Source organism: Vibrio mediterranei, assembly GCF_900088415.1.
In the GTDB taxonomy this organism is placed as follows: domain Bacteria; phylum Pseudomonadota; class Gammaproteobacteria; order Enterobacterales; family Vibrionaceae; genus Vibrio; species Vibrio mediterranei.
In genome coordinates this window covers 1-57,671 of the sequence record NZ_FLLQ01000009.1, presented here as the reverse complement: position 1 = coordinate 57,671, position 57,671 = coordinate 1, and the positions used below count along the sequence as shown (strand labels likewise).

General features: G+C 44.5%; 50 protein-coding genes (1 of these 50 running past the window's edge). 28 read left to right on the top strand and 22 right to left on the bottom strand.

The window, feature by feature from the left end; all coding sequences use genetic code 11:
* The 8 genes in view from VME0621_RS21235 to VME0621_RS21200 are tightly spaced (at most 35 nt apart) and all read left to right on the top strand, a layout consistent with a single transcriptional unit that may run on beyond the window.
* Positions 1–768, top strand: partial view of a glycosyltransferase family 9 protein gene (locus tag VME0621_RS21235; protein ID WP_062462406.1) — the 3' portion only. The gene continues 321 nt to the left of window position 1, outside the view; the window shows 768 of its 1,089 coding nt (coding positions 322–1,089); its start codon lies off the left edge, out of view; its stop codon occupies positions 766–768.
* Position 769: 1 nt separating this feature from the next.
* Positions 770–1,813, top strand: a complete 1,044-nt coding sequence (gene waaF / locus VME0621_RS21230; protein ID WP_062462403.1) for a lipopolysaccharide heptosyltransferase II — start codon at positions 770–772, stop codon at positions 1,811–1,813.
* Positions 1,810–2,826, top strand: a complete 1,017-nt coding sequence (locus tag VME0621_RS21225; protein WP_062462400.1) for a glycosyltransferase family 9 protein — start codon at positions 1,810–1,812, stop codon at positions 2,824–2,826. Before waaF ends, VME0621_RS21225 begins: the two co-directional genes overlap by 4 nt.
* Positions 2,827–2,833: 7 nt before the next feature.
* Positions 2,834–3,829: a glycosyltransferase family 2 protein gene (locus VME0621_RS21220; RefSeq protein ID WP_062462398.1), complete on the top strand. Its 996-nt coding sequence runs from the start codon at positions 2,834–2,836 to the stop codon at positions 3,827–3,829.
* Entirely contained in the window at positions 3,826–4,230 is a 405-nt protein-coding gene (locus VME0621_RS21215; RefSeq protein ID WP_062462395.1) for a GtrA family protein, read from the top strand. Before VME0621_RS21220 ends, VME0621_RS21215 begins: the two co-directional genes overlap by 4 nt.
* A gap of 16 nt (positions 4,231–4,246) precedes the next feature.
* Positions 4,247–5,659 carry a hypothetical protein gene (locus tag VME0621_RS21210; RefSeq protein WP_062462392.1) on the top strand — a complete coding sequence of 471 codons (1,413 nt, stop codon included), beginning with the start codon at positions 4,247–4,249 and terminating at the stop codon, positions 5,657–5,659.
* Positions 5,660–5,663: 4 nt separating this feature from the next.
* On the top strand, positions 5,664–6,926 hold the full coding sequence (gene waaA / locus VME0621_RS21205) for a lipid IV(A) 3-deoxy-D-manno-octulosonic acid transferase (protein ID WP_062462389.1): 1,263 nt from the start codon (positions 5,664–5,666) through the stop codon (positions 6,924–6,926).
* Between the two features lie 35 nt (positions 6,927–6,961).
* A complete protein-coding gene (locus tag VME0621_RS21200; RefSeq protein WP_062462386.1) occupies positions 6,962–8,218 on the top strand; it encodes an O-antigen ligase family protein in 1,257 nt (418 codons plus the stop codon).
* Here VME0621_RS21200 and VME0621_RS21195 read toward each other — a convergent pair.
* Positions 8,215–8,919 carry a 3-deoxy-D-manno-octulosonic acid kinase gene (locus VME0621_RS21195; protein ID WP_062462567.1) on the bottom strand — a complete coding sequence of 235 codons (705 nt, stop codon included), beginning with the start codon at positions 8,917–8,919 and terminating at the stop codon, positions 8,215–8,217. The genes VME0621_RS21200 and VME0621_RS21195 overlap by 4 nt on opposite strands.
* A gap of 120 nt (positions 8,920–9,039) precedes the next feature.
* Here VME0621_RS21195 and VME0621_RS21190 point away from each other — a divergent pair, with 120 nt between their 5' ends.
* Positions 9,040–10,092 (top strand): glycosyltransferase family 9 protein, encoded by a 1,053-nt coding sequence (locus VME0621_RS21190; RefSeq protein WP_062462383.1) that lies wholly within the window; start codon positions 9,040–9,042, stop codon positions 10,090–10,092.
* Between the two features lie 235 nt (positions 10,093–10,327).
* The gene (locus VME0621_RS21185; protein WP_231892987.1) at positions 10,328–11,113 is read left to right on the top strand and encodes a glycosyltransferase family 2 protein; all 786 of its coding nucleotides are present in this window, start codon (positions 10,328–10,330) and stop codon (positions 11,111–11,113) included.
* Here the strand turns inward: VME0621_RS21185 and VME0621_RS21180 are convergent.
* Positions 11,082–12,116, bottom strand: coding sequence for a glycosyltransferase family 9 protein (locus VME0621_RS21180; RefSeq protein ID WP_062462380.1), 1,035 nt, complete (start codon positions 12,114–12,116; stop codon positions 11,082–11,084). The two genes, VME0621_RS21185 and VME0621_RS21180, sit on opposite strands and share 32 nt — an antisense overlap.
* Before the next feature lie 140 nt (positions 12,117–12,256).
* Between VME0621_RS21180 and coaD the strand changes: the two genes are divergently transcribed.
* Positions 12,257–12,751 (top strand): pantetheine-phosphate adenylyltransferase, encoded by a 495-nt coding sequence (coaD, locus tag VME0621_RS21175; RefSeq protein ID WP_006071252.1) that lies wholly within the window; start codon positions 12,257–12,259, stop codon positions 12,749–12,751.
* A 190-nt stretch (positions 12,752–12,941) separates the two neighbouring features.
* A complete protein-coding gene (locus VME0621_RS21170; RefSeq protein ID WP_231892986.1) occupies positions 12,942–14,339 on the top strand; it encodes an ArnT family glycosyltransferase in 1,398 nt (465 codons plus the stop codon).
* A 50-nt stretch (positions 14,340–14,389) separates the two neighbouring features.
* Here the strand turns inward: VME0621_RS21170 and VME0621_RS21165 are convergent, their stop codons facing one another.
* The 3 genes from VME0621_RS21165 to rph all read right to left on the bottom strand — a co-directional run bounded on the left by VME0621_RS21165 (position 14,390) and on the right by rph (position 17,171).
* Positions 14,390–15,370, bottom strand: coding sequence for a WaaS/CpsH family glycosyltransferase (locus VME0621_RS21165; RefSeq protein ID WP_062462374.1), 981 nt, complete (start codon positions 15,368–15,370; stop codon positions 14,390–14,392).
* A gap of 150 nt (positions 15,371–15,520) precedes the next feature.
* Positions 15,521–16,162, bottom strand: a complete 642-nt coding sequence (gene pyrE, locus VME0621_RS21160; RefSeq protein ID WP_062462562.1) for an orotate phosphoribosyltransferase — start codon at positions 16,160–16,162, stop codon at positions 15,521–15,523.
* A 292-nt stretch (positions 16,163–16,454) separates the two neighbouring features.
* Entirely contained in the window at positions 16,455–17,171 is a 717-nt protein-coding gene (gene rph, locus VME0621_RS21155) for a ribonuclease PH (RefSeq protein ID WP_038231040.1), read from the bottom strand.
* Between the two features lie 199 nt (positions 17,172–17,370).
* On the opposite strand from rph, the gene VME0621_RS21150 reads away from it, so the two are divergent.
* Positions 17,371–18,237: a YicC/YloC family endoribonuclease gene (locus VME0621_RS21150; protein ID WP_006071261.1), complete on the top strand. Its 867-nt coding sequence runs from the start codon at positions 17,371–17,373 to the stop codon at positions 18,235–18,237.
* 201 nt (positions 18,238–18,438) lie between these two features.
* Here the strand turns inward: VME0621_RS21150 and VME0621_RS21145 are convergent, their stop codons facing one another.
* Positions 18,439–19,809: an NCS2 family permease gene (locus tag VME0621_RS21145; RefSeq protein WP_062462371.1), complete on the bottom strand. Its 1,371-nt coding sequence runs from the start codon at positions 19,807–19,809 to the stop codon at positions 18,439–18,441.
* Between the two features lie 390 nt (positions 19,810–20,199).
* On the opposite strand from VME0621_RS21145, the gene gmk reads away from it, so the two are divergent.
* From gmk to recG, 6 genes are all read left to right on the top strand, one after another.
* A complete protein-coding gene (gene gmk / locus VME0621_RS21140) occupies positions 20,200–20,823 on the top strand; it encodes a guanylate kinase (RefSeq protein ID WP_031494034.1) in 624 nt (207 codons plus the stop codon).
* A 178-nt stretch (positions 20,824–21,001) separates the two neighbouring features.
* Positions 21,002–21,274, top strand: coding sequence for a DNA-directed RNA polymerase subunit omega (gene rpoZ, locus VME0621_RS21135; RefSeq protein ID WP_006071268.1), 273 nt, complete (start codon positions 21,002–21,004; stop codon positions 21,272–21,274).
* Positions 21,275–21,319: 45 nt separating this feature from the next.
* Positions 21,320–23,437 (top strand): bifunctional GTP diphosphokinase/guanosine-3',5'-bis pyrophosphate 3'-pyrophosphohydrolase, encoded by a 2,118-nt coding sequence (gene spoT / locus VME0621_RS21130; protein ID WP_006071270.1) that lies wholly within the window; start codon positions 21,320–21,322, stop codon positions 23,435–23,437.
* Between the two features lie 63 nt (positions 23,438–23,500).
* Positions 23,501–24,187: a tRNA (guanosine(18)-2'-O)-methyltransferase TrmH gene (trmH, locus tag VME0621_RS21125; RefSeq protein ID WP_062462368.1), complete on the top strand. Its 687-nt coding sequence runs from the start codon at positions 23,501–23,503 to the stop codon at positions 24,185–24,187.
* Positions 24,188–24,283: 96 nt separating this feature from the next.
* Positions 24,284–24,571: a GIY-YIG nuclease family protein gene (locus tag VME0621_RS21120; protein ID WP_062462365.1), complete on the top strand. Its 288-nt coding sequence runs from the start codon at positions 24,284–24,286 to the stop codon at positions 24,569–24,571.
* A gap of 854 nt (positions 24,572–25,425) precedes the next feature.
* The gene (recG, locus tag VME0621_RS21115; RefSeq protein ID WP_062462363.1) at positions 25,426–27,504 is read left to right on the top strand and encodes an ATP-dependent DNA helicase RecG; all 2,079 of its coding nucleotides are present in this window, start codon (positions 25,426–25,428) and stop codon (positions 27,502–27,504) included.
* Between the two features lie 122 nt (positions 27,505–27,626).
* Here recG and envZ read toward each other — a convergent pair whose 3' ends face one another.
* Positions 27,627–28,946 carry a two-component system sensor histidine kinase EnvZ gene (envZ, locus tag VME0621_RS21110; protein WP_006071275.1) on the bottom strand — a complete coding sequence of 440 codons (1,320 nt, stop codon included), beginning with the start codon at positions 28,944–28,946 and terminating at the stop codon, positions 27,627–27,629.
* 93 nt (positions 28,947–29,039) lie between these two features.
* Complete coding sequence (gene ompR, locus VME0621_RS21105; RefSeq protein WP_006071277.1) at positions 29,040–29,759, bottom strand: osmolarity response regulator transcription factor OmpR; 720 nt, start codon at positions 29,757–29,759, stop codon at positions 29,040–29,042.
* Between the two features lie 356 nt (positions 29,760–30,115).
* On the opposite strand from ompR, the gene VME0621_RS21100 reads away from it, so the two are divergent.
* On the top strand, positions 30,116–30,979 hold the full coding sequence (locus VME0621_RS21100; protein WP_062462360.1) for a helix-turn-helix domain-containing protein: 864 nt from the start codon (positions 30,116–30,118) through the stop codon (positions 30,977–30,979).
* A gap of 61 nt (positions 30,980–31,040) precedes the next feature.
* On the opposite strand, the gene greB is transcribed toward VME0621_RS21100, so the two are convergent.
* Entirely contained in the window at positions 31,041–31,526 is a 486-nt protein-coding gene (greB, locus tag VME0621_RS21095; RefSeq protein WP_006071280.1) for a transcription elongation factor GreB, read from the bottom strand.
* A 282-nt stretch (positions 31,527–31,808) separates the two neighbouring features.
* Here greB and VME0621_RS21090 point away from each other — a divergent pair, with 282 nt between their 5' ends.
* The 6 genes from VME0621_RS21090 (at position 31,809) to VME0621_RS21065 (ending at position 37,865) form a co-directional block, all read left to right on the top strand.
* The gene (locus VME0621_RS21090) at positions 31,809–32,342 is read left to right on the top strand and encodes a hypothetical protein (RefSeq protein ID WP_062462357.1); all 534 of its coding nucleotides are present in this window, start codon (positions 31,809–31,811) and stop codon (positions 32,340–32,342) included.
* 474 nt (positions 32,343–32,816) lie between these two features.
* Positions 32,817–33,581, top strand: a complete 765-nt coding sequence (locus tag VME0621_RS21085; RefSeq protein ID WP_062462354.1) for a hypothetical protein — start codon at positions 32,817–32,819, stop codon at positions 33,579–33,581.
* A gap of 61 nt (positions 33,582–33,642) precedes the next feature.
* On the top strand, positions 33,643–34,302 hold the full coding sequence (locus tag VME0621_RS21080; RefSeq protein ID WP_082795563.1) for a fimbrial biogenesis chaperone: 660 nt from the start codon (positions 33,643–33,645) through the stop codon (positions 34,300–34,302).
* An 11-nt stretch (positions 34,303–34,313) separates the two neighbouring features.
* Positions 34,314–36,644: a fimbria/pilus outer membrane usher protein gene (locus tag VME0621_RS21075; protein WP_065311734.1), complete on the top strand. Its 2,331-nt coding sequence runs from the start codon at positions 34,314–34,316 to the stop codon at positions 36,642–36,644.
* 3 nt (positions 36,645–36,647) lie between these two features.
* Entirely contained in the window at positions 36,648–37,349 is a 702-nt protein-coding gene (locus VME0621_RS21070) for a winged helix-turn-helix domain-containing protein (protein WP_062463912.1), read from the top strand.
* Positions 37,350–37,385: 36 nt separating this feature from the next.
* Positions 37,386–37,865: a hypothetical protein gene (locus VME0621_RS21065; RefSeq protein WP_031493333.1), complete on the top strand. Its 480-nt coding sequence runs from the start codon at positions 37,386–37,388 to the stop codon at positions 37,863–37,865.
* 91 nt (positions 37,866–37,956) lie between these two features.
* Here the strand turns inward: VME0621_RS21065 and VME0621_RS21060 are convergent, their stop codons facing one another.
* Positions 37,957–38,544, bottom strand: coding sequence for a YjaG family protein (locus VME0621_RS21060; RefSeq protein WP_006071293.1), 588 nt, complete (start codon positions 38,542–38,544; stop codon positions 37,957–37,959).
* A gap of 65 nt (positions 38,545–38,609) precedes the next feature.
* On the opposite strand from VME0621_RS21060, the gene VME0621_RS21055 reads away from it, so the two are divergent.
* Entirely contained in the window at positions 38,610–39,536 is a 927-nt protein-coding gene (locus VME0621_RS21055; RefSeq protein ID WP_062463910.1) for a D-2-hydroxyacid dehydrogenase, read from the top strand.
* Between the two features lie 1,911 nt (positions 39,537–41,447).
* On the opposite strand, the gene VME0621_RS21050 is transcribed toward VME0621_RS21055, so the two are convergent.
* The 3 genes from VME0621_RS21050 to nudC form a co-directional block, all read right to left on the bottom strand.
* Entirely contained in the window at positions 41,448–41,978 is a 531-nt protein-coding gene (locus VME0621_RS21050) for a DUF4136 domain-containing protein (RefSeq protein WP_062463883.1), read from the bottom strand.
* Positions 41,979–42,079: 101 nt separating this feature from the next.
* The gene (gene hemE, locus VME0621_RS21045; RefSeq protein ID WP_062463885.1) at positions 42,080–43,147 is read right to left on the bottom strand and encodes a uroporphyrinogen decarboxylase; all 1,068 of its coding nucleotides are present in this window, start codon (positions 43,145–43,147) and stop codon (positions 42,080–42,082) included.
* Between the two features lie 309 nt (positions 43,148–43,456).
* On the bottom strand, positions 43,457–44,230 hold the full coding sequence (nudC, locus tag VME0621_RS21040) for an NAD(+) diphosphatase (protein WP_062463887.1): 774 nt from the start codon (positions 44,228–44,230) through the stop codon (positions 43,457–43,459).
* Positions 44,231–44,394: 164 nt separating this feature from the next.
* Between nudC and VME0621_RS21035 the strand changes: the two genes are divergently transcribed.
* Positions 44,395–44,883, top strand: a complete 489-nt coding sequence (locus VME0621_RS21035; RefSeq protein ID WP_031493852.1) for an Rsd/AlgQ family anti-sigma factor — start codon at positions 44,395–44,397, stop codon at positions 44,881–44,883.
* Positions 44,884–45,258: 375 nt separating this feature from the next.
* On the opposite strand, the gene rpoC is transcribed toward VME0621_RS21035, so the two are convergent.
* From rpoC to VME0621_RS26335, 9 genes are all read right to left on the bottom strand, one after another.
* Positions 45,259–49,461 (bottom strand): DNA-directed RNA polymerase subunit beta', encoded by a 4,203-nt coding sequence (gene rpoC / locus VME0621_RS21030; protein WP_038231057.1) that lies wholly within the window; start codon positions 49,459–49,461, stop codon positions 45,259–45,261.
* A gap of 87 nt (positions 49,462–49,548) precedes the next feature.
* Positions 49,549–53,574, bottom strand: coding sequence for a DNA-directed RNA polymerase subunit beta (gene rpoB / locus VME0621_RS21025; RefSeq protein ID WP_065311733.1), 4,026 nt, complete (start codon positions 53,572–53,574; stop codon positions 49,549–49,551).
* A gap of 249 nt (positions 53,575–53,823) precedes the next feature.
* Positions 53,824–54,192: a 50S ribosomal protein L7/L12 gene (rplL, locus tag VME0621_RS21020; protein ID WP_031493851.1), complete on the bottom strand. Its 369-nt coding sequence runs from the start codon at positions 54,190–54,192 to the stop codon at positions 53,824–53,826.
* Between the two features lie 59 nt (positions 54,193–54,251).
* Positions 54,252–54,746, bottom strand: coding sequence for a 50S ribosomal protein L10 (rplJ, locus tag VME0621_RS21015; RefSeq protein WP_038231063.1), 495 nt, complete (start codon positions 54,744–54,746; stop codon positions 54,252–54,254).
* Positions 54,747–55,005: 259 nt separating this feature from the next.
* The gene (rplA, locus tag VME0621_RS21010) at positions 55,006–55,707 is read right to left on the bottom strand and encodes a 50S ribosomal protein L1 (RefSeq protein ID WP_031496662.1); all 702 of its coding nucleotides are present in this window, start codon (positions 55,705–55,707) and stop codon (positions 55,006–55,008) included.
* A 4-nt stretch (positions 55,708–55,711) separates the two neighbouring features.
* Positions 55,712–56,140, bottom strand: a complete 429-nt coding sequence (gene rplK / locus VME0621_RS21005; protein ID WP_008078231.1) for a 50S ribosomal protein L11 — start codon at positions 56,138–56,140, stop codon at positions 55,712–55,714.
* Positions 56,141–56,305: 165 nt separating this feature from the next.
* A complete protein-coding gene (gene nusG, locus VME0621_RS21000) occupies positions 56,306–56,854 on the bottom strand; it encodes a transcription termination/antitermination protein NusG (protein WP_031496663.1) in 549 nt (182 codons plus the stop codon).
* A gap of 13 nt (positions 56,855–56,867) precedes the next feature.
* Positions 56,868–57,245, bottom strand: a complete 378-nt coding sequence (gene secE / locus VME0621_RS20995) for a preprotein translocase subunit SecE (protein ID WP_031496664.1) — start codon at positions 57,243–57,245, stop codon at positions 56,868–56,870.
* A gap of 300 nt (positions 57,246–57,545) precedes the next feature.
* Positions 57,546–57,671: EF-Tu C-terminal domain-related protein (locus tag VME0621_RS26335; protein ID WP_481087204.1), on the bottom strand; the 126-nt coding region annotated here is incomplete at its 5' end.

Here is a 57,671-nt window from a genome sequence, read left to right as displayed (position 1 = left end):
GCATGTATTCAAATCGGTCAGTGTGACCTCTTGGTGTCACTTAATCCTCGACCAAAAATGAAAGATCTCTACTTTCTAAGCCAATGCCAAGCAAAACACATTGCTGGACTTGATGACTCTCTGCGTTGTGTTGACATAAAGCTCGGCCAAGAGACTCAACATTTACATTTTGCCCAACGATTTGCGCTGCTATTAGAGAAAATGGGGATTCAAGCAACTCCGCAAGGCTATGTCATCCCTCAAACAGAACAATCACGCCTAACAGCCCATCAATTTCTGAGTCAACACAATATAGAAAAGTACTGTGTCATAAATGGTTATGGCAGTGGCAATGCGCGTAAGTTAACGGGTTCGTCGATTGAAAACCTTGTAAAAATAATCAAACAGCAAATGCCTGAACTCTCCATAGTATTGATTTCATCGCCTGAAACATCTGAGTTAGTCGAAAATAATATTGCATCGTTAAACCTTGATGCACTGCATTACAACGTTAGCCAATCCATTTTTGATATTGCAAGCATTATGGCAACGGCACAATTTACGGTTTCTGTCGATACTGCAACCGTGCATATGGCGACAGGGCTTGGCGTACCCCAACTTGCCTTTTACCATGATGACCAAGAAAACTTTGCTCAATGGCACCCTAATTCTCCGCTTTCTTACACATGTATTGCAGAGAAAGACACCATTCCAGACATCAATCAGCTAAACTGGGCAGATGTGGAACAAAAGCTGTCTCAATTGATCTCCAGAACAAATGAATCATGATATGAAAATATTGGTTATTGGCCCGTCTTGGGTTGGCGACATGGTCATGTCGCAAAGCTTGTATAAAGAACTCAAGCAATTACACCCTTATGCGACTATTGATGTGTTAGCGCCCGGTTGGTGTGGCCCACTTTTAGAACGAATGCCTGAAGTTAACCGCGCCATTGAAATGCCAATCGGCCACGGTGCTTTTAATCTAAAAGGTCGCTGGAGAATCGGACGTAGTCTAAAACAAGAGCAGTACACTCACGCTTACGTGTTGCCCAACTCTGCAAAGTCAGCTTTGATTCCTCTATTCGCTGGTATACCAAGCCGTACAGGTTGGAAAGGTGAAACTCGCTATGGGCTTTTAACTGATCTCAGACCCGATAAACGAATATTCCAATATTATGTAGAGCGCTTTGTCGCTTTAGCCTATCCAAAGCAAGAGATGTTAGAGCGCGTGACTTTAGAAAACTGCGCGCGCCCTGAATTAAGTATTAATTCTGACATTCAGCAACAGACTTTAGTTAAGTTTGGATTAAATCAAAACCGTGAAACTTACGGGATGTGTCCAGGCGCGGAATTTGGTCCTGCGAAACGCTGGCCGGATGCCCACTATGCCGAGGTTGCTCGTCATCTTATCTCTCAAGGCCACCAAGTTTGGCTTTTTGGTTCGGCAAAAGATAAAGTTGTGACCGAGAGTATTCGTTCAGCTTTAAATAAAGAACAACAAGCGCATTGCTTCAATCTCGCAGGAGATACCTCCTTGCCAGAGGCGGTTGATCTACTTGCTGCCTGCGATACCGTATTTAGTAACGACTCGGGCTTAATGCATATCTCAGCAGCTGTTGGATGTAATGTAATATCTATCTATGGTTCTAGCTCGCCAGAATATACGCCACCTCTGAGCGACAATGTGGCTATTGTTAATACCGATATCGATTGCCGTCCTTGCTTCAAAAGAGAATGTCCATTAGGACATCTAAACTGTTTGAACGAACTACTACCGTCACAAGTTATTAGTGCACTAAACAACCTCAAAAACAAAGAGCAGATAAAATGAATTACTTTTGGTGTGAGCGTGGAGGCTATGTCTCTAAAAAAGCGAAGCAATATCTCACTACAGAGTTCTCTCCAGAAAAAGTGAGAAATATCACCGTTATTAGACAAGCTGCTTTAGGTGATCAAGTTATTGTACGCCCTTTTCTAGTGGAAGCTCGTCGCTTCTTCCCCAATGCTCACATTACCTTGGTCGGCGTCTCGAACTATCAATACGGTGCACCAACAGACTTAGCTGATAGCACTGTTTTTGTATCCGGTAGAGAGAAAAAGCAAGAGATGACTCTCTCAAAGAAATATCAAGAGTTTTCACAGCTACCACCTCAGGACATAATTTTTGATCTTGCTGGTACAGCTCGTTCTTACTGGATGACTTTGCTAAGTAAAGCTCACCTTAAGTTTGGTTTTCCTTACAAATCATTCTTAAACGGCACGTTATATAATATTTCTGTGTTCCGTTCAGACTATCAACCTGAGCTCGAATGTATGTTGGATATGTTGAAAATGCTGGGGCATAACCCTACTCGCCCTCTTGATTTTGCGTACCCAAGTAATCTTGAGTATGTTCGCCCTGATGGTGAAAAGCCGAAAATTCTGTATTTTAACGGTGCATCCACCACGACCAAAATTCTGCCACAACAGCAAATGAAAGATTTATTAGAAAAGGCTGTTCAGGAACTTCCTAATCATTTACATATCTATCTAGAAGGTAAAAACGATTTTGAAAAGGGTGACTTTGTTCGTGAGCTAGAACAGAAGGACAACTTTGCTATTCAACCTTGCTTACCGCTGGATGAACTCGTGTCTTTCATTTCAACGGCAGAGCTAGTTGTGTCACCAGATACTGGGGTGCGCAATGTTGCCGTGTCAACTCATACTAAAACGGTGGGCATCTTCTACTCAACCGTCCCTTTTCGATATACTCCATTAGATGGAAGACACTTTATCGTAATGAATGCCCATGGCGATATTCCTACAACAGAGAATATCATTCAGCAAATGAAACTCGCTCTTTAGGTCTAGCATGCAAGAAAATCAACCGGTTATCTCTATTATTTGTCCTTGCTACAATGAACAGGAAGTCTTAGATATTTTTATGCAGCGCATTACGCCTGTATTAGAGCAAACAGGCTATAGCTACGAAGTTATCCTGATCAATGACGGAAGCAGAGACAACACATTACAAGTAATGAGTGCGCTTCGTGAACAAAATCAACATGTCCGCACTGTTAACTTATCCCGTAACTTCGGTAAAGAAGCAGCTCTAACCGCGGGATTAGATCTTGCTAGAGGTGAAGTTGTTATTCCGATCGATGCCGATCTACAAGATCCACCAGAACTCATCCTAGATTTCATCAGTGAGTGGCAAAAAGGCTTTGATGTCGTAGTGGCAAAGCGTGTCGATCGCAGCACTGATACTTGGGCAAAAAAACTCACTGCAGAACTCTTCTACAAGTTCCACAATGCTGTTGCACAAGTTGAGATTCCTGAAAATGTTGGAGACTTTCGCTTAATTAATCGACGAGTCGTTCAAGCAATACAACTACTACCAGAAAACCAGCGCTTTATGAAAGGAATCTTCTCTTGGGTTGGTTTTAAAACGTCGGTAGTTGAGTATAAACGTGACGCGAGAGAAGCAGGCGAGACCAGCTTTAATGGCTGGAAACTCTGGAACTTTGCTTTAGATGGCATTACCAGCTTCAGTACTGCTCCACTGCGTATCTGGTTATACATTGGCTCTTTTATTTCCGCTTTAGCTTTCTTGTACGGTAGCTTCACTGTCGTAAAGACATTGATTTATGGAATTGACGCACCAGGTTACGCTTCTTTGATTACTGTAATGCTGTTCCTTGGTGGTGTTCAATTAATCGGCATTGGAGTTATGGGTGAGTATATTGGTCGCCTATATATGGAGTCGAAACGTCGGCCTACGTATATTATTGAAAGTGATGAGTATCAGGGAAAAACGAAAGCGAACTCTGCTCCTCAGCCAGTTCAAACACAAGGTAATGAAGAGTGAGAGCTCTGCTAGATAAGCTACTGCAATACCGTATTGTACGCTTTGCGTTAACTGGAGGAATGGCAACTGCAATTCATATCGCTGTTGCATTCTCCTATCTGCATATCGTGCAAGATAGTGTTTTGTTTGCAAATATAGCAGGCTTTTCAATTGCATTTATTTTTTCCTACTTTGCACAGACCATTCTTGTGTTTAAACATAAAGTAAATTGGGGCAATGCCGCTAAGTTCTTTATGGTTCAGTTTGGTGCTCTTATGATTTCTCAAGGTATCAGTGAGCTATTTTCTGATTTAAACAGCTATATTCGTGTTTTGGTCGTTGTTGTCATACTGCCAGTTGTCACTTATTTGATTCACAAAATCTGGACATTTTCAGATGACAAGAATACTGCCGCCCACTAACCCTAACGAGTCAACTATGAATCTCAAGTCTACTATCGAACGTCACTTTTCAGGGCTTTATTCCATTGGTTTTATCATCGGGTTGGTGTTCTGTTTCATTTATGCTCAGAATCAGATTCTCACCGGTGACCAGACTCAAATGCTTTACAAAGGGTATCTGGGTGCCTATCAAGATGTCTGGTTGAGCTATGGTAATGCTGCGAGTGCCGTAGGTAATGTACCTGGCTCTCTCTCCACTTGGCTCATAGGTGGACCTTTACTGGTTTGGGACTCACCTTGGTCTCCGATGGTACTACTTCTAGCTCTGCGAGTAGTCTCTCTAATACTGTTAGATAACGTAATTAAAACTGTATTTGCAGACAATCATGTAAAGCTGGCTCGATTGCTTCTTGTTGTTTTGTACTGGCTCAACCCTTGGTTCTTGTACGACAGTCTGCTCTATAACCCCTCTTATTTGTGTTTATTTGCTACCATGCATTTGTGGTCTGCGATCAAGATGCGTGAATCCAAGTCATTTTGGTACAGTTTTATTCATGTGCTTGCTATTGGCTTAGCTATGCAGTTGCATTACTCATGGCCTATCTTAGCCGTCATTTCTGTGTATCTATTTTATCGTCAAATGGGTCATATCTCTTGGTTTGGTGTCTTTGCTGCCGTGGCTGCAATCTTGGCTTCTCTAATACCTTACTTTCAGGAACTGGCTGTTAATGATGCAATTCAACGAGAAAGTGACCGTTATATTGGCTATGGTTTGGTTCATGTCTACCCAGTTTTGAAAGCACTGTTGTACTGGCTGCGCTACGGTTCAATGCTGTTCTCAAACAAAGTAATTGCATATAGTGAATTTGATTGGCTAACACAAATAGAATGGTTAAAACTCACTGCTTTAGCGCTATGGAAAACGTTCATTTTTGTCATCGGTGCCGTAAGTGTCATCGTATCTGCACGTCTAAACTGGTTATGGTGGAAGCGAGTAAAGCCAGCCATTAAACGTGGTTCTGACATAACGAGTAATGTTCAGTGGATAGAGCTTTACGCCTTTGGTGCGGTTGTAGGTGTACTAATTAGTGCCGCTTTATCACCAATCACCTTTTCATATTGGCACTTAATCTTGGTATACCCGTTTGCCATCATTCCTATATTGATAGGAATTCATAGTTTATTAACTTCTGAAGACAACGCTCAACATGGCGCTGCTCCATCAGGACCTAAATTTATTCAGAACAAACCTAAAGTTCAGGCTCTGTTGCTTCATTTTTCAGAACCTAACAAAGCATCACGTCTATTGCTCATTGCGTTAGGGTACCTGCTCACTATCAACTTACTCGCCTCTCAAGATAGCATTAAGTATTCCTATAAAGCAGAGTACGCCACACAAACTGAGCAATATTTGCTAGATAGTCAATTACTTCCTAAGAAGAGTAATTAACCTTATGCTACGCGTAATCTATACCTTTTTGTTGATATTGGTGTCGCCCATATTCCTTTATGGGCTTTTCAAAAAGAAACCCGGTAAGCCATCAGTGGGGCATCGCTGGAAAGAGCATTTTGGCCAAACTCCCGCAATTGCTAGCACTAAACCTATTGTTTGGTTCCATGCAGTGTCGGTTGGTGAAGTTATCGCAGCCTCTCCACTAATTCGTCGCTATGCCCAACGCTTTCCGAATAAGAGTATCGTGATCACTACGACCACACCTACTGGCGCAAAACAAGCTGAGCAACTCAGTGATATTGCAACTCATCGCTACATGCCTCTTGATTTTCCTTTTGCGATACGAGGCTTTATCAAAACGGTAAAACCTAGAGAATTGATCATTGTCGAAACTGAGTTATGGCCAAATACTCTCGAGCTCGTATCTAGAGCTGGAATTCCCATCACAGTTATCAACGCTCGACTATCTGAGCGTTCTTTTCTTCGATATAGGAAAGTGCAGCCACTATTTACAATGATGACAAAAAACCTCGACAAAGTTCTGTGTCAGTTTCAGGACGATGCAGAGCGATTTATTCGTCTAGGTATTAGCGAGGAACGCGTCCAAGTCACTGGTTCGGTGAAGTTTGATATCACGCTAGACTCAAAGAAAGTTGCGGAAGGACAGCAATTACGCCATCTCATCGGCTCTGATCGCCCTGTATGGATTGCAGCCAGTACACATGATGGTGAAAGCGAACAAATTATAGAAGTACATCAGCTAATCAAAAAAACATTGCCAGAAGCGCTATTGATACTTGTACCTCGTCATCCAGAAACCTTTGATAAGTGTTACAAATACACTCAAAAGTTAAATTTAGACACAATTAAACGAACAGATCTTCCTACGTTTATACCAGATAATGTATCTATAATTCTTGGGGACACGGTAGGAGATATGTTTACCTACCTTGCCGCTAGCGACGTGTGTTTTATGGGCGGGAGTCTCCTTGGAAGTAAAGTCGGTGGTCACAACCTCATTGAACCTGCCGCGATAGGCCTACCTATACTAGTGGGACCAAGTTACTTTAATTTTAATGAGATTACGGAGAAACTCTCCCACGCAGGAGCGTGCCAAATTGTCCAGGATACAAGCTCTCTATTAGATGCCTTGATTCCGTTGCTCAATTCACCTGAAGAATCAAGAAAACATGGTAACATCGGCAGGAGTTTTGTAGAAATAAATCGGGGAGCCCTAGAAAAAACCCTAGGAAATCTAGATTAAAATCAATGAATTAACAGCATTAGTGTAATGATAAAATGAATGTAAATTTAACTTTAAAAAATAAAGCTGCAAGCAAAGCGAATATTTTCTTTCTTATCGGTTTGTCGATTTCTATTCCGGCATCTAAAGCTGGAATGAACGCTTTTTTGTATCTTTATGTTCTCAGTTCTTTTGTTTTGCTGAGAGCAAATGCCATTGATATTTCTAAAAACCAATGGCTTTTGCTCAAAAGCTCTTTAGGTGTCTTCCTTATTGGTACTATTTTAGCTTTCTTCTCCAAAGGTGCTGACAATGACGTCGTTGTCTATATACAGAAGTACTTTTACCTATTGGTCCCTATAGCCATAGTCATTACCACACAGAATAATAAAAAGGCATTAAAATGGTCTCTGGCCTCTTTCCTTCTAAGTATTCTTGTATGCTTGCTTATCGACTTTTATCAATATGCCTTCATTTATGATTTTTTCAGAGATGCACCGGGTCGGTTATGGGGGCAGATAGGTTATAGTCGCTGGCCAGTGGTTCTTGTTACTGCAATTTCAATCTTTTTGCTCATTGAGCTTAATGCCACAGACCTAAAGACCAAGTTGCTAATGATTCTTTTAGCAGCCTTTTCTTTCTTCGGTATCATTCTCTCTGGAACCAAAGGAGGCCTAGTTGCGACCGCAATACTAGGCATTTTCTATATTGCTATCAAAATACGCAAAAACTGGTGGATTGCGCCTGTAATGGGAGCTGTACTCGTTATCTTGGTAAATAGTGCTTTTTTTCAGTCTACTATAGCCAGTCGGTTGGTTGTTAATGAATCAATTACACTACGTATTCTAATGATAGATACTGGCCTTGAGCTAACCGAAAGTAATATTAAGAATGATGTTCCATATTTTCTGTTTGGCGGAGGCATCGACAAGCCTGAGGTTCCTTTCCAAAAAGCTTTAGATAAGCTTCCCTCAAAGACTCTTGAAAAGCTAACTTATCAAGATTTGCAATGGGGTCATACAGACTTACATAATAGTTACTTGGATCAATTACTGAAAAGTGGATTCCTGTTTTCACTATGCTTTTATGCTTTTGTTATTTTCATTGCTATTCAAGCTTATCAAGCCTTATCAACCGTCAATAAATACAAAGGCTTATCCACTCTATTCTGGGGAACACTAGCTTCCTATGCGATTTTTAATTGCTTCTACAGTAACTTTTCGGATTACGCCGTTTACTCGCAGATATACTTTATAGCTTTGGCTATTTCCTTACCTATCGCCTTATGCGATAAAACGGTGAATAGGACCTAGACTTTAAGTATCTCTCTTTTCAGTACTTCGAGTTCCTGTCCCGTAAAATTCACACCGCGCTTGTTTCTTTCTTTAAGAAACGAGCGCTGCAATCTTTCAAAATTTCCAATTTTCCACTGCTCACCGCTTTGCTCGTAGCACTTATCAAAATCAATAATCCAGACCTTTTCCTGCTCATCAATCAAAATATTGTGGATATTGAGATCAGTATGATTTACCTGTGCTTGATGCATCTTGCGAATTTCTTTACCAATCTTACGATACATTGTCTCTGGTAACGCCTGCTCCTGCAAAATAGAAACAAGATCTCGAGCGTTGGGGATTTTTTCACTCAGCAAGTCAGCTTTGTAGTAAAGGCCTATTTTAGTTGCTTGTGCAGCGATCGGTCTTGGCACATTGACCCCCGCTTTAATCAAGGTTTGAAGCAATTGAAACTCTTGATAGCTGCGAGTTTTGTCCCAGCTCGAAAACCAATACTGGTCTTTCACCAATTTACCGAACAAGCCTCCACGGCGATAATGACGTAGTGCCCCCTCGATAGTTTGTGTTTCTACAAACCACGTTGTTCCGCGCCCTTGAGCGCTACCAATGACTCGGTTATTGTCTTGCCAATATTGAGGGTCAAATACCTTTTCGATCGGCTCCTTCAGCAAGCTTTCATCAAACCAGTAAGTTGTGTTGTTGTTTTTAACTGTTTTCAATTTCTTGCTCCAATATAAGGGGGCTGCATGAAGGTGGAGAGTCATTTTCCATCCATCTGATTTTACATTCATTCCGCCCCCCTGCATAATCTTTACATCTGTCTCTAGCTTTGCGATTTTATGGCACTTTTTGATACCCCACCTCAATCCATATGTATTTTGCGTCTGTCTGCCATTGGTGATGTCTGCAATACCATTGCAGCCGTGCAAGCCATTCAGACCTATTGGCCCGAGACTAAAATCACTTGGATTACCGGTAAACTTGAAGCTCAGTTGCTAGAGAGCATTACTGGTATCAAGGTTGTTGTATTTGATAAAAAAGCTGGTTGGCAAGGCTACAAGCAGCTTTGGCAGCAATTGAAAGGGCAGCAATTTGACGCTCTATTACACATGCAATACGCATTTCGCGCTAGCATTGCGACATTAGGCATCAAGGCAAAATATAAGCTTGGTTTTGATGGAGAGCGTGCGCAAGACTTTCAAGGGCTATTTACTAATGTAAAAGTCCCTTCCCCGAGAAAAATGCACGTTCTTGATGGGCTAATGGCTTTTACCGAAACGCTGGGAATGCCAGCCACAGAACCTACATGGCAACTTCAATACTCTGAAGAAGATCATGCCTGGGCTAAGCAATATATTGTTTATCAGCGCAATTTGGTCATCGTGCCTGCGGCAAGTAAAGGCTATAAGAACTGGACCGCTGACGGCTATGTGGATGTGATTGAACATGCGATAAAGCTAGGCTGGAATATACTACTCGCGGGAAGTCCTGCTCAGATCGAAATTGAGCTTAGTGAAAAGATTGAGAAAAGTCTCTCATCGCCTATTACTAATCTGGTTGGTAAAAGTAGCTTGCTCCAAATGCTTGCCCTTCTTGATCTAGCCGATTTAGTTATTGCACCAGATACAGGTCCTACTCATATGGCTAACGCCATGGGAACTCCAGTTATAGGCCTGTATGCTCACCATAACCCAAAGCGTACTGGGCCGTATAACTATCAGGATTATGTAGTGTCTGTATATGAAGAGGCGATTTTAGCTGAGACGGGAAAACCAAGTGCAGAGCTTAGTTGGCGCGCTCGAGTTAAGGATAAAAAAGCAATGCAGCGAATTTCGTCAAATGACGTGATTGAAATGTTCGATAAGGTTATCGAGGTGGAAGAGATAGATTAGCCCCCAAGTGACCAATCCATCGTCATCCCCTTAAAAAAGGGGAACTCATGAAGCGCGCTGTGGAGTTGAGTACGCTTTAATTACTAGGCCGTTATTCACGTAGTCACTCGCTTTGGGAGATCCTCACTTTCGTGAGGATGACGTGAAAAGTGAGGATGACGAGATAATTGGGGACGGCGAAAATTTACGAATTACATTACCCCTCTATAATAACCGGGGGTACAAACCAAGGACCATTACCGTGACCAAACCAACACTTGCTGTTGCAATGATTGTAAAAAACGAATCCAAGCACCTACGTGCCTGTCTCGAGTCTGTGCAAGGCTGGGTGGATGAAATCGTCATTATGGATTCTGGTAGTACTGATGATACCGCGGAAATAGCAGCGGAGTTTGGTGCGAAGTTCCACGCAAACCCTCAGTGGCCTGGATTTGGACCACAACGACGTTTGGCACAAAGTCATGTAGAGTCAGACTTTGTATTCTGGCTTGATGCCGATGAGCGAGTCACGCCAGAGCTCAAACAAAGTATTGTAGAGGCTGTAGAAAAGAATCTACCCTCCACTATCTATCAATTTGCCCGCCTTAGCTGGGTATTTGGGCGCTTTATTAAGCATTGCGGCTGGTATCCTGACAAAGTATTGCGTCTTTATCCAACCAAACTAACTCAATACGATGACTCTTTGGTTCACGAAAAAGTTGAAACAAAAAGCGACATGCAAATTGAGACGCTGAAAGGCGACTTGATCCACTACACCTACGATGATATCCATCATTATTTAGTCAAATCGGCTGGCTACGCCAAAGCTTGGGCAGAACAACGAGAGAAACGTGGAAAACGCTCAAGTATCTCTCAAGGGATCATTCATGCTATTGCGTGCTTTGTAAAAATGTACATTATCAAAGCTGGATTCTTGGATGGTAAGCAAGGCTTTTTGTTATCAATTCTGTCAGCGCACTCTACCTTTGTGAAATACGCTGACTTGTGGGTTAGGACAAGTACTGAGCCGCCCAAGGATTAAGCTCTGCAGCTACCTCAAGTAAATCAATGCGAGTCATATTCTCTTGGCTTGCTTTGTCCTCAGCTTTTGGTGGGCAGAAAGCAATGTGTCTGCCGTCTGAATTCAAAGGCTTCCAACGCAGTGGGGTTGCTGAACGCTTAGCCGGGAAAAAACCGACGGTTGGAACATCTAAAGCAGCCGCGATATGTAGTGGACCCGTCGAGCCTGCGATAAACAAACTCGCACAAGCGAGTGAGCATGAAAAATCCACCAGCCCATCATTTTTGTCATAAACAACACTTCGAATACTGTTGTTCGCGAGCAGTTGTTGCAGCTCTCTTGCTTTATCTTGTTCTCCAGGCCCAGCAGTCAATACGATTTCAGCACTTTGCTCAATACCTGTAATCAACTCACAATACTGTTCTAAAGATAGATTATTGGCTGAGCCACCGCTTCCCGCATGAACGTAAATCCATGGTTTAGCTTTGTTTAGTTCGAACTGAGAGGAAAGTTTTTCTTTTTGCTTAGCTAACGCATCAAGGGAGAAAGAGAAATACGGTGCGCGAGGCTCAACAATATCGATTTTTTGGTCTTTTAAAAATGCTCGAATTAGATCTAAGTTATATTCGTATTCAGGCTTAGCACTTTGCGAGCGCTTTTGTTTGATGCGTTTGTTGTAGAAGATTTGCGCTAACTTAGTTGCTGGGGCGAGTCGGTATGGGATTTTTGCTTTCCAAACCAATAAAGCGTTATATGTCGTTGAGAATAAATTAATCGATGCATCGAATTTCGCACCTTTTAAGGTATTTACGAGTGTTGCCTGAGTGTGTTTATCCGCTTTTTCTCCACAATCAATAATCACTTCATCAATCCACGGACATGCTTTTGCTAAAGCGACTGTATAACTGGGTACAAGCGCAGTAATGCGGCATTCCGGCATAGACGCTTTGAGCATCGCGAAGCTCGGCCAAGCCAACATAAAATCACCGATTTTATCGTTTCGAACTACCAGAATGTTTTTCATGTGCTCTTTCTCTTTATTTCGTATACCTAGCAACTCAAGGATAATAGCAAGTCATTGGATTAATGATAACTGTTGCGTGTCTGTTTGTTCGCATCTATAAAATGTTACACTGAACAAAATTTCTTACTAGAGCAAACATTGTGACCCAAAAGCGTTTATCTCGAGTTATCTACCCTGGTACATTTGACCCTATCACCAATGGCCACCTTGATCTTATTGAACGAGCGGCCACTATGTTTGATGAAGTGATCATAGCGATTGCAGCAAGTCCAAGTAAGAACACCATGTTTACGCTGGATGAACGTGTAGAATTCGCTCGCGAGGTCACCAAGCATTTAGAAAATGTTTCAGCCAAAGGGTTTTCTGGACTACTGGTGAATTTTGCTGAAGACGAGAAGGCCAATGTCCTTATTCGTGGTCTACGAACCACTGTCGACTTTGAATATGAGTTCGGGTTGACCAATATGTACCGACGTTTGCTGCCCGGTTTAGAGAGTGTGTTTCTCACTCCGGCAGAAGAGCATGCTTTTATTTCTTCAACCTTAGTTCGAGAAGTCGCCATACATGGCGGTGATGTTAGTCAGTTTGTACCACCCTTAATTGAAAAGGCACTGCAAACTAAAAAAGTCGTCTAACTGTGGAACTTTGTTTATAAAATTACACTCCCTAACAATAGATTGATTGCCAATTTATTGACCTACACTTAAAGAATGTGTGAGACTTCGTGAGTTTTTATTTAGCAGGATGATATAGCTATCATCCTGTTTTGGTTTGTAACAGAGACCCTGTTATCTGTTTTGGCGACAAGTTGGAGCTAACAAAATGATTAATAAAGAGCGAACGCTGTGGACCTTGCTAATTGGTGCGTTGCTCATCCGCCTACTCTCTCTTGGGTTTTATCCACTTATGGATACGACCGAGTCACGTTATGGAGAAATGGCGCGAATGATGGTGGAAACCGGAAACTGGTTAACACCTCTGTTTGATTATGGAGTGCCTTTCTGGGGCAAACCACCGCTATTCACTTGGATGAGTGCTGCGAGCGTTGAACTGTTTGGCCTATCTGAGTTTACGTTACGTCTTCCACATTGGGTGGCTGGGGTCTTAGTAGTGTGGGCAGCGGCATGGTTCGCGAAAAAGAATGGTTATAACCCGCTTGTTGCTGCTGTTGTGTTATCTACGACGCTCGTGTTCTCCATTTCTGCCGGTGCAGTAATGACGGATATGGCGCTTACTGTAGGTTTAACGCTAGCGATGATTGGCTTCTATCAATGCTGGCGTGGTGAGACTCTCTGGGGCTACGTTGGCTTTGCGGGTCTCGCGATTGGCTTGCTGGCTAAAGGACCAGTGGCCATCGTCTTATTTGGTCTGGCGGTCTTCCCGTGGATGGTAGTTCAACATGGCATTATCGGTGCGTTTGTTGAACTGTGGCATCGCTTCCCGCTCATCAAAGGCACATTGTTAATGCTTGCCATCGCCTTGCCTTGGTACATCATGGCTGAACGGGCTACACCAGGCTTTATCGATTACTTTATCGTTGGCGAACACTATAAGCGTTTTGTTGAACCAGGCTGGACAGGCGACCTATACGGGTCTGGTCATGAGGAGCCTAAAGGGAAAATCTGGTTCTTCTGGCTATTAGCGGTACTACCATGGTCAATCATTTTGCCTATTTTAATGCTAGTTCGCGCCAAATTTGGTTGGGAGCAAGCAAGACAGAATCACGGTTTTACCAGTTTTGCAATTTGGTGGGCATTGTCTCCGTTGATTCTATTTACGATGTCGAGCAATATCTTGCCAACCTATGTTCTCCCGGGCACGCCAGCTATCGGTCTTTTGTTGGCTATTTTCTGGAAGAAGAAGGACACCATTTGGTTGGCAATTGCATCACTGATTGTTCCAGTGGCACTGATTGCAGCAACTTATATGCTAGCAACAGGAAAAGTTGCTGATAATAGTGATAAGGCGATCTTTGAAACTATCGATCCTAATGTACGTACTTTCTACGTCTACCCAAGATCATACTCAGGTCAGTACTACAGTAACGGTCAAGCCAAGGTGTTTGAATCGGATGACCAAGTGAAAGGGTTAAACGAGTTCTACATCATTTCGTACAAAGATAGGCAGCGTGACTTTATACCATTTAAGGAAAAATACGACTGTAGTAATCAGGCTGTAGCAGAAAGCCACGATCGAATGGCTTTGCTTTGTAAGGTAAAGTAGTTACTACTAGTCAAAAGAGAAAATGCCAAGGAAGAACCTTGGCATTTTTATTAATAGCCAATATGCTCAGTCAAATTCTCGACCCAACTTTCTAAGGTATATTTGCTAGTTGTTTTTGGTGCTGGCTTTTTATAATTTAACTCAAAAAAGCCATCAGGAAGTTTTACGTTGTCTGGTTTAATGATGGCGATATTAGACTGATCATAGAATTCATATTGAGCAATATCTTGACTAGTCGTTACCAACTTCCTGTTGTAGGCCAACGACTCATATACACGAAATGAAAGTCCATTCTGCTTACCCTGCCCAAGGTCAAGAACTGCACGACTAGATTGAATCAACGCGGCCAACTCATCTTTGAGCATAAGGTGTTCTGTGACCTTAATTCGCTCATGCGTAATAAATTTACGCTTTCTTGGGTGGTCAATGTAAAGGTATACATCTGCATCAATAGTTGGATTAGCATCTAAGAAACAACATAATTCCTCATATCGTTTCTTTGTAAATGACATGACTGAAAACAAGTCATGCTTCGCTTCTTCTATCGGCGAACAAGTTCCAATTGGAGGAATATAATTGTAGGTTTGAATAAACCCGTGACGCTGACAGTCTTCAGGCTCGAAACTAAATATGACATCAAACTGGTCAAGATCCGTCCCGTTTTGAGGCATTCTATTCAAGCTATCCCAAAGAGATAGCACCAATTTTCCACTATGTTGCTTCATTAAAGTAAAGTGCTGCTGATTAAAGATATTCGGTTCGGTACAGATGATAGCGTCGTACTTCCCTGAACCCTTGAACACTCCTTTCAAAGACCAATAGATCTGCTCTTCCGTCCTTTGATGTTTGTATTTTTCTTTACTCACTAGATCGAGCATCTTTGACATCACACGGTGTGGTTTACTGTAGTAGTGGAAATCAGCTAAATCTCTAGTGTCTAAATGCGTGACTTCATGGCCTTGCCGTCTTAGCTCTTCAACAATTGGTGTTGCAAGATCTGCCCAATCAGGGCAAATGAACAGTAGTTTCAAGGTCAAGCTCCAGTCTAATGCAATCTGTTGATAACTTAGGGTACACTATGCTTAGGACGAAGTTGATTACTTTTGAAGAGAGTAATGAGATAAAGCGCCTAATGACAGGTAGCATTAAGCGCATTTTTTGATAGAAATTTAGCGTGGCACCTAGATACCGTACTCAGCACGATAAGCTTTCACCGCCTCTAAATGCTCAGCGTTATCACCTTTCTCTTCAAGGAAGGTAACAAGGTCAGTCAAGCTTACAATCGAAATGACCGCACAGCCAAAGTCACGTTCTACTTCTTGAATCGCTGATAGCTCGCCTTTACCCTTTTCTTGACGGTCAATAGCAACAAGTACGCCAGCTAGATCAGCGCCATTGGCTTTAATGATTTCCATCGACTCGCGAATCGCTGTACCGGCGGTAATCACATCATCAACCAACATAATGCGGCCTTCTAATGGGCTGCCAACCAAGTTACCACCCTCACCATGGTCTTTTGCTTCTTTACGGTTGAAGCAGTAAGGAGTATCTAAATCGTGGTGGTCAGCCAGCGCAACTGCTGTCGTTGTCGCAATAGGGATGCCTTTATATGCAGGGCCAAACAGCACGTCATAATCAATGCCAGAATCTGCTAACGCTGCTGCATAGAAGCGACCTAGACGTGCAAGGTCACGGCCAGTATTGAAAAGCCCAGCGTTAAAGAAATAAGGGCTTTTACGACCAGATTTAAGGGTAAATTCGCCAAATTTTAGAACTTCTTTTTCTAGTGCAAATTCAATAAATTCACGCTGGTATGCTTTCATTTTTTCTCTCTCGGTTGTTGTGTTTAGGTATGCCATTGTCATACCTGATTTAGATAAAGGTCTAGTCAAAGTTGTCGCTCGCTTTGAGTAGATTCCTGCCTACGCAGGAATGACGCGAGCAGTAAATTGACTAACTTAAAATCTCGTCACCCCACTAGCCGCGCGCCTGCGCAGGCAGGGGTCTGCTCAACGCAATCTCCAGGCTTTAGTAGATTCCCATCTTCGCGGGAATGACTTACGACGTTAGCCTATATCTTAGTCAAAAAAATAGCCCCCTTACGGGAGCTATCAATCAATCTTCTAATGCCAGCTTCTGAGCTGCAACGATCTCGGCAATGCCTTTATTTGCTGACTCCAGCAATGCCATTAGTTCTTTGTGAGTGAACGGTTCGCCTTCCGCTGTCCCCTGAATCTCAATCATTCGACCGTCTTCAGTCATTACCACGTTCATATCGGTATCCGCAGCTGAGTCTTCGGTATACTCAAGATCGCATAGGATGTCTTCGCCTAAAATACCGACAGATACTGCAGCAACGTGGCCTTTCATTGGGTTCGCTTTTAGTTTGCCTTTCGCAACTAAGTGAGCGAACGCATCTGCCATTGCCACACTTGCACCTGAAATAGACGCCGTACGTGTACCACCGTCCGCTTGAATCACATCGCAATCAACAGTGACCATGATTTCACCCATAGCCTCTAAATCAACAACAGCGCGAAGGCTGCGGGCGATTAGGCGCTGGATTTCCATAGTACGGCCGCCTTGCTTACCACTCGCTGCTTCGCGACGCATTCTCGAATGCGTTGAGCGTGGTAGCATGCCGTATTCTGCCGTTACCCAGCCTTTACCTTGGCCTTTTAGCCAGCGAGGTACATTTTCCTCTACCGTTGCATTACACAACACTTTGGTATTGCCGAACTCGACTAATACAGAACCTTCTGCATAAGCGGTATAGTTGCGAGTAATTTTTATTGGGCGCACTTGGTCTGCTGCGCGATCATTTGGACGCATGGACATTACCTTTGTTGGGGAAGAGGATTTGGTTGGGCGAGGATTATAGCGAAGATGGCTTTACGGGTCTAGCATCCTAAGTGCTAGGAACAATTCAAAACATCCACCATTGGATATCTCAACGTGTATGACTTAGCGCACCTCACTATGCTAACATGAAGACAGTTTGAACAATTTATCAATCCAAGGAAATCAATCCATGATCTACAGCATGACCGCATACGCGCGTAAAGAAGTCAAAGGTGACTGGGGTAGCGCAGTATGGGAAATCCGCTCAGTAAACCAACGTTATCTAGAAACTTACTTCCGTCTTCCTGAGCAGTTTCGTGGTCTAGAACCTGTACTTCGTGAACGTTTCCGCAAACGCCTAGCACGCGGTAAAGTCGAATGCCACTTGCGCTTCGAAGCAAACCCTGCTGCAAAAGGTGAGCTGAGCATCAACGAGACACTCGCTCAGCAAGTGATTGGTGCAGCAAAGCAAGTTATGACAATGACAGGTGAAGATAGCCGCCTAAATCCATTCCAAGTGATGCAATGGCCTGGTGTAATGGAAACACCTGAACAGGATATGGATACCATCAATAAAGCATTGCTTGAGGGTTTCGAACAAGGTCTTAGCGACTTCATCGATGCTCGTGCTAGCGAAGGTGAAAATATGAAGGCGCTTATTGTTCAGCGTCTTGAAGCGATCACTGCTGAAGTAATCAAAGTCCGTGCTCGCATGCCAGAAATTCTTGAGTGGCAACGTGAACGCCTACTAAGCAAGTTTGAAGAAGCAAAAATCGAGCTTGATGCCTCACGCGTAGAGCAAGAACTCATTCTACTGGCACAGAAATCAGACGTTGCTGAAGAACTGGACCGCTTAGACTCTCACGTTAAAGAAACAACCAGCATCTTGAAGAAAGGTGGCTCTGTAGGTCGTCGTCTTGATTTCATGATGCAAGAGTTCAACCGTGAGTCAAACACACTGGCATCTAAGTCTATTAGCACCGATATCACGGCTTCTGGTGTAGAGCTAAAGGTTCTTATTGAGCAAATGCGCGAGCAGATCCAGAATATTGAGTAAATCTGTTGAATGATAAAAAAGCAGGCCTCAGCCTGCTTTTTTATTGCTTGAATATCACAAGTTAGGAGTTAAATTGACCGTCACCATTGCGCAGGTAGAGGTATACTCAACACGCGCACCAAGCCCAAGAAGATTCTTGCGGGCACAGACGCACGGCTCATGAAATAACATTACTGTGAAGAGCTCTGCCAACTAAAGTGATTACAGCAGCGCTAAATACGCCATAAACACCACAGACAGCACATAAATCACAGGATGCACCTGTTTCCCTTTCCCTGCCACAACCATACTAAATGCATAACTGATAAAGCCCATCGCCATACCATTCGCTGGTGAGAAGCTTAATACGGTAAACATAATTGTGAAGAAGGCAGCGATGCGAGACTCTTTCTTTTCCCATTTAATATCGCCTAAGCGACCAATCATATAGATACCAACCACGACCATAGCTGGCGCTACCATTGCCGCAGAGAATAGCGAGAACAACGGGTATAGGAAGAGTGATAGTAGGAATAGACCCGCTACGACGACTGCAGCTAAGCCAGTTTTTGCACCTTGTGATGAGGCAATACCAGACTCTGAGAATGCCGTGACTGATGTGGTACCAAACACTGAACCCATTACTGTACCACCTGCATCTGCAATCAGCGCAGAGCGTGCATTAGGTACCTTACCATCTTTATCAATGATACCGGCATCACGACCTACCCCTACGATAGTGCTGAGCCCATCGAAGAAATCGACAATCAAAAAGATGATCATAATAAACAGCAGATCAAACATCTTCTCTGCGGTAATCCCTGAGAAATCGAAGATAGCACCAAAGCTGCTCGCCATGCTTGGCGGCATTGCCACGAGTTGCTCTGGAATTGGTGCATTGTTGGTTCCCATGAAGGTATCAGCCAGAATCGTAAGCACGATAGCGGACACAAAAGAGATAAATGTAGCCAACTTAATATCGCGAACCATACAGCCTAATGCGATAAAGATACTGATATACGCGATGATGACTTTCGGGTCAGAAATATCGCCCATACTCACGAGAATAATTGGGTTGGATACGATAATACCCGCATTCTTAAGACCAAGAAATGCAATAAACAAACCAAGAGAAACGGTAATAGCGAGTTTCAAATCTTCTGGAATCGACTCAATCATCGCTTTGCGTATTTTAGTTAACGATAAAATAAGATAGATAACACCAGAGAAAAAGATGCCAAGCAGCGCTTCATGCCAAACTAATGCCACAGAACCACTTAGCAACATACCTTTAAAGAAACCATTCATGCTCATACCGGGAGCTAGCATCACAGGGTAGTTACCAAAAATACCCATGATTAGCGTAGCGAAGGCCGCAGCCAAAGCCGTTGCTGTAAATACAGCGCCTCGCTCCATTCCAGGAATGTCCCCCAAAATGGCTGGGTTGACCGCCAAAATGTAGCTCATAGCAAGGAAAGTGATAAAGCCAGCGTATACTTCAGTACCGATAGTGGACTTACGCTCACTCACTTTGAAGGTGGATTCAATGATAGAAGGGCTAGCTTGGCGTTGCCCGGTTAGTTCTGCACTCACAGTAGGACCTATAGCGATAAAATGGGAGACGCAAACGTATGCGCGATAAAAATATTGGCGCGAATTCTAATCAGACTCAGGAATAAATCAATGCTTTTGTGAGTTATTTTTATCTCTTTAAAAACAAAACGTTGATATTTAAGCAAACGTTTGCCTTTAAACAAAAAGAACAACAGGCTTCTGCGATGTTTTTGCTCCCTTTTAAAATGCAGCCACTCGTTGCCTGAGTACTTCCCGGATGACTTGTCGAGCTCCTAGCAAACATGATACTCTTCGCCTCCATTTTTCTGGCCGATTTTTAAACGCTTTGGTCAGTGAACGTATAGAATAGAAGTATCAAATAACGATATTCTCTACCCCTTCAACCCAAGATGTGGACTCTGAAAAATGATAGGTAAAGGTACGCTTTATATCGTGTCAGCACCAAGCGGCGCTGGTAAATCGAGCTTAATTTCAGCAATGTTGGAAAAAAACCCAACATACGCAATGAAAGTATCAGTGTCTCACACGACTCGTGGTATGCGTCCTGGTGAAGAAGATGGCGTTCATTATCACTTTGTTGAAAAAACCGATTTTGAATCGTTAATCGAACAAGGTGCGTTTTTGGAATACGCCGAAGTCTTCGGAAACTACTACGGTACTTCTCGTCTATGGATTGAAGAGACGCTAGAAAAAGGCATCGATGTATTCTTGGATATCGACTGGCAAGGCGCTCGTCAAATCCGTGAACAAATGCCAGAAGCGAAAAGTGTCTTTATTTTACCACCATCTAACAGTGAGTTAGAGCGTCGCTTGAACGTACGTGGCCAAGACAGTGATGAAGTAATCGCTAAGCGCATGAGCGAAGCGAAGTCAGAAATGTCTCACTACAATGAGTACGATTACGTCATTGTCAACGACGACTTCGACGGCGCACTTGTTGATTTTAAAGCTATTTTGCGTGCTGAGCGTCTTAAACAAGACAAACAAGCGGTGAAATACAAAGGTATGTTAGACGCCCTACTTGCCGAGTAAGGTAGATTTTAACCATTTCCTTGCAAAGTGAGGCTCAAAATAGGGTCTCACCCCAAGCAAATAATGCAATAAACCAGAAGTAACAGTAGCTAATAGGATCATTTGTGATCTAGAATCTAAACGTAATAGCCTGTATACTTTCTCGTCATCAAAAATTTAGTTAACTATTGGAGTTCTTATGGCACGCGTAACTGTTCAAGACGCTGTTGAAAAAGTTGGTAACCGTTTCGACCTAGTTCTTATTTCGGCTCGCCGCGCACGTCAGATGCAAATCGGTGGTAAAGATGCATTAGTGCCAGAAGAAAATGATAAGCCAACGGTTATCGCACTTCGCGAAATCGAAGAAGGCTTGATCACGAAAGAAGTACTAGATGCACGTGAACGTCAAGAGCAGCAAGAGCAAGAAGCTGCAGAACTAGCGGCAGTAAGCAGCATTGCTCACAACCGTTAATTCCTAGTACCTAATCAGAGTTCCATCGACTTTCGGGCCTAAAATTTGTACCTATTCGATAGCCTTAAAGACGTTGCCCAAGAATACCTAACAGAGCCTCAAATTGAGGCTCTGCGTCAATCTTATGTGGTAGCAAGAGATGCCCATGAAGGGCAGACCCGCTCTAGCGGTGAACCATACATCATCCACCCTGTTGCTGTAGCTCGTATCCTCGCGGAAATGCGTCTGGATATTGAAACGCTACAAGCGGCACTGCTGCATGATGTTATTGAAGATACGGAAGTCACCAAAGAAGAGCTAGAAGAACAATTTGGTACGACGGTGGCGGAACTCGTCGACGGCGTATCTAAGCTCGATAAGCTTAAATTCCGCGATCGTAAAGAAGCCCAAGCAGAGAACTTCCGTAAAATGGTTCTCGCTATGGTGCAGGACATTCGCGTTATTCTTATAAAGCTGAGTGACCGTACCCACAACATGCGCACGCTTGGGGCTCTTCGTCCTGACAAAAAGCGTCGCATTGCTCGTGAAACCCTTGAAATCTATGCGCCACTTGCGCACCGATTAGGTATACACAACATCAAAACCGAGCTTGAAGAGCTTGGCTTTGAAGCGCTTTACCCAAACCGTTATCGCGTACTAAAAGAAGTCGTGAAATCGGCACGTGGTAATCGTAAAGAGATGATTCAGCGAATCCATAGCGAGATTGAAGGACGACTGAATGAAGTTGGCCTCAACGTTCGCGTATTGGGACGTGAGAAAAACCTCTTCTCTATCTACAACAAGATGAAAACCAAAGAGCAGCGATTCCATACCATCATGGATATCTATGCTTTCCGCGTCATCGTAGATACTGCAGACACTTGTTATCGAGTCCTTGGTCAAGTCCACAGCCTGTATAAGCCACGCCCTGGTCGCATGAAAGATTACATCGCGGTACCAAAAGCGAACGGCTATCAATCCTTACACACCTCAATGGTGGGTCCTCATGGCGTTCCAGTAGAAGTACAAATTCGTACTGAAGACATGGATCAAATGGCGGACAAAGGTGTGGCAGCACACTGGGCATACAAGGGTAATGGCGACCGTACTGGCACCACTGCACAAATTAAAGCGCAGCGCTGGATGCAAAGCCTACTTGAGCTACAACAAAGTGCTGGCAACTCCTTTGAATTCATTGAAAACGTAAAATCGGATCTGTTCCCAGACGAAATTTACGTGTTCACACCAAAAGGTCGTATTGTCGAGCTGCCACTTGGCGCAACCGCTGTCGACTTTGCTTACGCTGTCCATACCGATGTGGGTAACACCTGTGTAGGTGCGCGAGTGGATCGTAATCCATACCCACTTAGCAAAGCACTGAAAAACGGCCAAACCGTCGAAATCATCAGCGCACCAGGTGCAAGACCTAATGCAGCATGGCTTAACTATGTGGTGACTTCACGTGCCCGCACTAAGATCCGTCAGGTTCTGAAGACAATGCGCCGTGAAGAATCTGTAGTTTTAGGACGCCGCCTGCTGAACCATGCTCTAGGCCGTCACTCTGTTGATACTATCTACCCAGAAAACATCAACGAAGTGCTAACCGATCTCAAGCTGGGCAGTATTGATGACCTGCTAGCCGCTATCGGCCTTGGTGAGTTGATGAGTATCGTTATTGCCCGTCGTCTACTTGGCGATACCGATGAACTGACGCAAACAAGTTCAGTGCCAACGTCGGGTAAACGCTTACCGATCCGTGGTGCAGAAGGTATCTTGCTGACGTTTGCCAACTGTTGTCACCCTATTCCAGATGATCACATCATCGCACACGTTTCTCCGGGCCGTGGCTTGGTGGTACACCGAGAAACTTGTCCAAATGTTCGTGGTCACCAGAAAGAGCCAGATAAATACATGGCGGTTGAATGGAGTGACGATTACGAGCAAGAGTTTACTGCTGAGCTAAAAGTTGACCTGCAGAATCACCAAGGCGCGCTCGCAGAGCTGACCAATGTGATTGCCAAGACAGGCTCTAATATTCACGGTATCTCTACAGAAGAACGCGATGGCCGTTTGTACACAGTCACTGTACTGCTAACGACCAAAGATCGTGTTCACTTAGCTGGTATTATGAAGCGCATTCGTGTGATGCCACATGCACTACGTGTTAGACGTCGTAAGAACTAACACAACTGCTTGATCTAATACGGGTTCGATAATTATCGAGCCCGTTTTATTTGGAACCTATTGATGAACTTAGAACGCTACACTCGTATCCAAGAAGTGCTTAAGGCACGCCAACCTGACCTGACTTTACTGCTAGAACAAGTCCATAAGCCCAATAATGTCTCAGCGGTCATTCGTACTGCCGATGCTGCTGGGGTACATAAAGTTCATGCAGTTTGGCCGGATGAGAAAATGCGTACTTTAAGTCACACCTCCGCAGGCGCTAGAAACTGGGTTGAGGTTGAAACTCATGATACTGTAGCTGATGCCGTTCGCACGTTAAAATCTCAAGGTATGCAGGTACTGGCCACTAACCTTTCCGAAAACGCTGTCGACTTTCGTGATATCGACTACACCAAGCCAACCGCGATTATTCTTGGTGGCGAGAAGCACGGCATCACCCAAGATGCACTCACCGAAGCAGATCAGGACATCATTATTCCTATGGTAGGCATGGTGCAGTCCTTAAACGTCTCAGTCGCCAGCGCACTGATTTTGTTTGAAGCTCAAAGACAACGCCAGAATGCCGGCCTGTACGATCGCAATGTCAGTGCTCTGCCCGAAGAAACCATCCATCGAATCCTATTCGAACGCGGCCACCCCGTACTGGCGAAAGTTGCCAAGAAAAAGCGCCTCCCTTATCCACCACTCGATGACCAAGGCCAAATTGTGGCGACAGAAGAGTGGTGGCAAGAAATGCAGAAAAAATAGAAACGAGTATGGTTTAAGGCTGGTTTTATAGTTCCTTTGAAGCTCCTCGCAACACTACTTTTAACCAACTCTATTCTAAGAGTTTTGTGGTTGAGCATGATGAAGCAAGCTAGTGTTTATATCTTAAGTTCTAGGAGCAACAAGGTGTTATATGTTGGAGTTACTTCTCAGCTGAAACAGCGTATCTGGCAACATAAAAATGGCGTTGTTGATGGGTTTTCTAAAAAATACCATGTAAATAAACTGGTCTTTTTCGAAGTTCACCAATCCATGACGGCAGCTATCATTCGCGAGAAACAAATAAAGCGTTGGAAACGGGATTGGAAAGAGAATCTGATCAAAAGCATGAATCCAAATTGGATGGATTTGTATGATTCACTTTAAGTGAATGTTTGGATTCAACGCATAAGACCACACCAATTTATTCGTCACCCTTGCGAAGGCTGGGGTCTACTTAACGCGTGCACCCTACCTTGAGAAGATTCCTGCCTACGCAGGAATGACGAGCGCTATGAATATAACGCATGAGGCTAATCCAAGTTATACGTCCCCCCCTGAGAAGGCAGAGGCCTACTTAACGCGAATACCCTGCCTAGAGAAGATTCCTGCATGCGCAGGAATGACGCTCGTTTGGGATTCAACGCATAAGAATACCCCAATTTATTCGTCCCCCCTACGAAGGCTGGGGTCTACTTAACGCGTGCACCCTGCCTAGAGAAGATTCCTGCATGCGCAGGAATGACGAGCGCTATGAATATAACGTATTAGGCTAATCCAAGTTATACGTCACCCCTGAGAAGGCAGAGGCCTACTTAACGCGAATACCCTGCCTAGAGAAGATTCCTGCATGCGCAGGAATGACGAGCACTTTGGATTCCACGCATAAGAATACCCCAATTTAATCGTCACCCCGGCGAAGGCAGGGATCTACTTAACGCGTGCACTCTACCTCGAGAAGATTCCTGCATGCGCTGGAATGACGAGCGTTTTGGATTCAGCGCGTAAAACTAAGCCAATTTATACGTCACCCCTGCGAAGGCAGGGGTCTACTTAACGCGTGCACCCTACCTTGAGAAAATTCCTGCATGCGCTGGAATGACGAGCGCTTTGGGTTCAGCGCATAAGACTATTCCGATTTATGCGCCTCAAACTCAATGTACAATACCTCTCTAAAAACTGTACAAAAAGACAGTAAAATGCTTGAATATCTGCATATAACATTTTGATGGATGGTAAATATGGCTCAGCTGTTATCGGCAATTTCTCTTTCTTCGCTTTCTGGCGTAGGAGCTAAAGTCGCTGAAAAACTGGCGAAAGTCGGCTTACACTCGGTTCAAGATTTACTGTTTCACTTACCTCACCGTTATGAAGATCGTACTCGTATCTATCCGATCGTTCGTTTGCATCCTGGTCTTTGGGGATCGGTGCAAGGGAAAGTCATGAGTAGTGATGTGGCTTTCGGGCGTCGCAAGATGTTGACGGTTAAAGTAAGCGATGGCAACGGTACTATTACACTACGCTTCTTCAATTTTACCGCAGCAATGAAGAACAACTTCTCTGAAGGTCGCCTTATTGTCGCTTATGGTGAAGTTAAGCGTGGCAACCATGGTCTTGAGATCATCCATCCAGAGTACAAATTTCAAACCGAAGGTAAAGCGCCAAAGCTAGAGCAAACCTTAACCCCGGTTTACCCAACTACAGAAGGGTTAAGGCAGCTCACACTGCGTAACCTCACTGACCAAGCTCTTGAGCTCATGGACAAAGCAGCCGTAGACGAGTTGCTTCCAAGCGGCCTTTATAACCAACAAATAACCCTCGCCGAGGCGCTACACACCATCCATCGTCCACCACCAACGATTAATTTGGACGACTTTGATGAAGGTAAGCACCCTGCTCAGCAGCGACTGATTATTGAAGAGTTGATGGCGCAAAACCTTTCTATGCTAGCGGTGCGCAGTAAAGGTCAACAAGATACAGCCATTGGCTTAGCGCCTGTTGAAAAACTGAAAGATCAACTTCTTGAACAATTGCCTTTCTCCCCTACAGGCGCGCAATCAAGAGTGGTGCAAGAAATCGAAACTGATCTTGCTAAACCTATTCCTATGATGCGCCTAGTTCAGGGTGATGTGGGTTCTGGTAAAACCTTGGTAGCCGCGCTCGCTGCTGTTCGTGCGATAGAACATGGCTATCAAGTGGCTATGATGGCACCGACCGAATTACTTGCCGAACAGCATGCCATCAACTTTGCAGGTTGGTTTGAAGCCATGGGGATACAAGTTGGGTGGTTATCAGGAAAACAAAAAGGCAAAGCTAAGGAAGCGGAGTTGGCACGTATTGCCAGCGGTGAAGCTCAGATGGTCGTAGGGACGCACGCCCTATTCCAAGAGTCGGTTGATTTTCACAACCTTGCGTTGGTTATTATTGATGAGCAACATCGCTTTGGTGTCCACCAGCGCTTAGAGCTGCGTGAGAAAGGCGCTAAACAAGGTTTCTACCCTCATCAGTTAATTATGACGGCCACACCGATCCCAAGAACCTTAGCCATGACGGCATATGCCGACTTGGAGACCTCAGTAATCGACGAACTGCCACCAGGAAGAACACCGATTCAAACCGTTGCCATTCCAGACACAAAACGCGACGACATCATTGAGCGTGTCAAAAATGCTTGCTTACACGAGGGCAAACAAGCGTATTGGGTTTGTACATTGATCGACGAATCAGAGGTATTGGAAGCACAAGCCGCCGCTGAGACCGCCGAAGATCTGCAACGTAAACTGCCTGATCTTAAAATCGGTTTAGTTCATGGCCGAATGAAACCGGCTGAAAAACAACAAGTGATGAAGCAGTTTAAAAACAACGAACTACACCTTCTAGTTGCAACAACCGTTATTGAAGTTGGTGTGGACGTCCCTAACTCCAGTTTAATGATCATCGAAAACCCAGAGCGCCTTGGTCTAGCTCAATTGCATCAGTTACGGGGCCGTGTTGGCCGTGGTAGCGTGGCAAGTCATTGTGTGCTGTTGTATCACTCCCCACTCTCTAAAACTGCTCAGAAGCGCTTAGGCGTACTGAGGGAAAGTAATGACGGCTTTGTTATTGCGCAAAAAGATCTAGAGATTCGTGGCCCTGGTGAGCTACTTGGCACCAAACAAACTGGACTGGCTGACTTTAAGATTGCTGATTTAGTGCGGGACCAAAGATTAGTACCGGAAGTTCAACGAATTGCGCGACATGTGCACGAACAGTACCCCGAGAATGCCAAGAAAATTATTGATCGCTGGTTAGGAGACAGAGAGTTTTACGCCAAAGCATAAGACGCCTGCTCTCTATATCATCGCCACTCTACAAAATAACGCCGTCATCCCCTTGAAAAAGGGGGATCTTCTTCAGCACGCCGCTTACGTAAAACAAACCTTCTGCACAACCAATAAGTCCTCTACCTCAAACCATTCTTAGCCACAGGGAAACTCACTTGTGCCTTCAGTCCACCAGCGCTGCGATTCGAAATACTCACTGAGCCGTGATGCTGACTAATAATCCGCTTCACAATCGCCAGTCCTAGACCTGTCCCTTCACTGCCTCGTGCGGTATCACCTCGCGTGAAAGGTTCGAATAGACGACCGATTTGGCTCTCTTCGATACCCGGACCATTATCTTCAATGGTGACCCAAGCCAGTTTGTTGTCCGCGGTCATACCTGTGGTGACTTTCACCCAACCATTGCCGTAACGAACCGCATTAACCACCAAGTTGGTAATAGCACGTTTAATCGCAATTGGACTGCCTTCAATATCTTTGATAGTTGCCATTGGGGCATATTCTATCTGGATTTCATATCCGCCTTCTGATGAGACAATATCAGAAGAAATGTCATTCAGGCTCATCGGTTCAAATGACTGAGTATTAACCGGTTTTAGGTAATCCATAAACTGGCCAATGATTTCATTACACTCTTCAGTGTCGCTGATGATGCCCTCTGCTAAATAGCTGTCTTCGGGCGACATCATTTCTGTCGCAAGGCGAATTCGCGTTAATGGGGTGCGAATATCATGGCTGATGCCCGCCATTAATAAGGTACGGTCTTGCTCAAGCTCTTGAATACCTTTTGCCATTTGGTTAAAGGCACGCGTAACCGAGCGAATCTCAGACGCCCCCTTCTCAGGTAAAGGTGGCGGGATTTCCCCTTTACCCACCAAATTGGCGGCATTTTCGAGTGCGGTAAGTGGCCGGTTTTGCAAGCGGATGAATAGCCAGCCACCCGCAATCACCAATAGCGCCATAATCAAACTGTTTCTAAACAGCGGCGCAAAGTCTTCTTCCTGCAACTCTGACAGCGGAATGCGTATCAACGAGTTGGGCAGTGCATCTATCTTCATCCAGAGGATGTAGCTTTCAGCTCCCAGAATCAGCCTAACTTCAGTTTTTGAATCCAGTTCATCACTCATCTCCTCGCTCATCAGGTCGATAGGCATCGCATGGTTAAACTCGTTTGCCATCGCGCTGTCATCAGCATGAATAGTGACACCCAACTGCTCCAATACACGTCGGCGTAAAGGAGCATCCATTTCAAGCTGCTCATCAATCGCTTCATTGTCTTCCAAGAAAAACGATAGCTCATGCGCCAGTATCTTATTGAACTGCTGCAAACTAGGTACAAGAGCGTAGTTGTACACGGCGTAATAAGAAAAAACTTGGCTAGCAATCAAGAGTGTAAAAAACAGCAGAATGGATTGCGTGAAGGAGCTACGAAATCGCATAGGTTTTCCTTAGAGAGCGAAGATGAGAAGAATCTGAGGTAGATAATAAACAAAAGGCCCTGAATCCATCCAGAGCCTTATCGACATTTCTGATTATGCTTCTTTGCCGTCCGGCACAAATACATAACCTAGACCCCACACAGTTTGAATGTAGCGAGGTTTGCTTGGGTCGATTTCCAGCATGCGACGCAGACGAGAAATCTGTACGTCGATAGAACGTTCCATTGCCGAGTACTCACGACCACGAGCCATGTTCATCAGCTTATCGCGGGACATCGGCTCACGTGCGTTGGTCACCAAGGCTTTTAGTACTGCAAATTCACCAGATGTTAGAGGCATTGCCTCTTCACCACGGAACATTTCACGTGTACCCAAGTTCAAACGGAAATCACCGAACTCAACCACTGACTCTTCTTGGCTTGGCGCGCCAGGAGCTTCAATAGTTTGACGACGTAATACCGCTTTAATGCGAGCAAGTAGCTCACGAGGATTAAATGGTTTCGGTAGATAGTCATCCGCACCGACCTCTAGGCCGACAATACGGTCAACTTCATCACCTTTGGCTGTCAGCATCAGAATCGGCAACATGTTGTTGGCGTTACGTAAACGACGACAAATCGACAGGCCATCTTCACCTGGTAGCATTAAATCCAATACCATAAGGTGAAAGTTTTCACGGGTTAACAGGCGGTCCATCTGCTCACTGTTAGCAACACTGCGTACTTGGAATCCTTGCTCTGATAAGTAACGCTCTAGTAATGCACGTAGACGTGCATCATCATCAACAACTAAAATCTTGTGATTTTCTTGCATATTCGATTCCACCACTAAAAAGCAATTTACCGACCCCTCCGTCAACAAAAAAGTGTGTCAGAAGAGTATCTGCACTAAATGTAACATTTCATGGCCAATAATTGCGCAGAGAATTGTTAACGTTTATTAATTATGGCTCATATCAGACACATTCGTCACTGCTCTAAGTGATATAAGTGATGTATATCTAATGTTGCCTAATTTTACTTGCTGCAACTTCGTTAACCTGCACGCTAACTATTCAACGTCTACTAACCCTTTGTAACGTTTTAAAATATGCTTTTGTGCGCCCCGCCAAGCCCATGTCATATAACCTAAGTAAACTATCACTAGTTTATCGAACTCAAGGAGAGATTATGACATTTGAAGCACAATCGGAGAGTCCGTTTTCACGCGATAACTTCGCACAAGCACTGAAGTATTGGCGCAATTTTAATGGCATGTCTCAATTGGAACTGGTTGAAGCACTGAGCTTATCCCATCGAGCATTTCAAGGGATAAACCAGCCAATGCTCAGTAAGTGGGAGCATGGCAACGGACAGCCTTCATTGATGCGCCGAATCGGGGTCGCCACGTTTTTCCAGCAAAGTTACCATTATTCAGAAGATGAACGTCGCATCATTCAAGGGGTCGAAAAATATGATGACTTCTTTAGAGGGTTTGACACGCTTTACCCTTATACGATTGATACTTATGAAAGCTATCGTTGGGATAATCTGCCAGAGATCTATCGAGAGCAAATCGTCTACGCACAAGAGAACTATCGTTTTATCACGTTTCAAGAGCTGATAGACGTCATGTCCATTCAAGAAATCAACGTGGTTCTTGCTAAGCACCGGGACGCGGTGGTTGGTCATATTGTGCATGGTAAGGATATTAACGGGCAGAACTGCCTACTTAGCTATGTGGCGCTTAATAAAGACTTGCATCGATTAGTGCATAACTACGCGTGTGAGTTGTTTGAAGGTAAAACCTTACTTATCACCGCGATCAAGCCTTACGCTAAAACTCTGATCTCGGATATCTATATTCCTGAAAAGTACCAAAGCGGACATATTACTGTGTATGAATGCCAAGTCGACACGCTAGCCGCCAATCCGTTTTTCGACCAAATTCACGATGAAGGGCGAATCCTAACGTTACTGAGCCATCATCAGAAGATTCAACGTAACCGCCGCTCAGCTCCCACACACAAAACGGACGAGTTAGCTCTGTCATAAATCACAGCACGCAATTTGAGCTCTCAAAGACATACCACTTTAGGAGCTCAAATCGCTCTATTTATTCAGAGTGCTGTTGGTAAGTGATGGAGTTAATAAACCACTCCTTATCTCCTTGAGGGGTCTTCACCACTACCTCATCATCCACTTGTTTTTTTAGCAGCGCCCTCGCCATAGGAGAATCAATCGATATATAACCTTTTGCATCGCCGTAAATCTCTTCGGGACCAACAATCCGGAAATGCATGGTTTCACCTTCTTCATTCTCAATCTCCACCCAGGCACCGAAAAAGACCTTACCTTCTTGTTGAGGTGAATAATCAACAATGGTGACCTCAGGTAAGAACTTGCGCAGAAAGCGAACACGGCGATCGATTTGGCGAAGCAAACGCTTATTGAAGGTATAGTCGGCGTTTTCAGAGCGATCACCTAGACTCGCCGCCCACGTCACTATCTTAGTGACTTCAGGACGTCGCTCATTCCAGAGGTAATCATGTTCTTGTTTCAGTTTGTTGTAGCCTTCACGCGTGATCAATTTGGTCTTCATTTTGCTCTCTATTAATAGCAACTGCTGCTGAGAGATTATAACGAACTATTTGACTTTGTATGAACCCAAAATCCTCCCTCCTTGCACACCAACGAATTGCTGAAATGATAGTAAACCGTCAAAACACCATTTTAAACTACCTAATTATCAACATGGTTACCCAATGATTTATATCGTTTTTATTTTTTATTAGGACTTATTCTTTTACTTACCCCCTTAACTAATACCAATAATGAATTCTCAACGCATCACTTTCGAACATTCACTGTTAAGGAAAACATCATGTTTAGAAATAAAGCCTCTTTTCTACCTCCACTTAAACTTACCAAAAGAGATCTTCAATTAGAGGATATGGAGCAATTAGGCGTACATTTTGTTCATGGCACTAATTCAAGCGCTTTAGAAGGGTTGGTAAAATTCCGAGCGTTATTATCGGCTGAGGATATAGACTGTACCCCTTGGTTCCATCGGGCTGAGGGACTAAAATCTGGAGAAAGGGGGAATACATTTAACAACTTGTATCGCAATCAACCCATAAGCCAAGGGGTTAGCCTTCATTACACTCGCAACTACCACGAATGTCTTAATCATTATGCCAAACTCGGATTACTCGGCGAGGACAACTATGAAGTGCTAATCGGTTTAGACTCATTTGTCCCGCTGCGTGCTAAGTTTACCTCACATCCCGTTAGTATCGGTGGTATTAGCATAATGCGAATCTGCGCAATTTATGTTCCTGCACAATATGTTTCAGACGTAAGAGAGATGTTCCAAACAATTCCCTCTTTAGTCACCAAAGTACGAAGTTTTAGATAGTTGACCAACACTTTCGTGAAGATAAACCCCATAGAGTGCTGAAGATATCACTTCGCTTGGCACTCTTTCTTAAAAAGTCATTGACTTCTTTTTATTTATCAACTTTAGAAGCATCTTTCAAATAAATCCGCCAACCAACAACTAATCCAATTGTTGAAAAACCTCTCATATCAAACCACAAACTAATACCAAATTCTAATATTTAATTTTCAGTAGTTTCTCTCTCAAGTTTGTTTATTTTAGTGCAATAGGCTCTACAGCTGGCGAAAAGCTCAACATCAACAAGAATTAGTGCTGTATAAAAATACAACAGAAATTATAACCAACTGATATAGCTAACTTTTTATTTTTTATAATCATTTATTAGTTAACTGGGTTCCAAAAAAACAATAAATTCCATCTCGAATCAGAACACACTGACATTCATATTTAACCCCACTCAAGCAACAAACTATTTAATTTGGAAAATAACTCATGACTTTTAACTTAACAAAACAAACTCTAGCTAGCAGCGTTGGCCTTGTATTAGCACTAAGCACATCATCAGCAATGGCAATCGATAACGATAAGGATGTGCATCCGGGACAAATGGGCGAATATGACTTCTCATCTTATTATGGCGAACACAACAACATAAAAAATCGAAACGTGGAAAGCAAAGACCTTCAACTAAACATCACAGCAAATGTTAACTATGAAGGCGCCATTTGTTCATTTGATTTTGATAGTGGTGCCGGGTTTGATGTTCAATTTGGCGATGTGACACTCAATAATGAGAAAGACAATACTCTTGATACTCGAGAAACGGGCTTACAATTAACTGGTAATGGCTGTGAAATGGCGTTTTTTAATATTGAAAATACATCAATGAATGGAAAAAGTGCAACAGAAGGAAAGTTTGCCTATCCCGTTCAAGATGCCTATTGGAAGGAAAATGATCAGACTTGGTATGCACTAGGGGACGATATTGGCGTATGGTTTACAACGGTTATCAAGAAAAAAGACTCCGAGATTACAGCATCTATTGATGGCAATAATAAAGTCAAGATCGAGAATGGCTATAAAATTGTAAAAGCAGGAGAAACATCAGAATGGCACCGACTTGCAGAATTTGCCAAAGATAATACTCTTACATTAACAACGATTATGAATATTGACCATAGGAAGTACGCTATGTGGAATCACACGGCAGATAAAGAAGTCAATAAAGTAATGTCTTTTACTGCAAAGATTCAATAATACTTATTTAATTCCTATCTTTGGAGTATTTATATACTCCAAAGATATAGAGATGTAAAAAATGAAAAAATATATATTTCTAATACTAATGCTACCAAGTATTTGCTATGCCATTGCCATTCCCGGAGCTAGGGTTGTTTATATTGAAGGGAGTAAATACTTTCAAGGTGAAATCGTTAATAACTCAGATTCTGCGACATTAGTACAGCTTTCTATATTAGATGACAGCTTTGATGAAGAGAAGCTGCCGATAATAACACCGAATATCATTCTATCTAAAGCAGATAGCCGCTCAGGGTTCAGAATCTATAATTTAGAGTCAGTAATGGACTCTAATGAGGTAGAAACATATCGAACTCTTAGTGCTGTCTCTATAAAAGAGCAGTCAGATACTCCATCTGATGTCATTGCTAGCATGGATATGCATTACAAGTTATTTATCAGGCCGAAATCCATTGCGACAGTAACCATGGCAGACGCAGTAAAGAAACTCGTTATTAACAAACAAGGTGATGATTTTACAGTAAGAAATGATTCTCCATTACACATCACGCTCATCTCTATTGAACAAAGAAAAGAAGAGACGATGGTAGTACAAATGATTGCCCCTTATCAGGAGATTACATTTACTAAAAGTAGCAATTTTAACCCCAAACGTTCTTTTGAATTAAATTACATCGACGACATTGGATTACTTGCTAAAGATCAACGCTCGCTATAGAAATATTACCCATGTTACGCTCCCTAATTCTGTTCATTCTAACTGCTCCCTTACTATCTTTTGCGGGAGGCTTTGATCTTGCTCTCCTTAGTGGCATCTCTGAAGGAGCTTCCCTCGGTAGCTTGGTTAATCACATCCCTGATGGCAACTATGACTTTAAAATTACCGTCAATAAAAGGCGAACGTATTTTGAATCCATTCGCTTCTACACCAATGAGCAAGGAGAAAGCACGCCATGCTTCTCAGAACAGCAATTAAGTGAGTTCGGCATTAAACCGGATATCAACTTAACACAAGGCTCGTGTGTGCTAAGCAGCGAAATTGGCTTGGATATTGATTTTGGCAGTTTCGAAATAACCATGAACATCCCTTCCAGATTTTTGCTGTCAGAAAAGCAGTATGCTCTGGCTCATTATGATGATGGTGTCACAGCATTAATGTTACCGTATTCGGCTGGAATGACGACTAGGTTTGACGATAACTACAAAGCGTACGGTTCAGCAAGCCCTCAATTCAATGTGGGACGGTTTCGCTTCAAGAGTAGCCTCTCGGCTTCTCTGATGAATCAAAAGACGACAATGTCCAATGGATATCTCTATGGATATACCAATATTCCTTCACTGCGCAGCAAGTTCATGTTTGGTGAACTTAGTCAAAGCACAGCAGTCATGGGGTCGGTCGATATGCAAGGCGTTAGCTTGAGCAGTAATAGCCGTTTGTATCAATCAGGGCAAATGACGGACACTACGACCATTCGTGCCAATGCGGAAACGAATGCCGAAGTGCGTGTTTATCAAGACAACGAACTGATTCACACTGAATACGTGGCGGCCGGCGAATTTACTATTAACGATATGAACATTCGTTCCAATAGTGATTTCGTGGTCAGCATTAAAGAAGAAGATGGACGTGAAGCGGTTTTTTCAGTTCCTAGTCAATTGGTACTCAGTGTCCTAAAGCAAGGCACTAGCGAACATAGCTTATTTACAGGGCTACAACGAACCAACTCACACGCCTTTTTAGGAGGGGAGTTGATCTATGGCCTAACGGATACTCAATCTTTAACTACTGGGCTTTTTGTCGAACGCGACTATAGTAACCTATCTGTAGCTAGTACGATGAATTTCGACCTATTGGGTGGTGTTCGCTTTTCTGCTGCACATTCTACTTACCTACCGACGGGTCAGTCAGGGACTAAAATCAATTCAAGTTTAACCAAAAGCTTGCCATTCTGGTCACTAAATTTTCAGACCTCTCTGAGTCATTTTTTGGGAAATGGGTACCGAGATATCAATAGTAGCCATATTGCCGATACGGTTAGAAAAGGCTATCAGTTCTCTACATCAGCGGGTAGCGACCTGCCCTTTCAACTTGGAAGCGTCAGTCTGTTTCAGTCTCTGGGAGGATCAGACAAAGCACAATTCCAAAGCTTTGGCTTAGGGTACTCATTTGGTAATGAATACTATCGATACTCCGTTAGCGCGCTAAAGGCCTATTCTAAAGAGAGTAACCAGAATAACTTTGCCGTCGACAATCGACTCTCAATGAATTTTTCGATGCCGCTCAACTGGGGAAAATCGCGCGTAAGCCTATCTCGCTCACACAGCAGTGGTCGCCCTGCGAGTACCTCGTTGTCTAGTGGTATGAGGTTCGGCGACAGTAGCTCCGTATCAGGCTCTCTGCGTCTCGATGATAAGAAGGGCATTGTTGGGCATGGGTTGTCTTTATCAAGCAATAGTGAATATAACAATTATTCTCTGCAATACTCCAACTCTCAATCGGGCTCACAGGTTAGAGGCACCGTGAAAGGTGGCTTGGTCGTTGCGGAAAATACCGTGCTTCCCACTCGGCGTCTATCTGACACCAATATATTAGTCAGAGTTGACGATGTGGAAGGGTTAAAAATAAGAAATGCCGGTAAAACAAACGCGGATGGCTTTGCGCTCATCCCTTCAGCCTCTGCGTACAGTCAAAATCGAGTTTCAGTCGAATCCAAGTCGATTCCTGATGGAGTCTACCTTGACAATACCGTCGCAAATACGATTCCAAGTGAAGGCGCTCTCACCTTAGTCACTTATCACGTTAAAAAAGGGCGCGACACCATGCTTAAGCTGAGGCAAGAGGTTTCATTAGGAACTAAGCTTTATAGTAATGATGCCCCGATTAGTAGCTACTTTGACAGTGATGGCCGTGTATTTATTGCGGCATTTGACAAAAATGAGGAACACCTAAGTGTTCCTATGCTCAGCTGTGACGTAAACATTATTGAAGACAGCTATATCGATATGTCTGGCTTAGATTATTATGAAGCCGAGTGTCTGTCCCCAAGTAATAGAAGCTAAATCATGACACCAACCACAAATATAACCTTGAACCCGAATAATGGTCACCTGGCGGAAGACGGGCTTACTATCGCAAAATTAAACAGCAGTGAGCGACTTATCCTTGAAGCTCTTTGCAATGCTCATGGGCACCCATTAACCAAGCAACAGTTATTGGACGTTGGCTGGCCTGGCAAGATTGTTGTCGCTAATTCGCTCAATGTCGCCATCCGAAATATTCGGACAGCGTTGGATAAAGTTGGCTTAGTGATGTGCTTAGAAACCGTTCCAACTATTGGTTTTCGGTTAGATCCTAATGTCATTTTGATCACAAATGACGTGCCTTTTGTCAGCGTGAACGTAAGTTCAGCCAGCGCTAATGACAATGACGCCAGCTCTTCTGAACTAGCCGCTCAGCCAGTCGAAGAATGCCCTTCACCCAACGACGCAGTTGCGACACCAACTCGGTTTGAGTTAGTAAAAAAGGTGCCTTTAATGGCACTTTATGCCGCCTTGTTGTTTTGTGCTTTAGTGATTTTTTACGTGTCATCGATAAAGCCAAGTATGCACACCTATAAGCGTGGCAACACCACTTTGGTCGGCTCATTCTCTCTGCCAGATAACACGGTACACGCCCTCTCTAAAGAGACGGAGGGTCATGTGGTGTATTTTCGGGATACTTCTGATGAAGATGGCATTATTCGCTTGGTCCCAATTGAACACTGAACCGAGATTTTAGCTTCGAATAGTAAGGAATACTGAATGCGCTCTACCAATGCTATGGCCAACCTGCGAACAATAGCGACATCAAAATGCTTCGTTGCTTTGCTGCTAATGGTTTCTGTTGTTTGGCTATTGTACCCCTTCGTTAATGGCTTGGGATGTAGCTATAGGTTTACTCATGATGGTGAGCTCAACTTGCAAAAAGGCAAATGCCGCTCGGGCGTGTTGTCTGTGTATATTGAAAATAAAGCCAGCGGGAGGGTCATTAATAAGACCATGCTTTGGGGTAAACGAGGGTCGGAGATTTACACGCTATTTATTAGTCAGAGAGAGGTAAAACCTGCAGTGGCCACCGATAATCAAGCACTGTATGCCGATACGTTTTATGATAATCAGCTGTTAATTGTTGGGCTGTTGCTCGAGACAAAACAGCCTAATCAGTACATCTCTGTGTTTGATTACCCTTTTGATATCGGCTACGACATCACCTTGTTTGGCAAGACGAGTTTTTTTGATTAATACGAGAAGGTATTGAGTTTAGTTTGGTCGTTCTCAGGCGGGTCGTGGAAAACTTACCTGAGAACGTACTTTTCTATCCTGAAGGCGTACGCTAGATACTTACACCAATGTTACTGACTCCCTCTTCCTTAAGCTCAAGGCGAAGATCTTTAATCAGCTCTATATCACGCTCAGTGCAATCACGTAGTGGACGGAAAATAGCCCACTGAACATCCCATTCTTCACACACAGCTTCGTTTTCTTTTTGGTTCTCATTGGTGATTTCCACACCGGTTTCTGCTTGCTCAAGCTGAGCCACAGTCGCGACAGACTGTTGACTGATCTTAAGCGTTGATTCCAGTAAGTAATCACGATCTAGCAAACCATGCAGTAAAGTCGATAAGGCAAAACACGCATCAATCGCTGGATAGACGCCGTAGATATCGAAATCTTCCGAGTTCGGAATGACCTCTTCTAGCTTTTCTAGCTGCTTTTCGAAGTTGATTTTGGCGGTTTTCACCGTCAGCAGTTCCCATACAGCATCCAAAATATTGCGGTACACGCGCGCTTCAGCAAACTCAGTTTGCTCACAGAACATAGCGAAGTTGGGGTACATACGCTCGCACAAACAGGTCATAAAAGTGATATGCTGCCAAGGCTCAAATTTTTCGATACGTACCTGAATAGGGTTCTTTAACATGGTCGCTCTGCCGTAGTGAATATAGTCTGCGGAAGTGTAACCAAACGGATAGGGAATAGCCAGAAATGACGACGCAAAAGCATCGCTTAGCACTTGTGACGGACAACAATGAACACTACCTGCCACTGCTCGAAGCAAAACAACTGCCTGATTTGGAGATTATCTCTGAGTTGAGTAATGCCACTATTGTACTGGCAGCGCCGCCAAAGCTTGCTTCCGAACTCGATAGTGCTGAGCAGTTACAGTGGGTTCAATCTACCTATGCTGGCATTGATGCCTTACTTGGCGAATCTCTGCGTAAAGACTACAAACTCACTAACGTAAAAGGCATTTTTGGTCAGCAGATCAGTGAGTATGTGCTGGGTTACACCATCAATTACTTCCGTCATTTCGATCTCTATAAACAACAGCAGCAAAAACGTGACTGGCAGCCACACAGCTATCAATCGCTGATTGGCAAACGTATGGTGATTTTTGGTACGGGTGCGATTGGTAGTCATCTGGCGAATACCGTCAAGGTACTGGGTATTGTGCCTATCGGTGTCAATCGCACCGGCATTCCTCCTCGCCAAAGTGCGTTTGCAGAAACTTTTCATATCAACGAAGCAGAAAAAGCGCTTGAGCACGCAGATATTATCGTCAATACCTTGCCCAACACCCCGACGACAGATGGACTGTTCAACGAACCACTCTTTGCGGCCTGTCGTCATGCTTTGTTCTTCAATGTAGGTAGAGGCCAAACCGTTGATAGTAATGCCCTACTTAGTGCGCTGGATAAAGGTCACTTGGTCCATGCTTTCTTGGACGTATTTATCAACGAGCCTATTTCTCAAGAGTGCCCTTACTGGCACAACCCAAATGTCACCGTAACCCCACATATTGCTGCCATCAGTTTTCCTGAGCAAGTGGTCGAGATTTTTGCGGAGAACTATTTGCGCTGGCGTGATGGGTTTCAGTTGCAGAATTTGGTGGATTTTGAGCGTGGGTATTAAAGGGGGATGCTATAGCGTTATCAGGCATAACTCTCAAAAAAGTTGTCACTCCTGCGAAGGCAGGAGTCCTCTCAACGCACGCACTAAGCCTCAAATAGATTCCAGCCTTCGCTGGAATGACGTGAGTTGTGAATCAGTCATACTAAAGAACAGTCACACCACTCGCAGCTAGTGGAATGACGTAAGCTGTTGGTCCATCAGACTCAAAATAGTCGTCACTCCTGCGAAGACAGGAGTCTTCTCAATGCACACACCAAGCCTCAAGCAGATTCCAGCCTTCGCTGGAATGACGTGAGTTGTGAATCAGTCATACTAAAAAACAGTCACACCACTCGCAGCTAGTGGAATGACGTAAGCTATTGGTTAATCACACTCAAAATAGTCGTCACTCCTGCAAAGGCAGGAGTCTTCTCAATGCACGCACCAAGCCTCAAACAGATTCCAGCCTTCGCTGGAATGACATGAGTTGAGAATTAGTCATACTAAAAAATCGTCACAACACTCACAGCTAGTGGAATGACATAAGCTGTTGGTCCATCAGACTCAAAATAGTCGTCACTCCTGCGAAGGCAGGAGTCTTCTCAACGGACGCACCAAACCTCAAATAGATTCCAGCCTTCGCTGGAATGACGTGAGTTGAGAATTAGTGATACTAAAAAATCGTCACAACACTCACAGCTAGTGGAATGACATAAGCTGTTGGTCCATCAGACTCAGAATAGTCGTCACTCCTGCGAAGGCAGGAGTCTTCTCAAAGCACGCACCAAGCCTCAAACAGATTCCAGCCTTCGCTGGAATGACGTGAGTTGTGAATCAGTCATACTAAAGAACAGTCACACCACTCGCAGCTAGTGGAATGACATAAGCTGTTGGTCCATCACACTCAAAATAGTCGTCACACCTGCGAAGGCAGGAGTCTTCTCAACGCACGCAACTAAGCCTCAAATAGATTCCAGCCTTCGCTGGAATGACGTGAGTTGAGAATTAGTCATACTAAAAATTGTCACAACACTCACAGCTAGTGGAATGACGTAAGCTGTTGGTTCATCACACTCAAGATAGTCGTCACTCCTGCGTAAGCAGGAGTCTTCTCAACGCACGCACCAAACCTCAAACAGACTCCAGCCTTCGACGGAATGACGTGAGTTGTGAATCAGTCATACTAAAAAATCGTCACAACACTCACAGCTAGTGGAATGACGTAAGCTGTTGGTTCATCACACTCAAAATAGTCGTCACTCCTGCAAAGGCAGGAGTCTTCTCAATGCACGCACCAAGCCTCAAACAGATTCCAGCCTTCGCTGGAATGACGTGAGTTGAGAATTAGTCATACTAAAAAATCGTCACAACACTCACAGCTAGTGGAATGACATAAGCTGTTGGTCCATCAGACTCAAAATAGTCGTCACTCCTGCGAAGGTAGGAGTCTTCTCAACGGACGCACCAAGCCTCAAATAGATTCCAACCTTCGCTGGAATGACGTGAGTTGAGAATTAGTCATACTAAAAAATCGTCACAACACTCACAGCTAGTGGAATGACATAAGCTGTTGGTTTATCACACTCAAGATAGTCGTCACTCCTGCGAAGGCAGGAGCCTTCTCAACGCACGCACCAAGCCTCAAACAGACTCCAGCCTTCGACGGAATGACGTGAGTTGTGAATCAGTCATACTAAAAAATCGTCACAACACCCACAGCTAGTGGAATGACATAAGCTGTTGGTTAATCACACTCAAGATAGTCGTCACTCCTGCGTCGGCAGGAGTCTTCTCAACGGACGCACCAAGCCTCAAATAGATTCCAACCTTCGCTGGAATGACGTGAGTTGTGAATCAGTCATACTAAAAAACAGTCACACCACTCGCAGCTAGTGGAATGACGTATGTAGTAAGCCACCTGACACAGATAAACTATTTCTTAGGATATTCTTCAAACATCTTGTGCACCTGCTCTTGCACAAACACATCTCTATCTGCGGGCTCCATGGTTTCAGTCAATTGGCGCTGTGACACCGAGCGCCACACCACATCGTTCGACTTGGCATCAATAAGTTCAACGCTTAGTTTACCGAACTTCTTCTCTTTCACTCGAGTTGGCGTCCTAACCCCTACTCCATAAGCACTGTTGTATCCACCTGACCCGATACCGAAACCAAAACTTGGCCCGTCCGCCAACAACTCTGTACCTTCTAGGATGTCATAATACACCAGCACATCGGCATCTTTATCCACCAGCGTCAGTCCTCGCAATGCCATTTCATTGTCGACCGCTTTTTTGATGCGGGCTCCATCAAGGCTAACAGGATCTGCACTGTTTTCTTGATATTGATAGGTTTTGAATGCTGAGAAGTTAGTACTTGAGTCGTAATCCGTCGCCACATCAGAGGCGCAACCAATGAGAAAGAGCAGCGAAGTAAGGAATGGGGTGACCACTTTAAACATAATCAGTCCTCTTAACGAGTGCCTCTGTTTAGCTTAGTCAAAAAAAGAAAAAAAGCCGTCATCTGCTTAAGATGACGGCTTTAAAAAAACATTAACTTGATTTACTTGTGATACGGTTTAGATAACTCGTGCACCGCTTCAACAAATACACCTGCATTTTCAGGTGGCACATCTAGATGAATACCATGGCCTAAGTTGAAGACGTGACCAGTGCCACCATCACCGAAGCCTTCCAGAATGGTCGCAACTTCTTCACGAATGCGCTCTGGCTGAGCGTAAAGCATTGATGGGTCCATGTTACCTTGCAGTGCTACTTTGTCGCCGATACGCGCTTTAGCGTCCGCGATGTTAATCGTCCAATCTAGACCTACTGCGTCACAGCCTGTCGCTGCGATTTGTTCAAGCCACATACCGCCATTCTTAGTAAATAGCGTTACTGGAACGCGACGACCGTCGTTTTCACGTATCAGACCATCAACAATCTTGTGCATGTACTGAAGTGAGAACAAGTTGTAATCACGAGGTGTCAATACACCGCCCCATGTATCAAATACCATGACCGATTGGGCACCCGCTTTAATTTGCGCATTAAGGTACTCAATAACACTGTCCGCTAACTTATCCAGTAGTGCATGCAGAATTTGTGGCTCTGCGTACATCATCTTTTTGATCTTAGTGAAGGCTTTCGAACTGCCCCCTTCAACCATGTATGTCGCCAGCGTCCAAGGACTGCCAGAGAAACCGATAAGTGGTACCTCGCCATTCAAGTCTTTACGAATTTGACGTACTGCATTCATTACATATTGCAGCTCGCCTTCTGGATCAGGTAAACCAATTTTGTCGACATCTGCTTTGCAAGTAATAGGACGTTCAAACTTAGGACCTTCACCCGCTTCAAAGTGTAAACCTAGGCCCATCGCATCTGGAATAGTCAGGATGTCAGAAAACAGAATGGCAGCGTCGAGTGGGAAACGACGAAGCGGCTGTAGCGTCACTTCAGATGCTAACTCGGCGTTCTTACACAAAGACATAAAGTCACCAGCCACAGCACGTGTTTCGCGATACTCAGGCAGGTAACGTCCTGCTTGGCGCATCATCCATACTGGTGTGTAATCTACAGGTTGCTTTAACAACGCTCGAAGATAGCGATCGTTCTTTAATTCCGTCATTCTTTTTTCTCCAATTCGAAAGGCGTTAGTTTAACGCTAATCGTTGACCGTGTGCAGCCATAGATAACAATTCTTTTACCAAAATTTGAGGGCTATCCGGTCTTATGCTTGAACGCTCAAAAAAGAGTCACTTTGCAAGCCAGATCATATTATTAATGACCAATCTAATAGCGAATTTGCAACCCATTAATAGGAATGTTAAAAGTTTGTTTGCTAGCGAAAATTACAATAATACAACTGAGTATCGCACTCAGCATCTCATAACGACATCTTACTTACCCCCTCCGCTTGCGGAGGGTTTTTTTTATCCTACTTAACTTGCTCTACCGTGGCATTGATCAATGCTCGGGCAATGGTCCCTTCTGGTGCCACTAGAGGCAGTGCATTGGTTTCAAACCACTGCGCATCTTTCAGCTCGGAGAAGTCTGGTTTAATTTCACCACTCTCATAATCAGCCAAAAACGCCATCATCATGCTTGATGGAAACGCCCAAGGTTGGCTGCCGAAATAGCGAATGTTCCCCACCTTAATGCCCGTTTCCTCTTCCACTTCGCGTGCGACACATGTTTCTAGGGTTTCGCCCACTTCTAAAAACCCAGCAATCACGGTATACATGCCGCCTGCATGGCGATTATGCTGAGCTAATAGAATCTGCGACCCTTTGCGGACCGCCACAATAATGCATGGGAAAATTCGTGGATAATGTAGCGTTCGGCAATCTTGGCATTGCATAGCCAGTTGATTGTGATTGAGATGATTTCGTCCACCACATTGAGGGCAAAAGCGCATCGACTGACTCATGTAGCCATATTGGATAGCTTTGGATAACTGGTAGAAAAGCGCCTCTGGTAAATGCAGTAACTCGCGTAAAGAAGTAAGTGGTCGCTCACCGTCTAGGTCTGAATCATTGAGCCACATTACCGGTGTACCTTCAAACTCTCCAACCTGAATAGCCTGCGCCGCTGGGAGTTGAAATTGCTCCGCCGAACCTTGCGGCACCTCACCGTCTACAAGCCATAGTTCGTTCCCTGACACCACACACCAATAAGCTTGATGAATGTGGTTTTCACTTTTTTTTAACATCATGAATCCTCATTGCTTGCAGTTCGACCATTTTACTGGCAATCTAAATTCATACCAGCTAGAAAAACGAAATTCTAATTCTGGTACCATGAGAAACGACTTCTCAGTAACTCTTTGTCATTACAAAGCTAGAGACTGCCTATTGCGGTCCCGATCATGAGGACATGGTCATGTTAAATAAATTCAAACAAGTACAAGAACAATGGGGTGGCTCCAGCGAAGTCATCGACCACTGGCTAGAAACTCGCCAAGCGCTTATCGTCGAATACTGTAAGCTTGGTTCTCTGCAACCTTCTCAAGCTCAATCCAACGTCGTCGAGCTGCCTTCTCCTAAAGACATCGGTTCCTTTTGCGACCATCTTGTCGACTATATCTCTGAAGGTCATTTTAAGATCTACGATATGGTCATGGATAAGTGGAAAGCGACTGGATTCAAGACCAACGATGAGATTGATGCCGCTTACGCTAAGATTGTCCTGACCACTGACCCACTGCTTGAATTCAACGATAAGTACAAGAAAGTGGATGATGAAATGCCTAGTTTCGAACAGGACATGTCAAAAGTTGGGGAGATCTTAGAGTTACGCTTTGCGGTAGAAGATAAGCTGATCCAACTGATTGCTGATAGTTTAGCGATTCCGCCAGGGGCGTAGAGGACGCGATTGTTAGCAACAATAGGCTTATAGCTTTGACAGGCTCGTAATGAGGGTCTGTTCTGTTGCATCTTCGCCTTCTATACCGCCACCCTTGCGAAGGCAGGGGGGTCACCAGGCCTCAGCTAGATTCCTGTCTACACAGGAATGACGGTAGCTATGAATTAGCCTATTTAAAAAATATCGCACCTGAAACCATCGTCACCCGAAGCCATTGTCATCTAAGACTATCGTCACCCCTGCGAAGGCAGGGGTCTACTCAACATGGGTCACCAAACCTCAGCCAGATTCCTGTCTGCACCGGAATGGCAATAGAGCGAAAATTCAGATACAAAAAAGGCGCCTTTCGGCGCCTTTTGTCATTTCTTTCTACGATTACTCGTCAGAAGAGAAACCTGCGTTTAGTAGCGCAGCTAGGTTATCCGTCGCTTGTTCAGCTGATGGACCTTCCTGAGCTTCGTCACGCTTAGCTTGACGGTCTTGGTGATACGCAAAACCAGTACCAGCTGGGATCAGACGACCCACGATAACGTTCTCTTTCAGACCACGTAGGTCATCACGCTTACCAGATACCGCAGCCTCTGTTAGTACGCGCGTCGTTTCTTGGAACGATGCCGCAGAGATGAACGATTCTGTCGCTAGAGATGCCTTAGTGATACCTAGTAGGTCACGCTCAAAACGTACAAGTTCTTTGCCTTCAGCTTCTAGCTGACGGTTTGCGATCTTAACGCTTGAGTATTCAACCTGCTCGCCTGGTAGGAACTCAGAGTCACCTGCATGCGTGATTGTACACTTACGTAGCATTTGACGAACGATAGTCTCGATGTGCTTATCGTTAATCTTAACACCCTGTAGACGGTATACTTCTTGAACTTCATTCGCGATGTATGCTGTTACAGCGTGAATACCACGTAGACGTAGAATGTCATGCGGAGTTTCTGGACCATCAGCGATTACGTCACCACGCTCAACGCGCTCACCTTCGAACACGTTTAGCTGACGATGCTTAGGAATCATCTCTTCGTAGTTATCGCCACCATCACGAGTGATGATTAGACGACGCTTACCTTTCGTCTCTTTACCGAATGAAACGGTACCAGAGTGCTCAGCAAGAATTGCTGGCTCTTTTGGTTTACGAGCTTCGAATAGGTCCGCAACGCGAGGTAGACCACCGGTGATATCTTTGTTACCGCCAGATTTTTGTGGGATACGTGCTAACGTGTCACCCACACCTACTTCTGCGCCATCTTCGATGTTCACAATCGCTTTACCTGGTAGGAAGTAAAGTGCTGGCATTTCTGTGCCTGCGATCATTACGTCTTTACCATGCTCATCAACAAGTTTGATAGCTGGACGCATATCTTTACCTGCTGCTGGGCGAGCGGCTGCTTCTGTTACTTCGCTTGAAGATAGACCTGTTAGGTCATCTGTTTGACGAGAAACAGTTACGCCATCGATCATGTCTACGAATTGGATACGACCCGCTACTTCAGTAATGATTGGCAGCGTGTGCGCTTCCCAGTTCGCTACTGTTTCACCAGCTTGAACTGCATCGCCATCACCTTTAGTTAGCAATGAACCGTAAGGAAGTTTGTGCTTCTCTTTAGTACGGCCAAACTCATCGATAATCGTCATTTCTGACGCACGAGAGGTGATAACCAGTTTCTTATCTTTGTTGATAACAAACTTAGCGTTGTGAAGCTTCACAGAACCTGTGTTCTTCGCCTGGATGCTGTTCTCTGCAGCTGCAGTAGATGCCGCACCACCGATGTGGAACGTACGCATCGTAAGCTGTGTACCCGGCTCACCGATAGACTGAGCAGCGATAACGCCCACTGCTTCACCTTGGTTCACTAGGTGACCACGTGCTAGGTCACGACCGTAACACTGTGCACAACAACCGAAGTCTGCATCACAGGTAACTACTGAGCGCACTTTCATGCTATCTACAGAGTTATCTTCCATGATCTGACACCACTTCTCATCAATTAGAGTGTTACGTGGAATCAGAACATCTTCAGTACCTGGCTTAAGAACGTCTTCAGCAACTACACGACCAAGCGCTAGCTCAGAAAGTGCAACTTTAACGTCACCACCTTCGATATGAGGCATCATATCGATACCTTCGTGCGTACCACAGTCGTGCTCGTGAACAACTACATCCTGAGCAACGTCTACTAGACGACGAGTTAGGTAACCCGAGTTCGCTGTCTTCAGTGCCGTATCCGCAAGACCCTTACGAGCACCGTGCGTTGAGATAAAGTACTGAAGTACGTTTAGACCTTCTTTAAAGTTCGCAGTGATCGGTGTTTCGATGATTGAGCCATCTGGACGAGCCATCAGACCACGCATACCAGCTAGCTGACGAATCTGAGCTGCAGAACCACGAGCGCCCGAGTCAGCCATCATATAGATGCTGTTGAATGACTCTTGTTGCTCTTCCGCACCTTCACGGTTAATTACCGTTTCAGATGAAAGGTTGTCCATCATCGCTTTCGCTACGCGATCGTTGGTCGATGCCCAAATATCGATCACTTTGTTGTAGCGCTCACCCGCAGTTACAAGACCAGATTGGAACTGTTCTTGAATTTCGCGAACTTCTTCTTCCGCTGATTCGATTTCGTCGTACTTCGCTTGAGGTACAACCATGTCATCGATACCAACTGATACACCAGAAAGTGCAGCGTATGCAAAACCTGCGTACATCACTTGGTCAGCAAAGATTACTGTATCTTTCAGACCCAGCTTACGGTAAGCCTCGTTAAGTAGGTTAGAGATTTGCTTCTTACCTAGCTTTTGGTTTACCAAGCTGTATGGAAGACCTGCAGGAACGATTTGCCACAGCATTGCACGACCGATAGTCGTATCGACCATCTTCGTTTCTGTTGTGCTGTTGCCATCTTCGTCCACTACCGTTTCAGTGATACGTACTTTAACGCGAGCGTGTAGCTCTGCGCTCTTAGTACGGTATGCCTTCTCAGCCTCTTCAGGGCCAGCAAGGTACATACCTTCACCTTTCACGTTGATCTTTTCACGAGTCATGTAGTAAAGACCCAATACAACGTCCTGAGAAGGTACGATGATCGGATCACCTGACGCTGGCGACAGAATGTTGTTTGTCGACATCATCAGTGTACGAGCTTCAAGCTGTGCTTCTAGAGTTAGAGGCACGTGAACCGCCATTTGGTCACCATCGAAGTCCGCGTTATACGCCGCACACACTAGTGGGTGTAGCTGAATCGCTTTACCTTCGATTAGTACTGGTTCGAACGCCTGGATACCAAGACGGTGAAGTGTTGGTGCACGGTTCAATAGTACTGGGTGCTCGCGGATTACTTCGTCTAGGATATCCCAAACGATCGCTTCTTCGCGCTCTACCATCTTCTTAGCTGCTTTGATTGTCGTCGCCATGCCACGAGTTTCTAGCTTGCTGTAGATAAATGGTTTAAATAGCTCTAGTGCCATCTTCTTAGGAAGACCACACTGGTGCAGACGAAGGTATGGACCTACTGTGATTACAGAACGGCCAGAGTAGTCTACACGCTTACCAAGTAGGTTCTGACGGAAACGACCTTGTTTACCCTTGATCATATCAGCAAGAGATTTCAGAGGACGCTTGTTCGAACCTGTAATTGCACGACCGCGACGACCGTTATCTAGAAGGGCATCAACAGACTCTTGCAGCATACGCTTTTCGTTACGTACGATGATGTCTGGAGCCGCTAGCTCTAGAAGACGCTTCAAACGGTTGTTACGGTTGATTACGCGACGGTATAGATCGTTCAGATCAGACGTTGCAAAACGACCGCCATCTAGTGGTACTAGAGGACGTAGATCTGGCGGAAGAACCGGAAGCACAGTTAGGATCATCCACTCAGGATTGTTACCTGATGCGATGAACGCTTCAACTAGCTTCAGACGCTTAGTGATCTTCTTACGCTTAGTTTCTGAGTTAGTAGACTCAAGTTCTTCGCGCATCATCTCTGCTTCAGCGTGCATGTCCATAGTGGCAAGCAGATCTTTGATCGCTTCTGCACCCATCTTAGCAGTGAATTCGTCACCCCATTCTTCTAGACGATCAAGATACTCTTCTTCAGTTAGCATCTGACCTTTTTCTAGATCCGTCATACCTGGTTCAGTTACTACGTACATTTCGAAGTAAAGAACACGCTCGATATCACGTAGCGGGATGTCCATTAGCAAACCGATACGAGATGGTAGCGATTTTAGGAACCAGATGTGAGCGACAGGAGACGCAAGCTCGATGTGGCCCATACGGTCACGACGAACTTTAGTTTGCGTTACTTCAACGCCACACTTCTCACAGATAACACCACGGTGTTTCAGACGCTTGTATTTGCCACAAAGACATTCGTAGTCTTTAACTGGACCAAAAATACGCGCACAGAACAGACCATCGCGTTCAGGTTTGAACGTACGATAGTTGATCGTCTCAGGTTTTTTAACTTCACCAAAAGACCATGAACGAATCATGTCTGGTGAAGATAGACCGATTTTGATTGCATCAAATTCTTCGGTCTTATGCTGTGCTTTTAGAAAGTTTAATAAGTCTTTCACAATCAGCTCCTGTAAGGAGTTTAAAAAGGTGCTCGCTTGGTCAGCAAACCTGCGCGAGCCCCTTTTCTACCAGATAATCCTTATGGATTATTCGTCTTCTAGCTCGATGTTGATACCTAGCGAGCGGATCTCTTTCAACAGTACGTTGAACGATTCTGGCATGCCAGGTTCCATGCTGTGGTTACCATCGACGATGTTCTTATACATCTTCGTACGGCCGTTAACGTCATCAGACTTAACCGTTAGCATTTCTTGAAGCGTATATGCTGCACCGTATGCTTCTAGTGCCCATACTTCCATCTCACCGAAACGCTGACCACCGAACTGAGCTTTACCACCAAGTGGTTGCTGAGTTACTAGGCTGTACGAACCAGTTGAACGAGCGTGCATCTTGTCATCAACAAGGTGGTTCAGTTTCAGCATGTACATGTAACCTACAGTTACAGGACGCTCAAACGCATCACCAGTACGACCGTCAAACAGAGTTAGCTGACCAGATTCTGGTAGGTCACCCAGTTTTAGAAGTTCTTTAATAGACTTCTCAGACGCACCGTCAAAGACAGGTGTAGCAATCGGTAGACCGCCACGTAGGTTCTTAACCAGAGTACGTACTTCGTCATCAGACAGTGATGCAATATCAACGTTCTGACGAGTACCACCTAGATCGTAAACCTTCTGCAGGAATTCGCGGAATTTCGCTAGCTCTTGCTGCTCTTTAACCATCTGGTTGATCTTGTCACCGATACCTTTCGCTGCCAGACCTAAGTGAACCTCAAGGATCTGACCGATGTTCATACGCGAAGGTACACCCAGTGGGTTAAGTACGATGTCGACAGGTTGACCCTTCTCATCGTAAGGCATGTCTTCAACAGGGTTGATCTTAGAGATAACACCCTTGTTACCGTGACGACCCGCCATCTTATCACCAGGCTGGATACGACGTTTAACCGCTAGGTAAACTTTAACAATCTTAAGAACGCCAGGCGCTAGGTCATCACCTTGAGTGATCTTACGACGCTTAGTTTCAAACTTCTTATCAAAGTCTGCACGTAGCTCGTCGTACTGCTCTGCAAGTTGCTCAAGCTGAGATTGCAGTGCATCGTCTTCTAGCGTTAGTTCTAGCCACTTCTTACGATCGATAGTATCTAGTTTAGCGTCAGAGTAACCACCTTGAAGTAATACAGCTTTCACACGGTTTAGAAGGCCACCCTCAAGAATCTGGAATTCTTCAGTTAGGTCTTTCTTCGCTTCTTTCAGCTGCATTTGCTCAATTTCTAGAGCACGCTTGTCTTTCTCTACGCCATCGCGAGTGAAGACTTGAACGTCAATGATGGTACCTGAAACAGAGTTAGGTACACGTAGTGAAGTATCTTTAACGTCAGATGCTTTTTCACCGAAGATCGCGCGTAGTAGCTTCTCTTCAGGAGTTAGCTGAGTTTCACCTTTAGGCGTTACTTTACCAACTAGGATGTCACCACCCTTAACTTCAGCACCGATGTAAACGATACCTGACTCGTCTAGTTTAGACAGAGCAGACTCACCTACGTTTGGAATATCCGCTGTGATCTCTTCAGAACCCAGCTTAGTATCACGTGCCACACAAGAAAGCTCTTGGATGTGGATAGTCGTGAAGCGGTCTTCTTGAACTACGCGCTCAGATACTAAGATCGAGTCTTCGAAGTTGTAACCGTTCCAAGGCATGAACGCGATACGCATGTTTTGACCAAGCGCTAGTTCACCAAGGTCTGTTGAAGGACCATCAGCAAGAACGTCACCACGTGCTACTGGTTCACCAGGTAGTACAGTTGGGCGCTGGTTAATACAAGTGTTCTGGTTAGAACGCGTGTACTTAGTTAGGTTGTAAATGTCGATACCTGCTTCGCCAGGGATCAGCTCGTCTTCGTTAACTTTGATAACGATACGAGAAGCATCTACAGACTGAACTGTACCGCCACGTTTAGCTACTGCTGTAACACCAGAGTCAACCGCTACATTGCGCTCGATACCAGTACCAACTAGAGGCTTGTCAGCCTTAAGCGTTGGAACAGCCTGACGTTGCATGTTCGCACCCATCAATGCACGGTTCGCATCATCGTGTTCTAGGAACGGGATAAGCGATGCAGCGATAGATACTACTTGGTTTGTCGCAACGTCCATGTAGTTAACATGGTCGCGTGGGTGAAGACCAGATTCACCTTTTTGACGTGCAGTGATTAGCTCGTCAGCAAAAGTACCTTCTTCAGTTAGCGCAGCGTTAGCCTGTGCGATAACGAATTGGCCCTCTTCGATTGCTGATAGGTAATCAACTTCGTCAGTTACTACACCATCTACAACGCGACGGTATGGCGTTTCTAGGAAGCCGTACTCGTTACAACGCGCAAACGCAGATAGAGAGTTAATTAGACCGATGTTCGGACCTTCAGGTGTTTCGATAGGACATAGACGACCGTAGTGAGTTACGTGTACGTCACGTACTTCGAAGCCAGCACGCTCACGAGTAAGACCACCAGGACCCAATGCAGAAATACGACGCTTATGCGTTACTTCTGAAAGCGGGTTGTTTTGGTCCATAAACTGAGAAAGCTGTGAAGAACCGAAGAATTCTTTAACTGCCGCAGAAATAGGCTTAGCGTTGATTAGGTCTTGAGGCATGATTGCATCAAGGTCACCTAGGCTCAAACGCTCTTTTACTGCACGTTCAACACGTACCAGACCAACACGGAATTGGTTCTCAGCCATTTCACCTACAGAACGGATACGACGGTTACCTAGGTGGTCGATATCATCAACTTCACCAATACCGTTACGGATCGCGATAAGCTTCTTCATCACTTCGATGATATCAGTCTCATCAAGCGTACCCTGCTCTAGGCCATCTTCACGACCGATAGAGCTGTTAAACTTCATACGACCAACAGTCGATAGATCATAACGCTCTTCAGAGAAGAATAGGCTTTCGAATAGTGCTTCTGCAGCTTCTTTTGTTGGCGGCTCACCAGGGCGCATCATGCGGTAGATTTCTACCAACGCAGAGATGCGGTCTACCGTGCTGTCGACACGTAGTGTGTCAGACATGAACGGACCGTGGTCTAGATCGTTCGTAAATAGAACTTCTAGTTTCTTAACGCCTGCCTGAGATAGGTTCGCTAATGCTTCTAGGCTGATCTCTTGGTTTGCACCAACGATGATCTCACCTGTCGCTTCATTGATGTAGTCTTTAGAAGCTACTTTACCTACGATGTACTCGACAGGTACTTCAATGAACTCAACGCCATCTTTTTCAAGTTGACGGATGTGACGAGCAGTAACACGACGACCAGTCTCAACATAAGTCTTGCCATTGGCTTCGATATCGAATGAAGCAGTCTCACCACGTAGACGCTCAGGTACCAACTCCATAAGTAGAGTTTGGTCTTTCACTTCGAAGTTTACTTTTTCGAAGAAGATATCGAGGATTTCTTCCGACGTCTTACCTAGTGCACGAAGAATGATCGATGCTGGTAGTTTACGACGACGGTCAATACGTACGTATAGGTTATCTTTCGGGTCAAACTCGAAGTCGAGCCATGAACCACGGTAAGGAATAACACGTGCGTTATAAAGAACTTTACCTGAAGAGTGAGTCTTACCCTTATCGCTGTCGAAGAACACGCCTGGGCTTCGGTGCAGCTGGGATACGATAACCCTCTCGGTACCATTGATAACGAAGGTACCATTGTCAGTCATAAGCGGAATTTCGCCCATGTAGACTTCTTGTTCTTTAATGTCTTTTACAGTACCTGCCGGTGCGTCTCTATCAAAGATAACTAGGCGCAGTTTTACGCGTAGTGGTTTTGAATAGGTAACGCCACGAATTTGACATTCTTTAACGTCAAATACTGGCTCACCAAGACGGTAGCTAACGTATTGCAGCTCAGAATTGCCGTTATAGCTCTGAATCGGAAATACAGAACGAAAAGCAGCTTCAAGTCCATATTGTCCTTCAGGATCCTGTTCGATAAATTTGTCGAACGAATCGAGCTGGATCGATAGCAGGTATGGAATGTCCAAAACTTGTGGACGAGTACCAAAGTCCTTACGGATGCGCTTTTTCTCGGTATAAGAGTGAACCATGGGGTTCCTCAGCTCGCTGATAAGTGACCCAAACTGCCCGTCCATCCTAGTTACTTAAGGTGGAGTATGGGGCAGTGACTAACAACTGTTTACTGTAGTGACGTTAACTCAAGCGTCGAGCAACGTTTTTTGCATGGTGCGTAGATGCTTAAACAGCAGGAAAATTCATCTACGCCCTACAGCGCAAAAAGGCCGGTGGTCAATAAACCACCAGCCATTAGCCTGTTAGGCTAAGAAATTAAGTAATAATTACTTAACTTCAACAGAAGCACCAGCTTCTTCTAGCTGAGCTTTAAGAGCTTCAGCTTCAGCTTTGTCAACGCCTTCTTTTAGAGGTGCTGGAGCTGAGTCTACAAGACCTTTAGCTTCTTTAAGGCCTAGACCTGTTGCGCCACGTACCGCTTTGATAACAGCAACTTTGTTACCGCCAGCAGCAGTTAGGATTACGTCGAATTCAGTTTGCTCAGCAGCAGCTTCGCCACCAGCAGCACCGCCAGCTACAACAGCAGCTGCAGCAGATACGCCGAATTTCTCTTCCATAGCTTCGATAAGCTCAACAACTTGCATTACAGACATTTCTGCAACTGCGTCTAGGATTTGCTCGTTAGTAATAGACATAACAATTCTCTTTTAAGTCAACAATAAGTTTATTTTGCAACCAGTAAAAAGCAAGCTGATTAAGCAGCTTCTTCTTGCTTCTGGTCGCGTAGTGCAGCGATAGTACGTACCAGCTTGCCTGCAGAAGCTTCTTTCATGCACATCATTAGGCGTGCAATTGCTTCGTCGTAAGTTGGTAGTGTCGCTAGTACTTCAGCATCAGTAACCGCGCCTTCAAATGCAGCAGCTTTGATCTCGAATTCTTTGTTCTCTTTAGCGAAGTCTTTGAAAAGACGCGCTGCAGCACCTGGGTGCTCGTTAGAGAATGCAAGTAGAGTTGGACCAGTGAAAGTGTCAGTTAGACACTCATACTCAGTACCTTCTACTGCACGGCGTGCTAGAGTGTTACGAACAACTCTCATGTAAACACCCGCTTCACGCGCTTGTTTACGTAGAGAAGTCATCGCGCCTACTTCAACGCCACGAGAGTCAGCTACAACTGCAGAAAGTGCACCACTGGCTGCTTCGTTGACTTCAGCAACAATTGCTTTTTTGTCTTGAAGGTTTAAAGCCATCTTGGATTTACTCCTGGTTGTTTTTACACCACCCGAAATCTTCACGATTTTGGGAGTTCATACGGTGCTTTTTCCAGAAGAAAGATAAACGTTAAGTTCAACTTCCTTTCAGTCTGGCACCATCTACGTAGGTATGATTAAGTTCTTTTCAGAACGCCTACGGTCTTGGACGGAGGCTAAATTCCCTAAGGAGTTTCAGCCCCAACCACAAATTTGATAGGCGCAAAATTATACATAATTTCTGCGCCTATGCAAGCAATTAAGCTTGAGTGTTTAGTGTAGATTGATCTACAGAAACACCAGCACCCATAGTAGTAGAGATGCTTACTTTCTTCAGGAAAGTACCTTTCGCTGAAGACGGCTTCGCTTTCTTAAGCGCAACTAGTAGAGCTTCTAGGTTCTCTTGTAGTTGGTTCGCTTCGAAATTCACTTTACCGATAGTAGTGTGAATGATGCCGTTTTTGTCGTTACGGTAACGAACCTGACCAGCTTTAGCGTTCTTAACAGCTTCAGCAACGTTAGGAGTTACAGTACCAACTTTAGGGTTTGGCATAAGACCGCGAGGACCTAGGATAGTACCTAGTTGACCAACAACACGCATTGCATCTGGAGAAGCAACAACTACGTCGAAGTTCATTTCGCCTTTCTTAACTTGCTCAGCAAGATCTTCCATACCAACGATGTCTGCGCCAGCTTCTTTAGCTGCTTCAGCGTTTGCACCTTGAGTGAACACTGCAACGCGGATTTCGCGGCCAGTACCGTGAGGTAGTACAGTTGCACCACGTACGTTCTGGTCAGATTTACGAGCATCGATGCCTAGGTTAACAGCAACGTCTACAGACTCAACGAATTTAGCAGTTGCTAGTTCTTTAAGAAGAGCTACAGCTTCGTTGATTTCGTATTCTTTAGTTACTTCAACTTTTTCGCGGATAACGCGCATACGCTTAGTAAGTTTTGCCATGATCTTAACCCTCTACCACTAGGCCCATTGAACGAGCAGTACCCGCAATAGAACGCTTCATCGCTTCAATGTCAGCACCAGTCATATCAGCAGCTTTAGTTTCTGCGATTTCTTGGATTTGAGCGTCAGTCACTGTACCCACTTTTTCAGTGTTAGGACGACCTGAACCAGACTTAACGCCAGCAGCTTTCTTAAGAAGAACAGCAGCAGGTGGAGTCTTAGTTACGAACGTGAAAGAACGGTCGTTGTAAACAGTGATAACTACTGGAGTCGGTAGACCTTTCTCAATAGATTCTGTTTTTGCGTTGAACGCTTTACAGAATTCCATGATGTTCACACCGTGTTGACCTAGAGCAGGACCAACCGGTGGACTTGGGTTTGCCATACCAGCTGCAACTTGCAGTTTGATATAAGCTTCAACTTTCTTAGCCATGATATTTCCTAATTTTGGGTTCAAACGCTATCCGAGTGGAAAGCTCCCCGTGTTTTGATAAAACTTTCTACAGTCAGTGCTGTAAAAAGGCGCGAAATTATAAGCATAATTCGCGCCCTATTCAACCCTAAAAAGGTGATTTTTTATACTCTTTAAAATCGAGTATTAGTCAAGCTTATCCACTTGACCGAATTCAAGCTCAACTGGTGTTGCACGACCAAAGATCGATACAGACACTTTTACGCGGCTCTTATCGTAATCCACTTCTTCAACAGTACCGTTGAAGTCAGCAAATGGACCTTCATTGACACGTACCACTTCACCCGCTTCGAACATTGTTCTTGGACGAGGAGCTTCACTAGCCTTCTCTAGACGATTTAGGATAGCGTCAGCTTCTTTATCAGTGATAGGTGCAGGACGGTCAGAGGTACCACCAATGAAGCCCATGACACGTGGCACACTGCGTACTAAGTGCCAAGACTCATCGTTCATGATCATCTGAACAAGAACGTAGCCTGGGAAGAACTTACGCTCGCTTTTACGGCGTTGGCCTGCGCGCATTTCCACAACTTCTTCAGTCGGTACTAGCACTTCGCCAAAGTACTCTTCCATTGCGTGCATTTTAATATGTTCGCGAAGAGACTGAGCCACACGTCCTTCAAAACCAGAAAAGGCTTGAACTACGTACCAGCGTTTTTTCGGAGCTTCACTCATGAATTAACACCCTCTATAACCCGGTTATGAATGCAACAAGACGAACCATAATGCCGTCGATACCCCATAACGCAAGCGCCATTACAATACTTACTGCAAGGACAATCAGCGTAGTTTGCATTGTTTCTTGGCGTGTAGGCCAAACTACTTTGCGAACTTCTACGCGAGCTTCACGTGCGAACGTGATCGCTGCCTTACCTTTTGTTGTTGTAGCTGCTACACCAAGTGCCGCAGCAATCAATACAACTACACCTGCAGCGCGAAGAACTACAGAAAGTTCTCCATACAGGTAATTACCCACAACAGCGGCGGCTAGCAGAGCAAAAGCGACAATCCACTTCATTACATCTGCTGCATTTGAGCTATCAGGAGTTTCAGCGTTTGCTTTCATAAAACCAACCTGTGACAAGTCTAACTAGACGACAACAACCCCGCTGCTGCAGGGCTTATTCCTTTAATGTTGATTAAATTTGAGTCAAACCAACATTTTAGCCAAAGGCTCAGGTAGAAATTACTTTCCAACTCAACCCTTAAAATCCTTTCTAAATTCATACAATGAGCAGTCACTGAATGAATTTTGCGCCTCTATATATAGTAGCGCAGAAAAAGGGCATCAAATGATGCCCTTTTTAGCATTGCTTAGTCAAATCTTATTCAAAGATTTTCCCAGAGCTTGCGACAATTCGAAGAATTAGTCGAAGATCTTAGCAACAACACCAGCACCTACTGTACGGCCACCTTCACGGATAGCGAAACGTAGACCTTCGTCCATTGCGATTGGAGCGATTAGCTCAACTTGCATTTGGATGTTGTCACC

Bases quoted from the DNA above. Each gene is read 5' to 3' on its own strand.
- VME0621_RS21120 (WP_062462365.1), top strand. From the start codon at position 24,284: ATGATGAAGCAAGCTAGTGTTTATATCTTAAGTTCTAGGAGCAACAAG.
- rplK (WP_008078231.1), bottom strand. From the start codon at position 56,140: ATGGCTAAGAAAGTTGAAGCTTATATCAAACTGCAAGTTGCAGCTGGT.
- rpoB (WP_065311733.1), bottom strand. From the start codon at position 53,574: ATGGTTCACTCTTATACCGAGAAAAAGCGCATCCGTAAGGACTTTGGT.
- VME0621_RS21180 (WP_062462380.1), bottom strand. From the start codon at position 12,116: ATGAAAAACATTCTGGTAGTTCGAAACGATAAAATCGGTGATTTTATG.
- VME0621_RS21055 (WP_062463910.1), top strand. From the start codon at position 38,610: ATGACGACGCAAAAGCATCGCTTAGCACTTGTGACGGACAACAATGAA.
- VME0621_RS21085 (WP_062462354.1), top strand. From the start codon at position 32,817: ATGACTTTTAACTTAACAAAACAAACTCTAGCTAGCAGCGTTGGCCTT.
- VME0621_RS21090 (WP_062462357.1), top strand. From the start codon at position 31,809: ATGTTTAGAAATAAAGCCTCTTTTCTACCTCCACTTAAACTTACCAAA.
- rplL (WP_031493851.1), bottom strand. From the start codon at position 54,192: ATGTCTATTACTAACGAGCAAATCCTAGACGCAGTTGCAGAAATGTCT.
- VME0621_RS21225 (WP_062462400.1), top strand. From the start codon at position 1,810: ATGAATTACTTTTGGTGTGAGCGTGGAGGCTATGTCTCTAAAAAAGCG.
- VME0621_RS21150 (WP_006071261.1), top strand. From the start codon at position 17,371: ATGATCTACAGCATGACCGCATACGCGCGTAAAGAAGTCAAAGGTGAC.
- VME0621_RS21080 (WP_082795563.1), top strand. From the start codon at position 33,643: ATGAAAAAATATATATTTCTAATACTAATGCTACCAAGTATTTGCTAT.
- greB (WP_006071280.1), bottom strand. From the start codon at position 31,526: ATGAAGACCAAATTGATCACGCGTGAAGGCTACAACAAACTGAAACAA.
- trmH (WP_062462368.1), top strand. From the start codon at position 23,501: ATGAACTTAGAACGCTACACTCGTATCCAAGAAGTGCTTAAGGCACGC.
- nudC (WP_062463887.1), bottom strand. From the start codon at position 44,230: ATGTTAAAAAAAAGTGAAAACCACATTCATCAAGCTTATTGGTGTGTG.
- envZ (WP_006071275.1), bottom strand. From the start codon at position 28,946: ATGCGATTTCGTAGCTCCTTCACGCAATCCATTCTGCTGTTTTTTACA.
- VME0621_RS21100 (WP_062462360.1), top strand. From the start codon at position 30,116: ATGACATTTGAAGCACAATCGGAGAGTCCGTTTTCACGCGATAACTTC.
- waaA (WP_062462389.1), top strand. From the start codon at position 5,664: ATGCTACGCGTAATCTATACCTTTTTGTTGATATTGGTGTCGCCCATA.
- VME0621_RS21035 (WP_031493852.1), top strand. From the start codon at position 44,395: ATGGTCATGTTAAATAAATTCAAACAAGTACAAGAACAATGGGGTGGC.
- VME0621_RS21200 (WP_062462386.1), top strand. From the start codon at position 6,962: ATGAATGTAAATTTAACTTTAAAAAATAAAGCTGCAAGCAAAGCGAAT.
- VME0621_RS21070 (WP_062463912.1), top strand. From the start codon at position 36,648: ATGACACCAACCACAAATATAACCTTGAACCCGAATAATGGTCACCTG.
- nusG (WP_031496663.1), bottom strand. From the start codon at position 56,854: ATGAGTGAAGCTCCGAAAAAACGCTGGTACGTAGTTCAAGCCTTTTCT.
- rpoZ (WP_006071268.1), top strand. From the start codon at position 21,002: ATGGCACGCGTAACTGTTCAAGACGCTGTTGAAAAAGTTGGTAACCGT.
- rplA (WP_031496662.1), bottom strand. From the start codon at position 55,707: ATGGCAAAACTTACTAAGCGTATGCGCGTTATCCGCGAAAAAGTTGAA.
- hemE (WP_062463885.1), bottom strand. From the start codon at position 43,147: ATGACGGAATTAAAGAACGATCGCTATCTTCGAGCGTTGTTAAAGCAA.
- ompR (WP_006071277.1), bottom strand. From the start codon at position 29,759: ATGCAAGAAAATCACAAGATTTTAGTTGTTGATGATGATGCACGTCTA.
- VME0621_RS21220 (WP_062462398.1), top strand. From the start codon at position 2,834: ATGCAAGAAAATCAACCGGTTATCTCTATTATTTGTCCTTGCTACAAT.
- VME0621_RS21190 (WP_062462383.1), top strand. From the start codon at position 9,040: ATGGCACTTTTTGATACCCCACCTCAATCCATATGTATTTTGCGTCTG.
- pyrE (WP_062462562.1), bottom strand. From the start codon at position 16,162: ATGAAAGCATACCAGCGTGAATTTATTGAATTTGCACTAGAAAAAGAA.
- rph (WP_038231040.1), bottom strand. From the start codon at position 17,171: ATGCGTCCAAATGATCGCGCAGCAGACCAAGTGCGCCCAATAAAAATT.
- VME0621_RS21065 (WP_031493333.1), top strand. From the start codon at position 37,386: ATGCGCTCTACCAATGCTATGGCCAACCTGCGAACAATAGCGACATCA.
- recG (WP_062462363.1), top strand. From the start codon at position 25,426: ATGGCTCAGCTGTTATCGGCAATTTCTCTTTCTTCGCTTTCTGGCGTA.
- VME0621_RS21210 (WP_062462392.1), top strand. From the start codon at position 4,247: ATGAATCTCAAGTCTACTATCGAACGTCACTTTTCAGGGCTTTATTCC.
- VME0621_RS21060 (WP_006071293.1), bottom strand. From the start codon at position 38,544: ATGTTAAAGAACCCTATTCAGGTACGTATCGAAAAATTTGAGCCTTGG.
- VME0621_RS21050 (WP_062463883.1), bottom strand. From the start codon at position 41,978: ATGTTTAAAGTGGTCACCCCATTCCTTACTTCGCTGCTCTTTCTCATT.
- rplJ (WP_038231063.1), bottom strand. From the start codon at position 54,746: ATGGCTTTAAACCTTCAAGACAAAAAAGCAATTGTTGCTGAAGTCAAC.
- waaF (WP_062462403.1), top strand. From the start codon at position 770: ATGAAAATATTGGTTATTGGCCCGTCTTGGGTTGGCGACATGGTCATG.
- VME0621_RS21075 (WP_065311734.1), top strand. From the start codon at position 34,314: ATGTTACGCTCCCTAATTCTGTTCATTCTAACTGCTCCCTTACTATCT.
- secE (WP_031496664.1), bottom strand. From the start codon at position 57,245: ATGAAAGCAAACGCTGAAACTCCTGATAGCTCAAATGCAGCAGATGTA.